Below are 48975 nucleotides of genomic sequence, written 5' to 3'. Positions count from 1 at the left end.
ATATAATACCAGCCATTCCCAAATACGTCAATGATTTATTTTCATTTTTTTGTAAAAAAAGAGTATGGCTGCATTTCCAAGGAACAAAAAGGGTTATAAAGAAAAAAAGCGGCGATGCCTTTGTAAATTTTAAAAAATATAGGCTACAAAGAACTACTCGCTTCACCATTATTGGACAAACTGTGCATGTAAGAATATCCTTCTCCTACTCTATTATATGATTAAATACAATTTAGTTTCAAAACAAAAGTTCTGAATTAAGGATAATTCTTCAAAAAAGCTATAACTTGTGAGTTGTTGCACAAAAAAAGAATTTTAGGTATATTTTGTTGAGGTAAGAGGTAATGCTGACATAAGGGATGTTTACCCTTCAGTTTAATTGAAATTTTTATTCTATTAACATGGTGATTTGATTAGTGATTATTGTCGCATAGAATCGTATATAGCGTTAAAATAGAGATAATAGCTTTAAATATAGACTGTAGGTTTTTGGCCAGTCCTAAAGCCAGTTTTTCAAACGATGAGGAGGGAACGAAGTGCAAGATAAATTAAAAACATTTTATATCACGACACCCATATATTATCCGAGTGGTAATTTACATATAGGGCACGCGTATACCACAGTGGCAGGAGATGCCATGGCTCGTTATAAAAGGATGCGTGGCTTTGATGTCATGTATTTAACGGGCACTGATGAACATGGTCAAAAAATCCAGCGCAAAGCCGCTGAAGAAGGAATCACACCGCAGCAATATGTAGATAATATCGTATCGGGGATTAAAGAGCTCTGGGAAAAGCTTGATATATCTTATGATGATTTCATTAGAACTACAGAAGATCGTCATAAAGAGGTTGTAGCGAAAATCTTCAAAAGGCTATTGGATCAGGGTGATATATACTTGGACCAATATGAAGGGTGGTATTGCACACCTTGTGAATCTTTCTTTACTGAACGTCAGGTGGAAGAAAGCAATGGAAACTGTCCAGATTGCGGCAGACCAGTTGAAAAGGTAAAAGAAGAGTCTTATTTCTTTAAGATGAGTAAATATTCGGATCGATTACTGAAGTTTTATGAGGAAAACCCGGGTTTCATTCAACCGGAATCCCGCAAAAACGAAATGATCAATAACTTCATTAAACCTGGATTGGAAGATCTGGCCGTTTCCCGTACGACGTTCGATTGGGGCATCAAGGTGCCAGGTGATCCGAAACATGTCATTTATGTATGGATTGATGCATTGACCAATTATATAACGGCATTAGGATATGGCACGGATAACGATTCTAAATACTTGAATTATTGGCCTGCTGATGTGCATCTGGTCGGAAAGGAAATAGTTCGCTTCCATACTATTTATTGGCCGATCATGTTAATGGCTCTGGATGTACCGCTTCCTAAGAAAGTCTTTGCCCACGGCTGGCTTCTCATGAAAGATGGTAAAATGTCCAAATCAAAAGGAAATGTAGTCGATCCTGTTACATTGATAGATCGATATGGCTTGGATTCTTTACGCTACTACTTGTTGCGTGAAGTTCCCTTTGGTTCTGATGGAGTATTTACGCCGGAGGGCTTTGTAGAACGAATCAATTTTGACTTGGCAAATGATTTAGGGAATTTATTAAACCGGACAGTGGCAATGGTCAATAAGTACTTTGATGGTGTGATTCCAAGTTACCAAGGATCCAATGGCGAATTCGAAAAGGCTTTGCTTGAAATGAATCAAGTTGCGGTAGGCAAGTATGAGGAAGCCATGGAAAACATGGAATTTTCAGTTGCGCTAACATCCATTTGGCAACTTGTGAGCAGAACTAACAAATTCATTGATGAAACTCAGCCATGGACTCTTGCTAAAGATGAATCAAGTAAAGAAGAGCTTGCTAGTGTCATGGTGCATTTGGCGGAATCATTACGCAGGACCGCAATTCTTTTGAAGCCTTTCTTGACGCAAACACCTGAAAAAATCTTTGCACAGCTTAACATCAAGGACGATGTTTTAAAATCTTGGGATAGCTTAGCGGAGTTCGGACAAATTCCTGCTGAAACAAAGGTTTTGAAAGGGGAGCCTATCTTCCCTCGTTTGGACATGGAAGAGGAAGTTTTATATATTAAAGAACAAATGCAGGGTGGAACCCCTAAGGCCGAGGAAAAAGTGGAAGAGACTATTTCAGAGGTTGATGAAATCACTATTGATGACTTTACAAAAGTGGAGCTTCGTGTTGCCCAGGTCATGGAAGTGGAGCCAGTAAAGAAAGCGGATAAGCTTCTTAAACTGCAGCTTGATTTAGGCTATGAGAAACGCCAAGTCGTATCAGGGATTGCACAGCACTATAAACCTGAGGATTTAGTAGGCAAAAAGGTGATTTGTGTAACGAATTTAAAACCTGTTAAGTTGCGTGGCGAGCTCTCTCAAGGAATGATTTTGGCAGGTAGCCAGGATGGAGTGCTCTCAGTGGCTACAATTGATTCAGCGATTCCAAATGGTTCAAAGGTGAAATAAACCCATAAAAACATAAAGGTGTTTCATATGAAACATCTTTATGTTTTTTTCTTTATGCTTTTGGATAAAGTACATGATTATAGGTTTGTTTTTTAGGTTTACAGTCACTTGTGGGGCATATAGGCCCTCTGTAATCTTTTTGTTACCTAAATGTGAAACATAAAACTTTCTTTTTTTAATAAAATAGTGCTAGAGAGGAAGAAGAATAATGTTATTCGACACACACGTTCATCTAAATGCGGAACAATTCAACGAGGATCTGGAAGAGGTCATCAAAAGAGCTAAGGAAGCAGGAGTGAATAATATGGTAGTCGTTGGTTTTGACCGGCCTACCATTACGAGGGCGATGGAATTAATAGAAACTTATGATTTCATGTACGCCGCAGTCGGATGGCATCCTGTGGATGCTATAGATATGACAGAAGAGGATTTACTATGGATCGAGGAATTATCCAATCATCCAAAGGTTGTGGCCATTGGTGAGATGGGTCTTGACTATCATTGGGATAAATCACCGAAAGATGTTCAAATGGAGGTTTTCAGGAAGCAAATCCGATTGGCGAAAAAGGTGGGGCTGCCCATCATCATCCATAATCGGGAAGCGACCGCGGATATCGTGAACATATTAAAGGAAGAAGAGGCATCTTTGGTGGGAGGCATCATGCATTGCTTTAGCGGAAGTGCAGAAACAGCCTTGGAATGTATTAATATGAATTTCTATATTTCATTGGGTGGCCCCGTTACCTTTAAAAATGCAAAAAAACCTAAAGAGGTGGCAGCAGCCGTACCTTTAGACCGGTTATTGATTGAAACAGATTGTCCATATTTAGCGCCCCATCCTTATAGAGGGAAACGTAATGAACCTTCCTATGTGAAGCTTGTTGCAGAACAAATTGCTGAAATCAAACAACTCCCGATAGAGGTAATTTCCCAGGCAACAACGGAAAATGCCAAGAAATTATTCGGCATTAACTGACAGTTTTTTTTACAATATTCCCCGGGGTTCGCTAGCTAAAATCGCATTTTTTAAGATTTCTACAAATCTCACACCATTTATAGGGTTATTATGTCGAGAAGTCACCCTTTCCTTTTCAATGCGGAATATGCATAATAGGTAGTAATTTCCTAAATGAGAAGTGAATGGGTTGACAGCTTGATAACTATGTCTATATAATCACCGGGAGGAAGGAGGAGTTTTTCATTCTATTAAAAACTATGAAAAACCTTATTCCCAAACCTTTTGGGAAGAAGAGAATGGCAATTGCCATATGCAGTGCGATTCTTGTTTCTACAGCATTGGGAATACTAATCTATCAAGGAACAAAGCATACAGTTACAATAATGCTAGACGGAAAAAAACAGGTAGTGCGGACACACGCATCTACTGTAAATGATATGTTGAAAGATTTAGAGATTACCGTTCAAGCCGCAGACTATGTCCACCCATCAAGAGACAGCAAGGTCGATGATAATTTAGAGGTGGTCTGGAAGCCTGCGCAAAAAATCGTCATGGTCGAAGATGGCAAGGCAAAGGAAGTTTGGTCAACTACCGATACGGTAGGCGAACTTTTAAAAGAACAAGATCTTAATATAAAGGATCAGGATAAGATCACGCCTTCCAAAAATACGAAGCTGGAAGCGAATATGGAAGTTGCCATAGACAAAGCCTTTTCACTGAAATTAGTGGTGGGTGGAGACGAAAAACAGGTATGGTCAACTTCGACTACTGTCGCTGACTTTTTAAAGCAACAAGGAGTAAAACTCAATGATTTGGATCGAGTTGAGCCAGAATTAGCCGAAAAAGTTGAAGCTGAGAATACGGTAAACGTTATTCGAATTGAAAAAGTCACCGATGTAGTGGAAGAACCAGTTGACTTTGCTGTCATAACTAAAAAAGATGACTCCTTATCAAAAGGGAAAGAGAAAGTTGTCAAAGAAGGAAAAGACGGACTCATTTCTAAGAAGTATGAAGTTATTAAAGAAAATGGCAAAGAGGTCAAAAGAGAATTACTTTCAGAGAAAGTAGTTCATAAAAAGCAGGATAAGGTTGTAACGGTCGGAAATCAAACGACGGTTGCCCAAGCATCACGCGGAGTAACCAACGTTAGTTCTACAAATGGAAAAGAAATATATGTATCATCAACGGCTTATACTGCAAGTTGTAAGGGCTGTTCCGGTGTCACGTCTACAGGCGTAGATCTTAAGAGTAATCCAGGTGCGAAAATCATTGCTGTCGATCCAAGCGTAATTCCTTTGGGTTCGAAAGTCTATGTAGAGGGATATGGCTATGCAGTAGCTGCTGACAAAGGTGGAGCAATAAAGGGAAATAGGATAGATGTCTTCTTTTCCTCAAAAAATGATGCATATCGCTGGGGTGTAAAGAAAGTAAAGGTTCGCGTATTGAACTAATAAGGTTTCTCTCGCAGGAGATGAATTCGTCTCCTGTTTTTTGACGTTTTATTTTCCATTTGTTGAAAAACCCTATGTAAAACTGTTTTAATAAGATAGACGTATCAATATTCCATAAGAGTTCATTATAGGTGAATTTTCATAAATGATGTTGGCTGGAGTGAATTCCTATCCTACAAGTTTAATAAGAAAAGGGTAGGTATTTTTAAGAGGACCAGTTACATTTATTACGAGCTAATCAAAGCGCTTGCGCTTTTCTGTATGGAGGAAAATATGAAAAAGATTAAAGAAATTATTGTTGTAGAAGGTAAAGACGATACGGTAGCGATAAAAAGGGCTGTTAATGCTGATACAATAGAAACGAACGGTTCTGCTGTGAATGAATCCTGTATCGAGCAGGTGAGACTTGCACAGAGGACACGAGGAGCCATCATTTTCACAGATCCTGATTTTCCTGGTCAAAAAATCAGGAATATAATTTCAGAACAAGTAAAGGGCTGTAAACACGCCTTTTTAACGAAGAAGGAAGCCCTTCCTAAGTCAGGTAGAGGGATAGGTGTGGAGCATGCTTCCCCCGAGGCCATTCGTAATGCCTTGAAGGACGCACAGTTAATGGATGAAGAGGCTGCAGAAGAGATTTCACAGCAGGATTTAATAGATGCAGGTTTAATTGGAGGATCGGGTGCCAAGGAACGAAGGGAAAGACTTGGATCTATTTTGAAAATCGGATTTACGAATGGTAAACAGTTATATAAGAGACTAAAAATGTTCCAAATATCAACTGAGGCTTTTTATGAAGCAATGGTACAGATAAATCAGGAGGAAAAACATGAATAAAGATATTGCAACCCCTGTCAGAACGAAAGATATACTAAAGAAGTACGGATTCTCCTTTAAAAAGAGCTTAGGCCAAAACTTTTTAATTGATACGAATATCTTGAAGCGTATTGTCGAACATGCAAATTTGACAGAGGAAAGCGGCGCCATTGAAATCGGGCCTGGGATCGGCGCATTGACGGAACAACTAGCGAAAAGCAGCAAAAAGGTTACGGCCTTTGAGATCGATCAGCGTTTACTGCCCATCTTATCGGATACACTGTCCCCTTATGACAACGTGAACATCATTCACGGAGATGTTCTAAAAGCGGATGTTAAGAAGGTCATTGAGGAGGAATTCGCTGGCTTTTCGGACTTGATGGTTGTTGCAAATCTGCCTTACTATGTCACGACACCCATTATTTTAAAGCTATTATCTGAGGACCTTCCCATTAGAGGCATCGTGTGCATGCTGCAAAAGGAAGTCGCCGATCGAATTGCCGCTAAACCTGGGACAAAGGAATACGGTTCGTTATCCATTGCCATTCAATATTATACCGAAGCGGAAACAGTGATGATCGTACCCAAAACGGTATTCATGCCTCAACCTAATGTCGATTCAGCTGTAATACGCCTTACTAGACGAGTTAAGCCAATCGTTGAAGTCCTGGATGAGGATTTCTTGTTCACTGTGACCAGGGCGAGCTTCGCGCAGCGCCGGAAAACGATTTTAAACAACTTAACCAGTCAGCTGCCAGATGGTAAATCAAAAAAAGAACTCGTACTTGCTGCTCTCGAGGCTTCGGATGTAGATCCATCCAGACGCGGTGAAACACTGAGCATAGAAGAATTTGGCCGCTTAAGTGATGCGTTATTGCCAAATTTTAAATGAAGAATAAGTAGAAAAAGTCAAAGTCGGAACGGGATTACTCCCAACTTCCGGCTTTTTTTTTGTTCTGGATATGACTTTCATGAATGGAAATGTAGTCAATCCCCATCTTTCACCATTCAAGAATGGTTCGCATAACTTAAGAATGAAAATAAACTAGGGCAGGCTGAAAATAAGTCTTCTCATGGGGTGGGGCCATGAATATTCAAATAAACGATATTGTTGGTCGGGTTTCTTATAAATGCGACCTGGTGTTCCGGGTAATTGATATCCGGGATGTAGATGGAAGACGTGAAGCGATTCTTTATGGGGAAGATTTCCGATTGATTGCAGATGCACCTTTTCAGGATTTAATGATCATAAATGATAATGAAAGAAGTGACCGACAAAGGTCCAATGAGGTACTACAAGAACAATCTTACCGCTTATTAACACAAGATCTTGAGCTGCAACAACAAAAAAACGGATATCAATCCAGTAATGGTTACCGGTATAGCGGTGAATATTTTCAGATACCAGGCAGGGTCCTCCATGTTGATGGGGATGCGTCTTACTTAAGGAAATGCCTGGATCTATATCAGAAATTCAGTATTCCGGTCAATGGTGTCTATTGCAGTGAAAAGGAAATGCCCCAAAGAATCGGGGGGCTGTTGGATCATTATAGGCCGGATATCCTTGTTGTGACAGGTCATGATGCCTATTCAAAATCAAAAGGACCAATGTCCGATATCAATGCTTACCGTCACTCCAAGGACTTTGTACAGACAGTTAGAGAAGCGAGAAGGAAGGTTTCACATTTAGACCAATTGATAATATTTGCAGGAGCTTGTCAATCTCATTTTGAGTCGCTGATCCAAGCTGGGGCAAATTTTGCAAGCTCGCCTTCCCGTGTCAATATTCATGCTCTAGATCCAGTATATATTGTTGGAAAGGTAAGCTTTACGCCTTTTACTGAGCATATTCATGTATGGGATGTCCTTCGGAATACATTAACAGGAGAGAAGGGGTTAGGCGGAATTGAGACAAAAGGTGTGTTACGGACCGGTCTGCCTTTCAGGCCATTTCAGGAAGAATGAACGAGCTGCATTTTGAAATAATGCAGCTTGCTTTTAACGTGTTGGAGTTCGGATATACTCAAAAAAATCGAGCTTTTTTGAGGAGTAACGACACGAAATGATGTTTTAATTACGAAAATTCGGCTTGATTAAAATGAAATAGTTCGTTTACATAATTTTTCATTTCCCAGGATATAATAAAATTGTTCGCGATTTTGCCGGATTTCAGATAAAAATATATTGACTGCATTTTTAAGTACTGATATAATTTATTATTTTGTTTGCGTATATTTGTGAATTGTGATATACTTAACTTAGTGAGGTGGACCGAAAATGCCAAAAACTCTAGCTGATATTAAAACTGCACTTGATTCAAACCTAGGCAAAAGATTGCTTTTAAAAGCAAACGGTGGAAGAAGAAAGACTGTAGAACGTTTTGGAACTTTGGCGGAAACTTATCCGGCTGTTTTTGTAATTGAGCTCGACCAAGATGAAAATGCGTTTGAAAGAGTATCTTACAGCTATGCGGATGTTTTAACGGAAACCGTGGAACTAACATTTTTAAACAAACAACAAGAGATGTAACTTAGACGAGGCAGTGAACAATTATGTTTGCTGCTTTTTGTTTTGTATAAATTACCTGAGCGGCCCAATATAGGCGTAAAAAGGATGTAATGAAATAGCGTATGATGCAAACACTAGGCATGTGACAGCATGTGAAAGGGGTTGCTTCGCTTGAGCAGGAAAAAAGGGATTATGTCAGATGGTCTTAAAGAAGAATTGGCAAAAGAACTTGGATTTTACGATGTTGTCCAAAAAGAAGGCTGGGGAGGAATCCGAGCCAAAGACGCAGGTAACATGGTAAAACTTGCTATCGAAAAAGCACAACGTCAATTAGTGAACAAAGAGTAAGATAACACTTAATTGTATCATGCTGTCCTTGTGAACGAAGCCGGACTCTTTATATAATGTATAGCACTATTCATTTTTGCTTACATTGTAAATAAGGAGTCTGGTTTTTTTATGTATCGGGTAATGCTATATGGGTATGTAGCAAGTCTTTTGGGTTGCAGGAACGAGCTGCTCTCCCATGTACCTACATGTGTCTATTCTCCTCTAAAGGCCAATCTTAGCTTGAATACATTGAAATTACGATGAAAAAACCTTTAGAATATAAACAAATATGATAGAATAGGACAAGAACTTTTAAGAACGTTAAAGTAGGTGGACATATTGAAGCTTATGGAAAAAGCCCCGGCTAAAATTAATTTGGCTTTGGATGTGCTTTTCAAACGGCCTGATGGGTATCATGAAGTGGAAATGATCATGACGACAGTCGACCTTGCCGATAGAATTGAACTAAAGGAAATAAAGGGAAACCAAATTAAAATTCTATCCCATAATCGATTTGTTCCGGATGATCATCGTAATTTAGCTTATCAAGCCGCTTTTATTCTAAAGGAACGTTTTGGGATCAATAAAGGTGTTTCTATAACTATAGAGAAAAATATACCAGTAGCGGCGGGACTTGCTGGTGGAAGCAGTGATGCCGCAGCTACCTTGAGAGGCTTAAATAGACTGTGGAAGCTTGGTCTTTCCATGGATGAGCTTGCGGAAATAGGAGCCGAAATTGGCTCGGATGTGTCATTTTGTGTCTATGGAGGAACGGCATTGGCCAGAGGGCGCGGGGAAAAAATCACGCATCTTCCTGCACCGCCAAAATGCTGGGTCATCTTGGCAAAACCGACAATCGGTGTTTCTACGGCCGATATATACAAAAGGCTCCAAGTATCAAAAATGGAGCATCCGGATGTACCTGGAATGATTTCGGCTATTAACGAAAACAGTTACGAGGATGTATGTCAGGGTTTGGGCAATGTTCTAGAGCAAGTGACATTGCAGTTATACCCGGAAGTTGCGAATATTAAAGATCAAATGAAGACATTTGGAGCAGACTCGGTCTTAATGAGCGGAAGTGGTCCGACCGTTTTTGGTTTAGTGGAACATGATTCGCGCATGCAAAGAATTTATAACGGACTTCGGGGATTCTGTGATCAAGTCTATGCGGTTCGCTTATTAGGTGATCGAAACAACCTTGAATAGATACGTACATTAGTGGTATAGTTGCATTATAATATTCGGAATTCACAAAGGGGGTGTCTCAATGAAATTTCGTCGCAGCGAGAGGCTAGTCGATATGACCAATTATTTATTAGAACATCCAGGGGAACTTGTTTCGCTGACATATTTTGCTGAAAGGTATAGTTCGGCAAAGTCATCGATCAGTGAAGATTTGACAATCATCAAAGATACCTTTGAACAACGTGGGATAGGATCTTTAACGACCGTTCCAGGTGCAGCGGGCGGAGTGAAGTATATTGTTTCCATCAAGGAAGATGAAGCTAATGCCTTCATTGACGGATTATGCAAAACAATTGCCAGTCCCGAAAGGTTACTCCCTGGCGGCTATCTATATATGACAGACATATTAGGGCATCCGCAAACCGTGAATAAGGTTGGAAGGATAATCGCTTCTATGTATGCCAAGAAAAATGTCTCAGTCATAATGACAATGGCAACTAAAGGTATATCATTAGCATACGCCGTGGCAAATTATTTGAATGTTCCAGTTGTCATTGTAAGAAGGAATAATAAAGTAACGGAAGGTTCCACAGTGAGCATCAATTATGTTTCTGGATCTTCAAAGAGAATTCAGACCATGGTACTCTCTAAGAGAAGTTTGGTTGAGGGTTCGAATGTATTAATTGTAGATGATTTCATGAAAGCTGGGGGTACCATTAATGGTATGGTCAGTTTATTGGATGAATTTAAGGCAACAGTTGCCGGAATTGCGGTTCTGGTCGAATCAGAACATACGGAAGAATGTCTTGTCGAGGACTATGTTTCATTAATCAAGTTGACTCAGGTGGTCGAAAGAGACAAAAAAATCAATGTCAGCCGAGGAAATTACTTTTTGAAAAATGAATAGGGGGAATCATTTCATGAAAACGATACATACGAATGAAGCACCGGCAGCGATCGGCCCATACTCACAAGGTGTGATCGTCGATAAGTTATTTTTCAGTTCAGGACAAATCCCACTTACTGCTTCTGGTGAATTGGTAACGGGCAATGTTAAGGAACAGACACACCAGGTCTTTCAGAATCTCCAAGCTGTATTGAAAGAAGCGGGAGCCTCATTAGAATCGGTCATTAAAGCTACGGTATTCATTAAAAGCATGGATGATTTCGGTTCGATTAATGAAGTTTACGGTGAATATTTTTCTAGTCACAAACCTGCCCGCTCTTGTGTAGAGGTAGCACGACTTCCTAAAGATGTACTTGTGGAAATTGAAGTGATTGCGCTCGTTAAATAAACGGGCGTTTTTTTTGTTCTTTCAGGGGAATTCATAATGGGTAATTTTTCTGTAAGAAAAGGGTGTTTTCTATTATTTTTGAAAACTAGGCTGAATTTTCTAAAAAACTTACAGATAATAGAAGGAGTTCACGTTTTTTTGTTGAATATGTACTTTAAGTTTTAACAACAACAAAAAGGGATGGTGAGCTTAAATGGAAGTAACTGACGTAAGATTACGCCGTGTGAATACGGACGGTCGTATGAGAGCTATCGCATCAATTACACTGGATAATGAATTTGTGGTTCATGATATTCGTGTGATCGACGGAAACAATGGTTTATTTGTAGCAATGCCAAGTAAACGAACTCCAGATGGAGAATTCCGGGATATCGCTCATCCAATCAATTCATCTACACGCGGGAAAATTCAAGAAGCTGTCTTAACAGAATATCACCGATTGGGAGAACTTGAAACTGAACTAGAGGAAGCTGGAGCTGGAGCTTCTTAATTGACTATACTTTCAACCTTTAAATTTATAATTCGTGCACCTAGAGCCTACTTCATAAGTAGTGCTCTTTTTTATTTTATTCGGAAAGGATCGGTTTAGAACATATCACTTTTTCAGACAAGTTACGCCTTATTTGGAGTAAAATGTAATATCTGCGATGCATCTTCAAAAGTTTAAATACCCAATCTTTTTATTTTTCAAACCCTTTTAAACGTCTTGATTTTACAATCTTTGTAAGTGTGGGATTGCGTAATCCTTATTAGTGAAGGTCTCTTATCAGCTAGTCATCGAAATAAAATGGAAAAGCCAACGCGATTTCGGAATGAGGGATTACGATGGATGCGGTGCTTCTTAATGGTGTCCACACAGGTCATAAAGCAATACAAGCAGTGTTTTGGGATAATGGGGTGCGCGTTGTTGTAAGGGGGAGAAGGAGGGTTTCTGTCATTATGTTCATGCTCGAAAAACAATTCAACAGGCGTATAATTATTATTTGAGTGGTTCGTATATTCCTAAGAGTCCCATTAATAATGTTAGTAAGGCTGTTAAAAATGGAAATTTTTTTTGCCTTAGCTGTTGACAATAATATGTACTTTTAATTGTTACCTTGAAAAGAATCACTATTTGAGATAATATTTTTAGTGGATAAAAAGGTAAATATGGAGGCCTGTTATGAGTAATCGCTATGCAATAGTATTGGCCGCTGGGCAAGGTACTAGGATGAAATCTAAGCTTTATAAGGTTTTGCACCCTGTTTGCGGAAAACCAATGGTACAACATGTTATCGATCAAGTCAATCAACTTCAAATAGAAGATATTGTAACAGTCATCGGCCATGGGGCTGAAAAAGTTCAAGAACAACTTGGTGATTCATGCAAGTATGCCTTACAAGATCAGCAATTGGGTACGGCACATGCTGTCATGCAAGCGGAAAGCGTTTTATCCGAAAAAAGTGGAACGACCCTTGTCATTTGCGGAGATACGCCTTTGATTAAAGCTGAAACGATGGAAGAGCTTATAGCATTGCATGAGCAAAGTCAGGCGAAAGCAACAATCTTAACGGCATATGCAGATGACCCGACTGGCTATGGGAGAATTCTTCGCAGTGAAGGCGGCCTTGTAAAAAAAATCGTCGAGCATAAGGATGCCTCTGATGAAGAAAGATATGTTAAGGAAATAAATACCGGTACATATTGCTTCGATAACCAAGCTTTATTTAGCGCGCTGAAAAAAGTTTCAAATGAAAATGTCCAAGGAGAATATTACCTACCGGATGTTATTGAAATTTTAAAACAAGAAGGCGAAATAGTGACGGCCTTCCAATCGAGTGATTTCGAGGAAACGTTAGGCGTAAATGATCGAGTGGCTTTATCACAGGCTGAGCAGATTTTACGGAAACGCATCAATGAATCACATATGAGGAATGGTGTAACGATCATCGACCCGCTTACTACGTACATTGAAGCAGATGTGCAAATAGGACAGGATACGGTCATTAACCCTGGGGCATGCATAAAAGGGAAAAGTATTATCGGGCAGGATTGCTTGATTGGTCCGAATTCTGAAATCAGTAATTGTGAAATTGGTGATGGAACGGAAATCCTCCAATCGGTTGTTCATGAAAGCAGTATTGGAAGTTCCGTAAAAATCGGTCCTTTTGCTCATGTTAGACCTCATTCTGATATCCGGGATTCCGTAAAAATCGGTAATTTTGTAGAAATTAAAAAGACCGTTTTTGGCAAAGGAAGCAAAGCCTCTCATTTGAGTTATATTGGTGATGCAGAGGTTGGAGAGAATGTTAATATAGGCTGCGGATCTATTACCGTGAATTACGACGGGAAAAATAAACATTTGACGAAGATTGAAGACAATGTCTTCATAGGCTGCAATTCTAACCTTGTTGCACCTGTGACGATTGGAGAAGGGGCATATGTAGCTGCAGGGTCAACCATCACACAAGATGTACCTCAGGAAGCTCTATCCGTTGCTCGGGCTCGTCAAGTTAACAAAGAAGATTATGTGAATAAATTGAAATTTAATAAATAACCGACGGAGGTCATCATGTCAAATCAGTATTTAGATCCTAATTTAAAAGTATTCTCTTTAAATTCAAACTTTGGTTTAGCTCAAGAGATTGCGGCTGCAATCGGTGTTGAACTTGGTAAATGTAGCGTAACAAGTTTCAGTGATGGTGAAGTTCAGATTAACATTGAAGAAAGTATTCGTGGTTGTGACGTTTACGTGATCCAATCAACAAGCCAACCAGTCAATGAAAATTTAATGGAACTTTTAATTATGATCGATGCTCTTAAACGTGCTTCAGCTAAAACGATTAATATTGTTATGCCATATTACGGTTATGCCCGCCAAGACCGTAAAGCGCGTGCCCGTGAACCAATTACAGCTAAACTTGTTGCAAACCTTTTAGAAACTGCTGGTGCCCACCGTGTCATCACATTAGATCTTCACGCGCCACAAATTCAAGGTTTCTTCGATATTTTGATCGATCACCTTGTTGCTGTTCCAATTTTAGCGGATTACTTCAAAGAAAAAGATTTAAGTGATATTGTCATCGTTTCTCCTGATCATGGTGGTGTAACGCGTGCCCGTAAAATGGCAGATCGCTTAAAAGCACCGATTGCCATTATCGATAAACGCCGCCCAAGACCGAATGTGGCTGAAGTCATGAACATCATCGGTAATATTGAAGGCAAAACAGCGATCCTGATCGACGACATCATTGATACGGCAGGTACTATTACACTTGCGGCAAATGCACTTGTAGAGAATGGTGCTAAAGCAGTGTATGCTTGTTGTACACACCCAGTCCTTTCAGGTCCTGCCATCGAAAGGATTCAAAATTCAACGATAAAGGAATTGGTCGTGACTAACACGATCGCCCTATCGGAAGACAAGAAAATCGATAAAATCAGTGGACTTTCTGTAGCACCTTTGATTGCAGAGGCAATTATTCGTGTCCATGAGGAACAATCAGTCAGCACATTATTCGATTGATAAAAATTAATAGACGTAACCTTAACATGGCGGGCCTTTGGGCTCGTCATGTTTTTGGTTGAAAGACGCAATATTTAGAAAACACTTAATTCTTAGTTGACAGGTGTGAATACTAATAATAAAATGATGGTACAAATAAATTTCATCTTTATGGAATGAAGAAAACTCTTGGAATTCATACATGATGAACGCCGATCGGTCTACCGAAGGCTCCTTTCACTTACCACTGAACACTAGGCATCTTTTTGCCCTATTGTCCTTTTGGTGAAGAAAAGGAGCTTTTTATTTTTATATAAATTTAAGAAGGGTGTGCAAATATGAAAAAACGAAATGTAGTGCTGTTGTCTATTCTTAGCATCTTCATGCTGATATTAAGTGCATGTGGGCAGGAAAAAAACAGTTCCAAGAGTGTTGACGCAAAGGAATCCGATAAGGCGATCCGAATCGGTTATCAAAAATTTGGGACATTAAATATTTTAAAATCAAAGGGGGAGCTGGAAAGCCATTTAAAGGAAGTGGGGTATACGGTCGATTGGACTGAATTCCCTGCAGGCCCTCAACTACTTGAAGCCTTGAATGTCGGCAGCATTGATTTTGGGCACACAGGGGAGGCGCCACCGATATTTGCACAAGCAGCCAATGCACCACTTGTCTATATTGCTAATCAGCCGGCAAACCCTTCGGGAGAGGCTATAGTCGTGCAAAAGGATTCACCCATTAAAAATGTGAAAGATTTAAAAGGTAAGAAGGTTGGCTTGAATAAAGGTTCAAATGTTCATTACTTATTGGTCAAAGCGTTAGAGGAAGCAGGTCTTACTCTTGATGACATTCAGCCCGTCTACTTGCCACCTGCTGATGCGAGGGCTGCTTTTGAAGGAAACCAAATCGATGCCTGGGTAATATGGGATCCATTTTTATCGGCGGCGGAATTGGAACTTAATACGAAAACGATTCAGGATGGAGAAGGACTAGTGGCGAATCGTGAATTCTTTTTGGCAACTGATTCATTTGCCGAGAACGAAGAGGCTTTAAAGATCATTAAAGAAGAACTGATAAAAGTTGATAAATGGATTGAAGAGAACCCAACGGATGTCGCTGAGTTTTTATCTCCGGAAATTGGTATGAGTGTGGAGGCATTAGAAAAAACATTAAAAAGAAAAGAATATGGTCTTGAGGAGATTTCCAGTACGGTTTTGGATGATCAACAAAAGATTGCCGATACATTTTTTAATCTTAAATTAATTCCAAGCAAGATTAATGTTCTAGATGCATCTACAGATGTTAAAAAAAATTAAGGGGGAAAATAATATGAAAGTATTTTGGTTTTTGCCATCACATGGGGAAAGTCGCTATTTAGGATCGACAAAGGGAGGGAGGGCGATTACACTTCCTTATTTAAAACAAATAGCACAGGCAGTCGATCATTTAGGTTTTGAAGGGGCTTTGCTTCCAACAGGTCGTTCCTGTGAAGATGCTTGGGTAGTGGGTTCTTCATTGATTTCTGCAACGGAAAGAATGAAATTTTTGGTTGCAATTCGTCCAGGTTTAATGTCACCAACCTTAGCTGCGCGTATGGCTGCAAGCTTCGACCGGTTGTCGAATGGCCGCCTTTTGATCAATGTTGTAACTGGGGGGGATCCTGTCGAATTGGCAGGTGATGGCGTCTTTCTAAATCATAAGGAACGCTATGAGCAAACAAATGAATTTCTCGATATCTGGAGAAAGGAAATGTCTGGCGAGAGTGTGGACTTTGAAGGGGATCACTTAAAGGTTGAAGGTGGAAATATTCTGTTGCCACCTGTACAAAAACCGTACCCACCGCTCTATTTCGGAGGTTCATCTGATCCAGCCATCGATATATCGGGAAAACATATTGATGTCTACTTGACTTGGGGTGAGCCGCCAGTGCAAGTGGCTGAAAAAATTGAAAAGGTACGTAAAAAAGCAGCAGAGTATGGACGTGAAGTCAGATTTGGCATTCGCATGCATGTCATTGTAAGAGAAACGGAAGAAGAAGCTTGGCAGGCAACAGAGGAACTTATTAAATATGTGGATGATGAAATGATTGAAAATTCACAAAAGATTTTTGGTCGATTTGATTCAGTGGGACAAAAGAGGATGTCGCAACTTCATAATGGAAACAGGGATTCACTCGAAATCAGTCCAAACCTATGGGCAGGTGTAGGTCTTGTGCGCGGTGGTGCCGGTACAGCACTAGTCGGAAGTGCAGAAAATGTTGCCGCTAGAATGAAGGAATATGAAGAAATCGGAATAGAATCTTTTGTTTTATCCGGGTACCCTCACCTGGAAGAAGCGTACCGTGTGGCGGAATTATTATTCCCTTTGCTCCCTGTCGAACAACTGCAAGTTCCCGTTTCGAAAGCGACGAGTCCATTCGGGGAAATACTGGCAAATGACCACTACCCTACAAAAGGAAGTGAAAAAGAAGATGCAGGCAAAGTTAAACAAAAAGTTCAATAGGTTTTCCCTCATATCTTGGATCGTACCCATTCTGCTCTTGGTAATTTGGCAGCTGCTGTCTTTGTGGGGGATTCTGTCGGAACGGATATTACCCGCCCCGACTGAAGTCTTTCATGCTGGCGTCGCTTTATTGAAAACAGGCGAACTTATAGATTACATTGGCATCAGTGCCCAGCGGGCCTTCATCGGCTTTTTCATCGGCGGAATTATTGGTTTTGTACTAGGGTTGTTAAATGGGTTATCATCCATTGCCGAAACATTATTCGATACTTCACTTCAAATGTTGCGTAATATACCACATTTAGCTTTAATACCGCTTGTGATCCTATGGTTTGGCATAGAAGAAGAAGCGAAAATATTCCTTGTCGCCTTAGGAGTCCTATTCCCTATCTATTTAAATACATTCCATGGCGTGAAATCGGTGGATAAAGGTTTAATTGAAGCGGCGAGGGTTTATGGGTTAAATGGTTTTTCTTTATTCTGGAATGTGATTCTCCCTGCTGCCTTTCCATCCATTTTGGTGGGTGTCCGCTTTTCCCTTGGAATCATGTGGGTCACATTAATTGTTGCCGAAACAATATCCGCTAATTCTGGAATTGGATATATGGCTATGAATGCACGGGAATTCATGAGGATGGATATCGTTGTACTCAGCATTCTCTTATATGCCTTATTAGGAAAAGTATCGGATGTTTTTGCCAAAATAGTTGAAAAAAGATGCTTAAAATGGCATCCATCATACCAATGAGGAGGCCTTTATTATGAAAAGTGGAAATTCATTGGAGTTGCAGGGTGTAAAAAAAGATTTTGGGGAATTTGAGGTTTTAAAGGGGATGGACCTTGCTTTTAAAAAAGGGGAATTCATAGCGATCGTTGGTAAGAGTGGGTGTGGAAAGAGTACCTTACTACGTCTTGTGGCAGGTCTGGATAAGCCGACGGGCGGGAAGATCCTGGTGAATGGAAAGTCATTAAATGGACTGAATAAATCGTCACGTACGATGTTTCAGGATGGCAGGCTTTTTCCTTGGAAAAAAATTCTTCAAAATATTGGTGTCGGCTTAAAAGGGGATTGGAAGCCAAAAGCTATGGAGTTACTGGAGCAAGTGGGGCTTGCAGATCGAGCAAATGATTGGCCATCCGTTTTGTCGGGGGGACAGAAACAAAGGATAGCCTTAGCGAGGGCATTGGTGAACGAGCCTGATATTCTTCTCTTGGATGAGCCGTTGGGGGCATTGGATGCATTGACGAGGATTGGCATGCAAAGGCTTATAGAAGAACTATGGAGGAAAAGGAATTTTACTGCCTTACTCGTTACACATGATGTTGAAGAAGCCGTACTGCTTGCTGACCGTGTCATACTAATTGAAGAAGGCAAAGTCGTCATGAACAAGGAAATCAATCTGCCGAGACCACGGCAAAAGGATAATCTTCAATATTCATCATTAGCTGCCCAAATCCTTAACAGAGTCATGCAAGAGGGACAAATGGAAAAACAGGCGATTCACGCTTAGAAACAAAAAGAATGAAAAATTTTTTTGTGGCGAGATTCCTTTGTTTACCATATGTTTACGCTTAGTGAAGCCTCCTGATTTTACCTTTCATGTTTAATGCCCCACTATTTAGGGAAATGTTAAATATAGAGAAACTTGTAATTTAGAATTAGGAAGGCGGAGGATAGTATGAGTAATTTATTAGCTGCAAAAGAACGTACGGATTTAAAACACTCTAATTTAAGGAATTTGAGAGAAAGCGGCGAAATCCCGGCGATAGTATATGGCAATCAAAATGATAGTACCGCCATTTCGGTCAATAATATTGAACTTCAAAAGACTATCAAGGAAATAGGCCGTAATGGTATCATTTCTTTGGAATTGGAAGGTAAGAGTTATAAAGTCATGCTCTCTGACTATCAAAAGGATCCGATAAAGAACTTCATTTATCATGCTGACTTTTTAATTGTGGATATGTCCGCTCAGTTACAGGCTCAGGTTCGTATCAATCTTGTGGGTGTTAGTAAAGGAGTGAAAGACGGTGGGGTTCTTCAGCAGTCTCTTCATGAAGTGACGGTCACGGCTAAGCCTAATGATATTCCTGAGTCGATCGATGTTGACGTTACCGAACTTCAGGTAGGTGATACAATCTACATATCCGATATCAAATCGAATGAGCAAGTTACAATCGATAATGATGGCGAAGAAGTAGTTGCATCTGTTTTGGCTCCTCGTCAGGAAGAGGAAATAAGTACAGGTGAACAGCAAGATGGTGGTATCCCTGAAAATGAAGAGGGCAGGGAGACCAAGGCTTCACCAGAGTCATGATGCCGGGATTAAACAAGTGAATCATGATATAATAGGCGTAGCTCTTAATGAGTTACGTCTTTTCAATCTCTGGATGTTCTGATTAAACAGACCAGACCATTTTTAGGAGTGGAGTTCTTTAATTAGTATTTTTTTCTAATTAGTTCTCCGGTCGCTTGCAGGCCAGCTTGAAATTAGGGTACTATTTTTCTAAGGTCAATGATCTTGGAAAAACTTCGTCCCAACGTAACTCCCTAAATAACCGTAATGACGGAGTGTGAATCATGAAAATTATTGTAGGGTTAGGGAACCCAGGTAAACAATATGAAAAAACCCGGCATAACGTCGGATTTGAAGTAATAGATGAGTTATCCAGAAAATGGTCGATTCCACTTGATCAAGCTAAACATAAAGGAATATATGGTGTAGGAATGATAAAGGGAGAAAAAGTTTTATTGCTTAAGCCCTTAACCTACATGAATTTATCAGGAGAATCCATTTCTGCTGTCATGCATTTCTTTAAGGTGGATATAGCGGATGTAGTTGTTATATATGATGACCTCGATTTGCCTCCAGGGAAACTTCGTCTTCGTCAAAAAGGAAGCGCAGGCGGCCATAATGGGATAAAATCTACAATTGCACATTTGGGTACGCAAGAATTCAACCGCATCAGAATAGGCATTGGCCGACCGATTGGCCGTATCCCAGTACCTGATTACGTTTTAGGACGTTTTTCGCCTGAAGAATATGATCATGTAGGGGCGACAATCGAAAAAAGTGCAGCTTCTTGTGAAGCCTGGTTGGAAAAATCATTTATACAGGTCATGAACGAATATAACCAATAAGCTAAGAGTAGATATAAGTAAAGAATAATATCTTCCTGTTTCGCTGAATAATTCCCCCCTACTTTTGTACATACTAACACTATTATAAAATAGGGGGTTACGAAATGGCTCTCCATTATCGATGCCGACATTGCGGAACTAAACTGGGCTCAATCGAGGCACACTCACTGAGTACGGAGCAGTTAGGTTTTAATCAACTTACTGATGAAGAGCGACAAGAGATGATCGTTTATGATTCTGAGGGAGATATGCATATAAGGGCGATATGTGAAGATTGCCATGAATCGCTGCAAAAAAACCCTGAATTATATGAAAACGATTATATTATTCATTAGCGGAAGAGGGCTTTGGACAAAATCCAAAGCATTTTTCCGTTTGTCTTGTTTACAGAAACACATAAAATGAAAAATTGCCGTTAATAAAAAGAACGCTTGGTTGAATTGGCCAAGTTCAAATACAATGATTTTAGGATTGCGCACGTTAAAGAGAGGGGGGAAAGAAAATGAATGGATTACAAAACTTGTTCTCCAAACAAGAGGATGTTCATTCGTTAATAGCCGGCATTGATGAAGGACTTAAGGAACAAATGGTCTCTGGTTTGACAGGTTCCTCTAGATCACTATTGCTGGCTTCCGTATATGAAAAAACAAATAGGCCGATTTTATTAGTAACCCATAATTTATTGCAGGCTCAAAAATTCCATGAGGACTTATCCAGTTTTATTCCTGAGGAAGAATTATATATATATCCCGCCAATGAATTGATTGCGGCTGATTTAAGTGTAGCCAGTCCGGAATTAAGAGCCCAACGCGTAGAGGCATTGAACTTTTGGGCGGAGGGGAAGAAAGGGATTGTCATTGCGCCAATTCCAGGGGTGCGTCGTGTACTTCCTTCGAAGGATATTTGGAAGAGGCATCAGCTTACGTTTAATTTAGGGGAAGACATCGAGCTCGAATCAACGCTTAATAAATTTATTGCCATGGGCTATAACCGGTCTGAAATGGTTGCTTCCCCAGGGGAATTCAGCATCCGGGGCGGTATAATCGATATTTATCCCATTACGGAACCTAATCCAATAAGAATTGAATTATTCGATACGGAAATAGATTCAATAAGGACTTTTTCGAGTGAGGATCAGCGGTCCATCGAGAAACTCAAGAAAGTGATGATTGGTCCTGTTAGTGAGGCTTTGCTAGAAACAGAGCACATCGAAAGAATCATATCAAGGCTTGAAAGCGGTTTAAGTAAAAGCTTGAAGAAACTTAAAGATGAGAAAACAAAGGAACAACTTGTTCAAACGGTCAGCTATGAACTTGAACAGCTGAAAATGGGGAATAAACCCGACCAGATCTTTAAATACTTAAGCTTAGCTTATGAGAATCCAGCTAGTTTAATAGATTATTTACCTGTAAATGGCTTGGTGTTCTTGGATGAAATCAGTAGAATTCAGGAGATTAATGATTCTCTGGAAAAGGAAGAGGCTGGCTGGTACACGGACCTTTTAAGTCAGGGACAGATTATCCATGATATAAAATTGGCACATCCCATGCAGGAATTAATAATGAAATCTAACAGCCCGTTTGTCTACCTTTCATTGTTTTTACGGCACGTACCGCATACCAATCCTCAGAATATCCTGAATTTTGCCAGTAAACAGATGCAAAATTTCCATGGACAGATGAATGTGTTCAAAGCAGAATTGGAACGTTGGAAAAAAGGGAATTTTACTGTCGTCATTCTTGGACAGGATGAGGAACGGGTGAAAAAGCTGCATTCAGTTTTAGCCGATTATGATATAGAGGCGGCAGAACTTTTTGATGCAAATAGCATTCTTCCAGGTAAAGTACAGATTTTACGAGGCAGCCTTAATAGCGGCTTTGAATTACCTATGCAGAAATTCAGTATCATCACGGAAACGGAATTGTTCAATAAGAAGTCCAAGAAATCAATGCGAAGACAGAAACTATCGAATGCTGAGCGGATCAAGAGTTATTCAGAACTAAAAATCGGTGACTACGTCGTTCATGTTAACCATGGTATAGGGAAATATTTAGGAATTGAAACCCTTACGATAAATGGGGTCCATAAAGATTATCTACATATTCGTTATCAAGCGGATGACAAATTGTATGTTCCTGTTGATCAAATTGATCTTGTTCAAAAATATGTCGGTTCTGAAGGGAAAGAACCTAAGCTTTATAAGCTTGGCGGAACGGAATGGAAACGTGTAAAAAGTAAAGTACAATCCTCAGTTGAAAACATAGCTGATGATTTAATCAAGTTATACGCCGAAAGGGAAGCAGCAAAGGGCTATGCTTTTTCGCCTGATGGTGATATGCAGAGAGAATTTGAAACATCTTTCGCTTATAACGAAACAGAAGATCAAATACGTTCTATAGTTGAAATCAAAAAGGATATGGAACGGGAACGACCAATGGATCGTTTATTATGCGGTGATGTTGGCTATGGGAAGACAGAGGTAGCCATCCGTGCCGCTTTTAAAGCCATTATGGACGGCAAGCAAGTTGCATTTCTTGTTCCGACCACAATCCTCGCTCAGCAGCATTTTGAAACACTTAGAGAACGTTTTCAGGATTATCCCATTTCGATTGGCCTTATGAGCCGTTTCCGGTCAAAAAAACAGCAAACGGAAACGATTAAAGGACTGAAGGCTGGCACGGTGGATATTGTCGTTGGCACGCACAGGATTTTATCCAAAGATCTAGTGTACCGTGATTTAGGTTTGCTGATCATTGATGAAGAACAGCGCTTTGGCGTTACACATAAGGAGAAGATCAAACGGTTAAAAACCAATGTGGATGTACTGACTTTGACTGCTACGCCGATTCCGAGGACCCTTCATATGTCCATGCTGGGCGTGAGGGATCTGTCCGTCATCGAAACACCGCCTGAGAACCGTTTCCCGATTCAAACTTATGTCATGGAGTATAATGGCTCGTTGGTAACGGAAGCGATTGAACGGGAATTGGCCAGGGATGGTCAGGTTTATTTTCTATACAATCGGGTAGAGGATATAGCAAGAAAAGCAGAAGAAATTTCCATGTTAGTACCTGATGCCCGTGTTACGTATGCTCATGGGCAAATGTCTGAGCAAGAACTAGAAGCCGTTATGTTCGGCTTTTTAGAAGGCGAGTATGATGTTTTGGTAAGTACAACCATTATCGAGACAGGTGTTGATATCCCGAATGTCAATACGCTTATAGTGAATGAAGCGGATAGAATGGGTCTTTCGCAGCTCTATCAGCTACGTGGCCGTGTAGGGCGATCCAATCGGGTAGCATATGCTTTCTTCACTTATAGGAAAGATAAAGTGTTGACGGAAGTGGCAGAAAAACGTCTCCAATCTATTAAGGAATTCACAGAATTGGGCTCTGGGTTCAAAATTGCCATGCGTGATTTATCCATCAGGGGAGCTGGAAATATTCTGGGGGCCCAACAACATGGCTTCATTGATTCAGTTGGTTTCGATTTGTACTCACAAATGTTGCAAGAAGCAGTGGATGCAAAACGTAATGACCAACCAGTTGAAGAAAAAAACACCCTTGAAATTGATGTTGAAGTGGATGCTTATATCCCTGATGCCTACATAATGGACGGACATCAGAAAATAGAAATGTATAAAAGGTTCAGAGGCATCACTTCTCTTGAAGAAGTGGAAGAATTACAAGATGAAATGCTCGACCGGTTCGGGGAGTATCCAGAAGAAGTCTCCTATTTATTCCTGATTGCTGAAATGAAGGTATATGCTGAAAAAGCGGGAATTGAAAGCATTAAACAATTGAAGCAGGAAATCAGCATTCTCCTTAGGGAAAATGTAAGCAGCGATGTGGATGGTCAAAAGGTGTTTGGGCTGGGTTCGAAGTACGGCCGTATGGTAGGATTCGGCATGGACGGGAATCGAATGAAGCTAGTCCTGCACATAAAAGGGGTAGAGCAAAGCAAATGGCTCGATATTCTTTTTGAGATGGCTAAGGGTTTACAGCATGTAAAAAAGGAGACTCAAGCAACAAAAAATTGAAATGAATGATTGTCCTCTTGAAGATATTCTTTTTAAGATACCATGGTAATAAAATGCAACAAAAAGAAAAATTTTTTCAAAGTGCATAGAACTTACCATTAGAAAAATACTATGTACAATAGCTGGTGATGATTTTGCTACAAAAAGAGGATTTTCAAATCAATTAGATGAAAGTGAGGCAACATTAGATGAAAGCAACTGGTATCGTTCGCCGAATTGATGATTTAGGAAGAGTCGTCATCCCGAAAGAAATTCGCAGGACCCTTCGCATTCGTGAAGGGGATCCATTGGAAATCTTTGTCGACAGAGATGGTGAAGTCATTTTAAAGAAATACTCACCTATTAGTGAATTAGGCGATTTTGCAAGAGAATATGCAGAAGCACTTTATGATAGCCTTGGAAATCCAGTTATGATTTGTGATCGGGATACTTACATTGCAGTGGCAGGCGGCTCCAAAAAAGAATACTTAAATAAAAGCGTTAGTGAACTAGTGGAAAAGATCATGGAAGAAAGAAATCCTGTCTTGGAATCTCCAAACGGACAAATTTCCTTCGTTGATTCAAATGATGAAGAGGTCCAATCGTATACAGCAGCTCCGATCATCGCGAGTGGCGACCCGATTGGTGCCGTCCTGATTTTCTCTAAAGAAGGCACTGTTGGTGAAGTGGAGCAGAAATCGGTTGAAACAGCAGCAAGTTTCCTAGCTAGACAAATGGAACAGTAACCTTGGACATGCCATTATATTTTTAATGTAAAAAGGTCAGCAATCGCTGTCCTTTTTGCTTTTTCATTAAAGTTAAACCAAATAGAAGAGAGCACAAGTCGGGGAACCTATTCTGTGATGTTAATATGGAAGTTAATTAACAGTATGGTTACAAAAGAAAAAAGACCACTAGGATTATGCTATAATAACTACCACATAAGAGTGAAAAGGGGAAAAAGAATGGCTGTAAAGCCTTATAAAACTTCAAATGAACTTTTTCGAGGTGCGCTGATCCTAAGCGCTGCAGCGATCATCGTAAAAGTTTTGAGTGCGGCCTATCGCATACCTTATCAGAACATCGCAGGTGACATCGGGTTTTATATCTATCAGCAGGTATATCCCTTCTACGGTGTTGCTTTAACGTTATCAACACTGGGCTTCCCGGTTGTCATATCCAAACTGATTGCAGAACGGGATTCTGCTAAAAATAATTTTGCGGTCAAGGACATTTTAGTGACATCATTTGTCGTCTTAAGTACGATAGGAATCGTAATGTTTGCTGTACTGTTTATTGGTGCTGATTGGATTGCCGGCTTGATGAAAGATCCGAATCTAGCCAGTCTGCTCAGAATCATTGCCTTTTCCTATTTATTAATGCCGATTTCATCTGTATTAAGAGGCTATTTCCAAGGTATAAACGACATGTTTCCTACGGCAAGTTCGCAGGTCGCTGAACAATGTATCCGGGTATTGACGATATTGGTGCTTTCCACAATATTCGTGTATCAGGGCTATTCTCCTTACGTGGTCGGCAAGGGAGCGGTCTTCGGGTCGATTACAGGTGGTATAACTGGCCTGGTTCTGCTTCTTGCTTTCGTAATTTTAAAAGAAGAATGGAAGCTTTTTTTACGAATGGAAATGATGCCGGTAAATTTCATCAAGATTTCTAAAGCCTTGGTTATTCAAGGGTTGGCGTTTTGCATAACGGGCCTGATCATTATCTTGTTCCAGTTTGTGGATTCACTGCACCTATATTCTCTATTAAGGAAAACGGGGATGGGGGTAATGGAAGCCAAAGAATGGAAAGGGGTATATGACCGTGGACAGCCTTTGCTTCAGCTAGGGACAGTTGTGGCTAATTCTTTTGCATTGGCGCTTGTACCAGTCATATCTGGATTCGTGCAAAAGAAAAATGAACAAGAATTACTCAATAAGATTAAGTTGACGCTGCGTGTAAGTGCGACGATTGGACTCGCTGCTTCGATTGGACTGGTGGTCATGATGGAGCCGGTCAATCATATGTTGTTCACAGATGCGAAAGGGACAATTACTTTAGCCATCTTCTCCTTATCGATTTTATTCACATCCCTCATCATGGCAAAAGCAGCGGTTATTCAGAGTTTAGGTTATTCAATTGTACCGGTGATCATTACGATTGTTGGGGTTGTTTGCAAGTGGGCTTTGAACCTTGTTCTAGTGCCCCATTACAAAATTGCGGGAGCAGCCACGGCAACAGTACTTGCCTTTATGATCATGACTGTATTATTTTATATGGTATTGAAAGTACATATTAAAAAAACATTGATGGAAAAGAAATACGTGTTCATTATCTTGAAGAGTACGGTCTACATGTGTACGGTGGTTCTTCTGTTCAATGCCTTATTCCAAGTGATGTTTTCAGGTGAGAGCCGGTTGATGGCTACGATCCAAGCACTGATTGGTGTAACGATAGGTGCAGCTGTATTTGTGATGACCGCCATTCGGGCAGGTTTATTCGGTGAAGAAGAACTTTCACTTATTCCTGCAGGATCTAAGTTTAAACGATTTATAATAACGAATAGGAGTAAATGAAATCATGAATGAAATAACGATAATAGGCCTTGGTGCAGGGGATTTAGATCAGCTTCCTCTAGGGATTTATAAAAAGTTAACACAAACCCGGCAATGCTTCGTCAGAACGATGGATCATCCGGTAATCGAAGATTTGAAAAGAGAAGGAATCAATTTCACGGCTTTTGACGAGATATATGAAAAGCATGATCAATTCGAAGCGGTTTATGAAGAAATTGCTGAAACATTATTACAAGAGGCTTTAAGTCGTTCCGTTCTATATGCCGTTCCAGGGCATCCGATGGTTGCGGAAAAGACGGTTCAACTTTTGCTCGAAAAGGGTCCGGCTCTTGGAATGGCGATTAAGCTAGAAGGTGGGCAAAGTTTCCTTGACCCATTGTTTCAAGCTGTTCGAATCGATCCGATTGAAGGGTTTCAGCTTTTGGATGGAACAAATCTTTCACCAGATGACTTGCACATTACCCAGCATATGATAATTGGACAAGTGTATGATGCATTCAGCGCGTCCAATGTGAAATTGACGCTAATGGAAAAGCTTCCGGATGACTATGAGGTATATATCGTTACAGCAGCAGGCAGCAGTCAGGAAAAAGTGACAAAATGCGCACTGTTCGAGCTCGACCGTCAGATGGAGTTAAGTAACTTGACGAGTGTGTATGTCCCGCCTGTGAGAGAAGAAGCGTTACAGTATCGGGAGTTTTCTAAACTGCGGCAGATCATCGCAGACCTTAGAGGGCCTGACGGATGCCCTTGGGATAAAAAACAAACTCATGAAAGCTTGAAGAAATACCTAATAGAAGAAGCATACGAGCTTATTGATTCCATCGATGAGAAGGACGATGAGGGCATGGTTGGTGAACTCGGGGATGTCCTTCTTCAAGTGATGCTTCATTCACAAATCGGTGAAGATGAAGGAATGTTCACGATTGATGATGTGATAGAAGGCATCACTTCAAAAATGATTCGACGCCACCCTCATGTATTTGGAAATGTTGAAGTGAATGGTGAGGAAGAGGTATTAGTGAACTGGCAGAAAATCAAAGAGAAAGAGAAAGGGAGCGAAACAAAGGTTCTGAATTCCATCCTGGATGGTATTGAGAAATCGCTGCCAAACTTACTTCGTGCCGAAGAGTACCAGAAAAGGGCAGCGAAGGTTGGATTTGATTGGGATGAAGTTTCCGAAGCGTGGAAGAAGGTTATAGAAGAAGTGCAGGAGTTAGAAGATGAAATAATGAACCCGAAACGGAATATAGACCGGATTAAATCCGAGTTGGGCGACCTCTTTTTTGCGCTTGTTAACATTTCACGTTATTATGACATACAAGCAGAAGAAGCCGTCTACAAAGCAAACCAGAAATTTCACCAGCGTTTTACATATATAGAAGCTTGCATTCAAAAGGTAAACAAGAAGTTTGAGGATTTTACATTAGAGGAACTGGATTCATATTGGGATGAGGCAAAGGCTAAAGGACTTTAATTAAGGGAGAGAATTGAATGTCGATGAGATTAGATAAATTCCTAAAAGTTTCAAGATTGATTAAGCGCCGCACCCTTGCGAAGGAAGTTGCGGATAAAGGGAGAATAACGATTAACGGACAACAGGCAAAAGCAAGTTCAAATGTTAAAGATGGCGATGAATTAACTGTACGATTCGGCCAAAAGCTTGTTACTGTGCGAGTCGATAAAATTCAGGAAACGACTAAAAAAGAAGCGGCTGCAGATATGTATACAATCGTAAAGGAAGAAAAGCTGGCAGAGGAGTAAGGACAGGCTTGGTTCTAATTCCCTTCATATGGACATACACTTGTACAAAATCAGTGTTACTGTGAGGGATGAAAAAATGAGCCAATATATTGATCCGAATGCTGGTTACACAAAGGGAACGCCCCAAGAACATGATGTAACGATGAAAGGCCGCCGTTTATTGGATATTACCGGTGTCAAACAAGTGGAAAGCTTTGATAATGAAGAGTTTCTACTTGAAACGTCAATGGGATTCTTATCAATCCGGGGTCAAAACTTACAAATGAAGAACTTAGACGTTGATAAAGGGATCGTTTCGATTAAGGGGAAGATTTTCGACCTTGTTTATTTAGATGAGCAATCAGGGGAGAAAGCTAAAGGTTTCTTTGGCAAATTGTTCAAATGAACTTAACGATCCAATTTTATACGTTGCTTGCGATGATAGGCATGGGCAGTGCTTTTGGAGCTGCCCTAGATACGTATAGCCGGTTTCTGAAACGTTCAGAAAGGAAAAGGTGGATTGTATTCATCCACGATTTCCTCTTCTGGATCATTCAAGGTCTCCTTATTTTTTATGTTTTGTTTTTAGTGAATGAGGGAGAGTTCCGCCTCTATTTATTTTTGGCCTTATTATGCGGTTTTTCAGCTTATCAAGCACTTCTCAAAGGATTCTATCAACGTTTGTTGGAGTTTTTGATTATACTGGTGATAAAGTTGACTAGGTTTATAACTGCTTCAGTTCACATGCTGGTATTTCTGCCGATAAAATGGGTGATAGTATCCGCCATAGCCATCATCATCGGGATATGTAAGTTCGTTTTGACATTATTAAAATGGGCGGGGAAAATACTTCTCTTTATTTTAAATATTTTCTGGAAGCCATTAAAATGGATCTTGACCTATATATGGAATTTATTGCCGGTTTTTGTTACAAAAAACGTCGGGAAGTTTTATAATAAAGGAAAAGGGATTTTATTGAAAATAAAGAATTCTATAAGTAGAATGCTAAATAGATGGAGAACTAAAAAGAAATGAGGAGCGATAAAACATGAGTAGCCTTCGTAAAAGGAAAGTGGCCAAAATAGAAAATCCCTACGTCGCTCAAGAAGAGAAAAAAGTACAAACCGTAAAAAAAAAGAAGCGTGGTTTAATGCGCAGATTAACTCTTTATTCAGTTTTCGCCGCTCTCTTTTTGATTTTGGCTGTTACCACCCTCATAACGCAAAATGCTGCACTGGATGAGAAAGTTAAACAGAAGGAAGATCTGCATGTGAAGTTAGCAAAATTGGAAAAGGACGAGACCCTTCTTAAAGAAGAAATCGTAAAACTTAATGATGATGAATATATTGCAAAAATAGCCAGACGGGATTATTTTTTATCGGACAAAGGTGAAATTATTTTTAACCTTCCAAAAGGGAAGGAAGATAGTGACTAATATTGACACTGTTTTTTTACTTTCGTTATAATATAGTGTGAAGAGATTTTTTAACATTTCTAAGGAGGAACATTTTTTTTATGTCAATCGAAGTAGGCAGCAAGTTACAAGGTAAAGTAACAGGCATAACTAATTTTGGTGCATTTGTAGAGCTCCCTCAAGGTTCAACCGGTCTTGTCCACATCAGTGAAGTGGCTGATAATTATGTGAAAGATATCAATGATCATTTAAAAGTGGGCGATACAGTTGAGGTGAAAGTCATCAATGTAGAAAAAGATGGAAAGATTGGCTTGTCCATAAAAAAAGCGATAGACCGTCCAGAAAGTGAGCAAAAACCTGCATACACACCACGTCCGCGCCAAGGAAGAGGGAATGACAACCGTTCCAAAGACTTCCGCTCAAAAGGAAATAGTTTTCAACCAAAGGAAAACTTTGAGCAAAAAATGGCTAAATTCTTAAAAGATAGCGAAGACCGCTTAACGACCCTTAAACGTAGCACCGAAACGAAACGGGGAGGTCGAGGAGGAAGACGCGGATAAACCTGCTGCTGAAAATAATAGAATAGCAACTTTTCCTGTGAAATTTTCATAGTATAGATATAGGCAAGCTTGCTGGCTTGTCTACTTTTAATTCTATAAGATATACCCATAGTCATTAACCTTCAACGACAAGAAGAAGCGCCTCTGTACAAGTGTACAGAGGCGCTTCTTTGGTTTTGGATGACCCGTACGGGATTCGAACCCGTGTTACCGCCGTGAAAGGGCGGTGTCTTAACCGCTTGACCAACGGGCCATGATAAATAGTAAAAGATAGCGGCAGAGGGGATCGAACCCCCGACCTCACGGGTATGAACCGTACGCTCTAGCCAGCTGAGCTACGCCGCCATAATGATAAGTGCTACTGAAGCACAAGTTATATCTTACATTCGTGAGGAAAAAATGTCAACAAAAAAAATAAAGTTTGTCGTTTTCCATTTTTTGAATATGTATTCGTGTTATTTTCCGCAAAAATAACCTAAAAACTTTGCTTTTCCTCAAAAAAAAAAGAACACCCGTTTCTATATATACAAAAACGGTCCAAAAACCTGTATACAAATGATTGTTCAAGAAGAATTTCGTCGAACGTTTTTCTTTTCCGCTTTTAAAATTCTGACAAAAAAATAGACATGCCCTCTTTATAATAAAAATCACTAATATGAATGGGGTGTTGAAATGGAAAAAGTAGAAAGACCAATGATGGAACCTCTTGGGGATGTTCAATTAAAAGAAGCGAAGGCAGAAGCAATCAATTGGATCCAACAACTACAAATGAAAACGGAAGATATATTTATAAAGAAAGGTATCTCTTTAGCCATTATCGGTTTCTTATTAGGACGAGCGTTAATTCTTTCACAGTTGGCACCATTTGGACTTCCGTTTTTCGCAGCTGTTTTTCTCATGAGACGTGACAGGGCTCCACTAGCACTATTCGGATTGATTGCAGGCGGCCTAACCGTACATTATTCCAATAGCTTGGTCATCTTTTCATCGGCGTTCCTGCTTCTGTTGTTTCATAAGATCAAGAAGCCCGCCGTAGAAGGACAATTCAAGACGATGTCGATGTACGTCTTTGCCTCACTATTCCTGGTTAACTTGGCCGAGCAATATCTGGTATTCCGAACGATTCAGCTGTACGACCTTATGATGATTGGAGTAGAGGCAGGACTGGCCATGATATTAACCTTAATCTTCATACAGTCGATCCCGCTTCTCTCGATACGTACAAAGTCCCAATCATTAAAGACGGAGGAAATCGTAAGCATCATTATCTTACTGGCTTCCGTGATGACAGGAACAATTGGCTGGATGATATATGATCTATCACTCGACCATATATTCTCACGATACCTGGTTCTCCTCTTCGGGCTGGCGGGAGGGGCCGCCATAGGCTCCACTGTAGGAGTGGTTACTGGATTGATATTCAGCCTGGCGAGTATAGCAAGTCTTTATCAAATGAGCCTTCTCGCCTTTTCCGGATTGCTCGGGGGGTTGTTGAAGGAGGGAAAAAAGTTAGGGGTCGCTGCAGGCCTCTTAATTGCTACGTTACTGATAGGTTTATATGGTGAGGGTACCAATAATATAATGGTGACCCTTTATGAATCACTTGTAGCTGTGGCGTTATTTATATTAACACCGTCATCGATAATCAACAAAATAGCGAAACATATACCGGGAACTGTTGAGAATTCCGATGAACAGCAGCAGTATGCCCGGAAAGTGAGGGATGTTACCGCTCAAAGGGTGGAACAATTCTCACATGTATTTGAAGCGCTCTCAAACAGCTTTGCCCAAGTGGATGAAAGGGGGAAATTGGAGGAAGATGAGAAAGAGTTCGATTACTTTTTAAGTAAGGTAACTGAAAAGACATGCCAACTCTGTTTTAAAAAGGAACAATGCTGGGCCAAAAACTTTAATACAACCTATGATGGCATGCAGGAAATTATGCTTCAATTAAGTGAAAATGATGGACAACTCCCTCAAAAGACTTCCAAAGAGTGGGGGAAATATTGTAGTCGTGGACCGCAGGTCATTGGGGCAATATCACAGGAGCTCACTTATTTTGAGGCAAACCAAAAGTTAAAAAGGCAGGTGAAAGAAAGCCGGAAACTAGTGGCGGATCAATTGCGCGGCGTTTCTGCAGTGATGGATGATTTCGCCAAAGAAATTCAGAGGGAAAGGAAGAATCATCATTTACATGAGGAGTCCATTATGGAGGCCATACAGGATTTTGGCCTGCATATAGGCCATGTTGAAATATACAGTCTAGAACAAGGAAATGTTGATATAGAGATGAGTGTTCCATACTGCCAGGGAAGAGGGGAATGTGAAAAGCTGATAGCACCTATGCTTTCGGACATTTTAGGGGAAACGATAGTCGTCCATTCAGAAGAGTGTGCAACATATCCAAACGGGCAATGTGAGGTGATATTTAGGTCAGCAAAAAAATTCACGGTCGAAACGGGTGTGGCTCATGCTGCCAAGGGGGGAGGGCTTGTATCAGGAGATAGTTTTACGACCATGGAGATTGGTTGCGGTAAATTTGCAATTGCCATTAGCGATGGAATGGGAAATGGGGAAAGGGCCCATTTTGAAAGTACAGAGACATTGAAGCTGCTTCAAAAATTTTTACAATCGGGAATAGAAGAAAAAATAGCCATTAAATCCGTAAACTCCGTATTATCTCTACGCACTACCGATGAAATATTTTCAACTCTTGATTTGGCAATGATTGATCTTCAGGACGCAAGGGCTAAGTTTTTAAAAATCTGTTCGATACCGAGTTTCATTAAAAGGGGTGATAAGATCATAAAAATAGAATCGAGTAACCTGCCTATGGGGATCATCCAGGATTTCGATGTCGATGTTGTATCAGAAGAGCTGAAGGCAGGGGATATATTAATCATGATGAGTGATGGAGTGTTCGATGGTCCATCCCATGTGGAAAATATCGAGTTCTGGCTTAAACGAAAAATCAAGGAAATGGAGACAGACGATCCTCAGGAAATATCCGATTTAATATTGGAAGAAGTCATCCGAACAAAAGGGATCATAGATGATGATATGACAGTGGTAACATCCAAAATTAAACATAATACACCGAAATGGGCATCCATTCCCGTTTCTCCAAAAAGGAAAAAGGCCCAGTAGGAGGCCGTTTATATATATAAAATAAATAATTTCAAAAGTGAGGTGGGGGTATTGAAAGACGGGTAAAAGGTAAAAAAGATCAACTTGCGGAAAAATCCAATGACTCCACCGATGGTGACTTGATTGCGTATGTCTGTGGCGTATAAATTCCCTCTTTTTAGTCAATTATGGTAACAGATTGAAAGGAAGGGAGAGCAAAACATGAAAGCAGGAACATTAAGGCAGATTTTGCTTATTACCGACGGATGTTCAAATCATGGTGAGGAGCCGTCTGCCATGGCTGAAATAGCAAGGGAGCAAGGCATAACCATCAATGTCATAGGTGTCATGGAAAATGATGTGATAGATGAAAAGGGACTTAAGGAAATCGAAAAGATTGCTGATTCAGGAGGTGGCGTCAGTCAAATTGTCTATGCCCAGCAGCTGTCACAGACCGTCCAAATGGTGACCCAAAAGGCAATGACTCAAACTATACAGGGAGTTATCAATCGTGAACTTCAACAAATATTAGGGGATTCAAGAACGATGGAGGATCTCCCGCCCGAAAAGCGGGGAGAAGTGATGGAGGTGGTCGATGAGCTTGGGGAAACAAGCAAGCTAGAAGTGCTGATCCTTGTTGATACAAGTGCAAGCATGAAACATAAGCTCCCTACCGTAAAAGATTCCTTATTAGACCTTTCCCTTAGTATGAATGCAAGAATGGGTGACAGCCGTTTTTCCGTATTCGTATTTCCTGGGAAAAGAAATGATGTGGAAAAGTTGCTAGATTGGACCCCGAACCTTGAAGCATTGACAGCAACTTTTCCTAAGCTTAGTACAGGGGGACTTACTCCGACAGGTCCAGCCATTCGTGAGGCATTAACATATTTCAATAAAAAACGTTCATTGAGGGGATTGTTATCACATGATGATGAACAATACTTTGAGGAATCAATGTAAACTCCTGGCTGGCAGTCTGGTCACTGGAAAGTGGAATAAAAACCAGTACAAAATAATTAAGGAATTGGGGTGTGGAGCGAACGGGATCGTCTACTTGGTGGAAAGAGAAAATCGTCATTATGCTTTAAAGCTCAGTGATAATGGGACGTCCATTATTTCGGAGATGAATATCCTAAAATCCTTTTCAAAGGTCCAGGGGTCTACCCTTGGGCCTTCCTTTTTGGAAGCGGACGATTTCATCAAAACTGGAAAGCAGCTGCCTTTTTATGTCATGGAGTACATCCATGGACACGATTTTTTGCGTTTCATTGAAAAGAAAGGGTCATCGTGGATTGGTGTCTTAATGCTTCAACTATTAACCAGTTTGTCTGCCTTGCATACAAATGGCTGGGTATTCGGCGATTTAAAACCTGAGAATTTGATCGTGACTTCACCAGCCTACAAAGTGCGTTGCGTGGATGTAGGTGGAACGACTTTAATTGGCCGATCTGTTAAAGAGTTCACCGAGTTCTTTGACAGAGGTTACTGGGGACTAGGATCGAGAAAGGCAGATCCGCAATATGACTTGTTCGCGGTAGGGATGATTATCATCAATTCAGCCTATCCTGGACGTTTTCATAAGAACGGGGAGGGGTATAGACAGCTTAACGACTTGATTAAGCAAAAAAAGGAATTGCTCCCATATAGAAAGATGTTGGAGAAAGCGCTGCAAGGGCAGTACGATACAGCTATTCAAATGCGGGAGGATCTAGTCACTGTGCTAAGTAAGCAAAATCACTCGAAGAAAAAGGGTACGAGTCAGGCAGCAACAAGGCAGCCTACGACAAGACAGCCCACAACAAGACAAGCAAGAAGGTCCCAAAACCATTCTAAAAATAAGAGGGGAGGGTTTTTTGAAACTTTTTTGCTTGTTGCCATAATATCGATGCTCTACGTTCTTTACATATATGAACAGTTGTTATGATATAGTTAATACACGAATTCCATGGAATAATTGAAACCATTTCATGTTTGAATCGTATAACTAATAACTGTCCATAAAGAAGGAAGATTGTATGTTAAAGGAAAAAGTTCTGAACACCATTTATAGAAACGAATTAATTCAGGAAAACTCGAAGTTGCTCATAGGCGTTTCCGGTGGACCGGATTCGTTGGTGCTTCTCCATATCCTGAAGGAATTTCAATCTCGTTTTCATTACGAAATGATCGTTGCAAGTGTTGATCATATGTTTCGCGGCGAAGAATCATATGAGGATTATAAATATGTAGAACAAATTTGTGAACAGTGGGACATCAAGTTTGAAGGAAAAAGGATTGATGTCCCTGCCCGGATGGAACAGACAGGGGAAAGCTCACAAATAACATCAAGAAAGTTACGTTTTGCTTTCTATGAAGAAATGATGGATAAGCATCAAGCCGCCACTCTTGTGCTGGGACATCATGGAGATGACCAAATCGAAACGATGCTCATGAGATTAACAAGAGGGGCGACAGGCAAGGCGAGAGCAGGCATTCCCATAAAGAGACGTTTCCATACCGGCCATCTGATCAGGCCTTTCCTTGACATCACGAAAGGCCAAATTATCGAATATGCGGACCTCCATAATATTGAACCAAGGTTTGATCCGAGCAATGAAAAAGATGACTATGTAAGAAATCGGTTTAGACATGCCGTTCTTCCATTTTTAAAGAAAGAAAATGGAAAGGTTCATGAGCATTTTCAACGATTCAGTGAAGAGCTTTATGAAGATGAGGAGTTTTTTCAGACCCTGGTTTCAAGCAAAATGTCCGAGGTTTGGATCCAACAAGATAAAGATCAAGCGGTTATTCAGATTGATGAGGTTCTTGCGATGCCTAAACCTTTACAAAGAAGAGCGATTCAACTAATATTAAACTATCTTTATTTGGAGAAACCGTCATCGCTTTCGGCATTACATATTGATCAACTTTTAGTTTTGTTTTTAAATCCTCAGCCATCTGCAGAATTGCATCTTCCGGAGGGCCTTATTGCGGAAAAATCATATCATATTTGCACCTTTAGATTTTTTCGGCAAAAAAGCCATGAATATTCCTTGAAATTACAAATTCCCGGTGAGACTATTCTTCCGAATGGATATAAGATTAAAGCGCACTATATAAAAGAAGAAATTCCGGAACTTAGAGGAAATCATTCTTTTATACTTCCTGAATCAGCTGTTCAGTTTCCGCTTACAGTCCGAACCAGGCATGAAGGCGAACGGATGGCAGTAAAGGGATTAGGTGGAACGAAGAAGTTGAAGGAGATTTTTATAAATGAAAAAATCCCGATGCTAGAAAGAAATGCGTGGCCGGTAATCGTCGATCAAGCTGGGACTGCCGTTTGGCTTCCTGGTTTAAAGAAATCGAATGTTGAGCCGGAAATGATTTCTGATGAAACATGTTTAATTTACTTAGAATATAATAAAGCTTAATTCTTCATGGGGGGCAATTAATTACAATGACCATGCAAAACGATATTGAAAAAGTGTTAATAACCGAGGAAGACCTTCAAAAAAAAATCAGGGAATTGGGTGCGCAGATTGAATCTGACTATCAAGGTAAGTTTCCGCTCGCTATCGGAGTGTTAAAAGGTGCCATGCCATTCATGTCTGATTTACTGAAACGTGTGGATACACATCTTGAAATGGACTTTATGGATGTTTCAAGCTATGGTAACTCCACTGTTTCTTCCGGTGAAGTAAAAATCATCAAAGATCTTGATGCATCAGTTGAAGGCCGAGATATTTTAATCATCGAAGATATTATCGACAGCGGATTAACGCTTAGCTATCTTGCGGAACTTTTCCGTTATAGAAAAGCAAAATCAATTAAAATCGTTACCTTATTGGATAAACCAACAGGCAGGAAAGCGGATATAACTCCGGACTATGCTGGATTTATCGTTCCGGATGCATTTGTTGTCGGATATGGTCTGGATTTTGCAGAAAAATATCGTAATCTCCCGTATATTGGCATATTGAAGCCGGAAATTTACTCGAATTAATCGTACCTGTTTGAAAGAAAAGACCAGATAAAAACAGCGGTGTTAAATTATTGTAATTCATTAATTTTGTATGATAGTATTTACTATAGTTTGTTTACCCGTGGGAGGAGGTAAGGGATGAATCGGATCTTCCGTAATACGATATTTTATTTACTGATCTTTTTGGTCATCATTGGGATTGTAAGCATCTTTAATAATAACAATGAACCAACAGAGAAAATGACCCAAGATGAATTCTATAAGCATTTGGAGAGTGGGGACGTTACATCACTTACGATGCAGCCCGAAAGCAGTGTATTTGAAATTACAGGGAAGCTCAAAGGTTATGAGGAAAACAAATACTTTGTGACGTACGTACCATTCAGTGAATATTCGCAAAGTCGAATCAATGATGCCGTAACTAAGTTGGGTAAAGACATCATCACTGTTGAACCTCCAGAAAAGACAAGTGGCTGGGTGACATTTTTCACTTCCATCATTCCATTTGTAATCATTTTTATTCTCTTCTTCTTTTTACTTAACCAAGCTCAAGGTGGCGGTGGTGGCCGCGTCATGAACTTCGGGAAAAGTAAGGCGAAATTGTATAATGATGATAAGAAAAAAGTGCGCTTCAATGATGTAGCCGGAGCGGACGAAGAAAAGCAGGAACTTGTCGAGGTCGTTGAATTCTTAAAAGATCCTCGCAAATATGCCGAGCTCGGAGCCCGTATTCCTAAAGGGGTACTTTTAGTTGGGCCCCCTGGTACAGGTAAAACTTTACTTGCAAGGGCAGTAGCTGGTGAAGCCGGTACTCCTTTCTTCTCAATCAGTGGTTCTGATTTTGTTGAAATGTTTGTAGGTGTCGGTGCATCTCGTGTTCGTGATTTGTTTGAAAATGCTAAGAAAAATGCACCATGTATCATCTTTATCGATGAAATTGATGCAGTCGGACGCCAACGTGGCGCAGGTCTTGGTGGCGGTCACGATGAACGTGAACAAACATTGAACCAACTGCTTGTAGAAATGGATGGTTTCGGTGGGAATGAAGGAATCATTATCATTGCCGCAACTAACCGTGCCGATGTATTGGATCCGGCATTATTGCGTCCAGGACGATTTGACCGTCAGATTACGGTAGGCCGCCCTGATGTAAAAGGCCGTGAAGAAGTACTGAAAGTGCATGCACGTAATAAACCTTTAGCAGAAACTGTCGATTTGAAAGCGATCGCTCAGCGTACACCTGGTTTTTCTGGTGCAGATCTTGAAAACTTACTGAATGAAGCAGCACTTGTAGCTGCTCGTCAAGATAAGAAGAAGATCGATATGTCCGATTTGGATGAAGCTTCAGATCGCGTTATCGCGGGACCTGCTAAGAAAAACCGTGTCATTTCCAAAAAGGAACGGAATATTGTAGCATGGCATGAAGCGGGCCATACCATTATTGGGTTGGTTTTGGATGATGCCGAAGTCGTTCATAAAGTTACGATTGTCCCTCGTGGTCAAGCTGGCGGTTATGCAGTGATGCTGCCTAAAGAAGATCGTTTCTTCATGACGGAGCCTGAACTGAAAGATAAAATCGTAGGACTTTTGGGTGGCCGTGTATCCGAAGAAGTTACATTCGGAGAAGTGAGTACTGGTGCACATAATGACTTCCAACGTGCAACGGGCATAGCTCGCAGCATGGTTATGGAATATGGTATGAGTAAGCTTGGACCTCTTCAATTCGGTAATTCTCAAGGTCAGGTTTTCCTAGGCCGCGATTTCAACAATGATCAAAATTATTCAGATGCAATAGCATATGAAATAGATCTTGAAATTCAACGTATCATCAGGGAAGCTTACGAAAGATGTAAGACGATACTTACTGAAAATCGTGAAAAACTTGATTTGGTTGCTAAAACCTTGCTTGAAGTGGAAACACTTGATGCAGATCAAATCCAAAGTTTATTCCATAACGGTAAATTGCCAGAACGTGATTATGCCGCTCTGAATGGGAATTTAACCACCGATGAGAATGTTAAGGTGAACATCAATACGAAGAAGGAAGAAAAAGAGGCCCTTTTAGATCCATTGGATAAGAGAGGACCTGAGGACCTTGAAATAACGGAGGAAGGATTGAATACTCCTCCAATCAAAGAAGGTACACCTCAAGATCAGCCGCTTTCCTTCCCGAACGAAGATGACAATAAAAAGTCTTAAGCTGACTAATCAAAAGGGTATTTCCGCCTCGGAAATACCCTTTTCTTAACCCATAAATGAATTTGGGTACACAAGAAAAGGAGGCTGGGATTTTTTTACCTTTCGAAAAGTGTGACTAATAGCGTGGGAAATACACAGTGTGGTATGATGTTGGAGAATAAATTACCGGAGTGATGAAGCGATGATTTTTGTATTGGATGTTGGGAATACAAATACTGTATTAGGCGTATACGATGAAGATATTTTAAAATATCATTGGCGAATTGAGACCAGCCGTCATAAGACAGAAGATGAGTATGGAATGGTCATAAAGTCTTTGCTGCAACATGAAGGTCTTTCGTTTGATCAATTTGATGGAATCATAATTTCTTCGGTAGTTCCGCCAATCATGTTTGCGCTTGAACGCATGTGCAAAAAGTACTTTGGCATAAAACCACTTATAGTGGGACCTGGAATAAAAACTGGATTGAATATTAAATATGAAAATCCCCGTGAAGTGGGGGCTGACCGAATCGTTAATGCTGTTGCGGGCATTCAGGAATATGGAAGCCCTCTCATTATCGTGGATTTTGGCACGGCCACGACATATTGCTATATAAATGAGGATAAACAATACATGGGCGGAGCCATTGCCCCTGGTATTAACATTTCTACAGAAGCCCTTTATTCAAAAGCGGCAAAACTTCCAAGAATAGAAATCAGCAGACCCGAAGGAATCATTGGGAAAAATACGGTATCCGCCATGCAGGCTGGTATTTTGTATGGGTACGTTGGACAAGTGGAAGGAATCGTTAATCGTATTAAGGAGCAAAGTAATCTAGAACCAACGGTAATAGCGACAGGCGGATTAGCAACCTTAATTGCTAATGAGTCTACAGTGATTGACGTTGTTGAACCATTTTTGACATTAAAGGGATTGCAGTTGATTTATAAACGCAATCGTGAGCAAGTGAAGAAGTAAAAAGAAGGAATACACAGCATGGAAGGAGCACAATAAATGAAGGATTATTTGATAAAGGCATTAGGCTATGAAGGACAGGTTCGGGCATATGCTGTTTCAACAACGGATACCGTAGGGGAAGCCCAGCGTCGCCATTATACATGGCCTACTGCTTCCGCTGCCCTTGGGCGCGCAATGACGGCTGGCGTAATGATGGGCGGCATGTTGAAAGGTGAAGAAAAGCTGACGATCAAAATCGAGGGCGGAGGTCCGATTGGGTCCATCCTGGTCGATAGCAATGCAAAGGGTGAAGTTCGCGGGTATGTCACTCACCCGCAAACCCATTTTGATTTGAATGAACAAGGAAAGTTGGATGTAAGGAAAGCAGTAGGTACTGATGGATTGATGACTGTTGTGAAAGATATTGGTCTGCGTGACCACTTTTCAGGACAAGTACCGCTTGTTTCTGGAGAATTAGGGGAAGATTTCACGTATTACTTTGCAACTTCCGAACAGGTGCCTTCTTCAGTGGGAGTTGGGGTCCTCGTGAACCCTGATAACTCGATCCTTGCAGCAGGCGGATTCATCATTCAATTGATGCCTGGTACATCAGATGAAACGATTTCGAAAATCGAAAATAGGCTAAGCACGATAGCTCCTGTCTCTAAAATGATTCAAAATGGCCTGACTCCTGAGGAAATCTTAACGGAGATTTTAGGTGAGGGAAATGTGAATATTTTAGAAAAAATGGATGTCGAGTTTTCTTGTCAATGCTCAAGGGAGAGAATTGCCAATGCATTGATCAGCCTTGGACAAGAGGAGATTCGGGATATTATAGAGACAGAGGGACAAGCAGAGGCGCAATGCCATTTTTGTAATGAGACCTACCAATTCTCGAAAGAAGACCTAGAGGAACTAGAAGCGGAAACCAAAAAATAATTGACGGGGGAAAAGGGTTTTGCCTAAACAAAAGCTTCGGGCGATTATTGCCGGCCTTGCCTTCTTGAACCTATTGACTATCATGATCTTTGTCATAAAACCATTAATCATCTCGAAATCCGTTATGGGAGAAGAAACGGCTGCAAAGGTTGGATCTAAGGATATTTCCCGGGAAGCGTGGATTAATGAGCTCGAAAAGAGATATGGGGAAGATGTACTTGAGGATATGGTTGATAAAGAGGTAGTGAAACAGGCAGCAGAAAAATACAAAGTGAAAATTTCAGAAAAAGAGGTTGATCGAGAACTTAAAATGATGAAAACGATGTATGGTACTGCCGGCCAGACTCTTAATAAAAGCGCTGGTCAATTGAGGCAGGAAATTGAGTCGAGCCTCCTGCTTGAGAAGCTCCTCACCAAGGACGTTTCGGTCTCGGATACGGCCATGCAGAAATATTATGATAATAATAAGGATATCTATCGAATCCCTACTACATATCATATCTCCCATATTACTTTGGCTACAAAAAAGCAAGCGGACCAAATCATACGTGAATTGGAGAAGGGTGTCTCCTTTAATGTCTTAGCGATGGAAAAGTCCCTTGATGAATTCACTGCCAACCAGGGAGGCGACATGGGTTATATTTCTCAGGATAACGAGCAAGTATCCAAGGAATATATTACAGCTGCTGAAAAATTACAGGTGAACAAGTGGAGTGATCCAGTGCAAACGGATGATGGCTGGGCGGTTCTCTATCTGCATGAGAAGATAGAGGGCGAGCAGTATAAGTATGAAGAAGTTAAAGATAAGATTCACCGCCAAATAGCTCTTGAACAGATTCAGGCACCGGTATCCGGGAAGATTTTCTGGGACGAATTCGATGTAGAATGGTTTTACGGAATGAAAGAACAAAAATAGGTCATTGGATGTGTGAGAATATTTAGAATATAATAGATAATCATTGACAATGAACTATTAAAACTGGTAACTTTAATTTATAAAACCAATAAACATACTCGGCATTGAAATGATAAGGAGTGGAGAAAATGGCACGTATAGCTAATTCTGTAATTGATTTAATTGGACAAACACCTATCGTGAAGTTAAACAAGCTTCAAAATGAAAACAGCGCAGATATTTATTTGAAACTTGAGTACTTTAACCCGGGGAGCAGTGTAAAAGACCGTATCGCCCTTGCGATGATCGAAGCAGCAGAGAAAAACGGCAACCTTAAGCCGGGAGATACGATCATCGAACCTACAAGCGGAAACACTGGAATAGGACTTGCCATGGTAGCTGCAGCAAAAGGCTACAAATCAATCCTTGTTATGCCTGAGACAATGAGCTTGGAACGCCGTAACTTGCTTCGTGCTTATGGGGCAGATTTAGTTCTTACACCTGGACCTGAAGGAATGAAAGGTGCAATCGCCAAGGCTACAGAGTTGTCTAAAGAAAAAGGCTACTTTATTCCTCAACAATTCGAGAATGAAGCCAACCCTGAAGTTCATCGTAACACGACAGGTCCTGAAATCGTTGAAGCCTTTGGTGAAGAAGGTCTGGATGCATTCGTTGCCGGAATCGGTACTGGAGGAACGATTACAGGTGCTGGTGAAGTTTTACGTGAAAAATATCCTGACATTAAAATTTACGCTGTTGAGCCTGCGGATTCTCCTGTATTATCCGGTGGAACCCCTGGGCCGCATAAAATTCAAGGAATCGGTGCAGGCTTCATCCCAAGTATTTTAAATACAGATCTCTATGACGAAATCATTCAGGTCAATACAGAGGAATCGTTCGATTACGCTCGCCGAGCAGCTAAAGAGGAAGGAATCCTCGGTGGTATTTCTTCTGGAGGCGCAATTGCTGCGGCTATTAAAGTAGCTGAAAAACTGGGAAAAGGCAAAAAAGTCCTTGCTATCATACCAAGTAATGGTGAGCGATACTTAAGTACGCCATTATATAACTTTGAGTAAGACCATGCTTTAAACGAGAAGCAAAGTCCCTAGGGGCTTTGTTTTTCTTTATGTAGAAAAGTTTTAAAGAGTGTTCCCATTCTTGATGTAGCTTGCACTTAACCTATGTAAATGGGTAAACTCGTATATATAGATTTCATTAGGAGAAGGAGAACGATGGATGTCATTAGCTGAAGCGTCAAAAATAACATGCGGTTCATTTGAATTGGATTACAGCAAGAAAACATTGATTATGGGGATTTTGAATGTTACGCCGGACTCTTTTTCAGATGGAGGGAAATATAATAGGGTAGATGCTGCTTTGAAGCACGCTGAACGGATGGTCAACGACGGAGCGGATATTTTGGATATAGGCGGAGAGTCCACCCGTCCAAATTATGAGAGGATATCGGATGAGGAGGAAATCGAAAGAGTTGCCCCGATAATCGAAGCGATTTCCCGTAATATTGAGGTGCCTATATCTATCGATACGTATAAATCAAGAGTAGCAGAAGAGGCGGTAAAAGCAGGAGCCCATATATTAAATGATATTTGGGGCGGGAAAGCAGATTCCTTGATGGCTAAGGTTGCAGCGGAATATGGGGTGCCGATTATTCTGATGCATAACAGGGATAATATGGAGTACGGACATTTCGTTCGGGATGTCTTTCAAGATTTATACGAAAGCATTTTGTTGGTAAAGGATGCAGGAGTCAAGGAGGAAAACATCATCCTCGATCCAGGCATTGGGTTTGCGAAGGACCTAAAGTTAAATTTGGAAATGATGAGGAATCTTGATAAGCTGGTATCATTAGGCTATCCCGTGTTACTTGCTACATCAAGAAAGTCCATGATTGGACATGTCCTTGATTTGCCGCCTAATGAGCGGATGGAAGGCACTGCCGCTACAATCTGCCATGGAATTCAGCAAGGCTGTCAAATGGTTCGTGTGCATGATGTAAAGGAAATGTCACGGACTGCAAAGATGATGGATGCTCTTTTAGGAAAAGGTGAATGAAATGGATAAGATATTTGTGAATAAAATGGAGTTTTACGGTTATCATGGGGTTTTTCCGGAAGAAACGAAGCTTGGGCAACGGTTTAAAGTGGACCTGATCGTTGAGACTGACTTAGCCAAGGCAGGGAAGAGTGACAAGCTCGAGGACTCCATTAATTATGGCGAGTTATATGAAGTGTGTAAAAGCGTTGTTGAGGGTGAACCTTATAAGTTAGTGGAGGCGGTCGCTGAAAAGATTGCCTCGGAATTACTTAATAAGTATTCTTCAATCGAGAAATGCACCGTGAAGGTTTATAAACCAGATCCACCTATAGCAGGGCACTATGACTCGGTTGCTATAGAGATTGTAAGGGGACGCTGATTGTGGTGAATATTGCTTACCTTTCAATTGGATCGAACTTGGGGAATCGCCTTGATACATTTCAGGAAGCTTTCCAATTATTAGCTGAAAACCCGTCCATCAAGTTGGTTGCCTGCTCGTCTTTATATGAAACAGAACCGATTGGATACACAGACCAGGACTGCTTTTTGAATGCTGTTCTTAAAGTGGAAACGGATTTAGAACCAGAAGAGTTACTTCACGCTTGTATGCAAATTGAACAAGAATTTGGGAGAAAAAGGGAAATTAGGTGGGGTCCCCGTACTTTAGACCTTGACATTTTGTTATATAATCATGAAAATATTGAGACAGAGATTCTTTCAGTCCCGCACCCTCGTATGCACGAGAGGGCTTTTGTTATCGTGCCTTTAATGGAAGTGGACCCTGATATTATACTTCCGCAAATGCATACACCTTTGAGCGACCTGTTTGAACAGATTTCGGATAAAGAAGGAGTTCGATTATGGAAGGCGAAAAATGGGGAAGGCGTATTCGCGCTTTTCGAAAGTTAAAGGGTTATACCCAGGAAGGTTTTGCGAAAGAAATAGGTGTATCCGTTTCTTTGCTGGGAGAAGTTGAACGAGGTAATCGCAACCCCTCGGAAGCATTTTTACTGGAGGTGGCGGAAATACTCCATGTTTCCATTGAGGAGCTTCAACCACCTGAGGATAAATGAAAGAATGTTATAGGAGGTCCAACGTGTTAAAAATAGGCGATATAGAAATGAAGAATCCGGTTGTGCTAGCACCGATGGCAGGAGTCTGTAACTCGGCATTTCGCTTGACCGTCAAGGAATTTGGTGCTGGTCTAGTTTGTGCGGAGATGGTCAGTGATAAGGGAATCGTTCTTCAAAATGCTAGAACGATGAATATGCTTTATATAGATGAAAGAGAAAAGCCGTTAAGCTTACAAATCTTTGGCGGTGAAAAAAAAACTTTGGTGGAAGCTGCACAATTCGTAGATAAAAATACAACTGCTGATATCATTGATATCAACATGGGTTGCCCTGTCCCTAAGATCACTAAATGTGACGCAGGGGCGAAGTGGCTTCTCGATCCGAATAAGATTTATGAAATGGTTTCAGCAGTGGTCGATGCCGTTGAAAAGCCGGTGACTGTGAAAATGCGCATTGGCTGGGATGAAGAGCATGTCTTTGCCATTCAAAATGCCCAGGCTGTTGAACGCGCAGGTGGAAAAGCTGTTTCCATGCATGGCAGAACTCGAGTGCAAATGTATGAAGGAAAGGCTAACTGGGACATCATTCGTGAAGTGAAGAAATCGATCAATATTCCTCTTATCGGGAACGGTGATGTGGAAACTCCACAGGATGCCGAAAGAATGTTGAAAGAAACAGGTGTTGACGGAGTCATGATCGGCCGTGCTGCTCTAGGTAACCCATGGATGATGTACCGGACTGTTAAATATTTAGAAACCGGACAACTGATGGATGAACCTTCTGTTCGTGAAAAGATGGATGTTTGTGTTCTTCACATGGATCGTCTAATTGCATTGAAGAATGAAAATGTCGCCGTTCGTGAAATGCGTAAGCATGCTTCTTGGTATTTAAAAGGTGTTAAAGGGAATGCTAAGGGTCGTAAGGGGATTAATGATTGTGAAACAAGGGAAGATGTTGTAAGTCTTCTTTATGGACTTGTTGATGATATTGAAGCGAAGCAACAGAATATCCAAATGGTCTGATGTTTGACATTACCTTCCTGTTTTCCTATAATACGCTTATCTTGAACTGCCAGTAATCCTGGCAGTTTTTATATGTACATAAACAAGATTTTAAGATAAAAAGCTGTTGAATTCCTGTACTTTATGTAAGAATAAATAAGTATGTAAAAGAAATATTGATTAATTATATAAGGCTTTTATTAATAAAGATGGAGATGATTTTCGTGAGTCATGAAGAATTGAATGACCAACTGCAGGTAAGACGCGATAAAATGCAGACCATGATTGATAATGGACAAGACCCTTTTGGGAGCAGATTCGAGCGCACCCATACAACTCTGGAGATAGTCAGTGCCTATGGGGAATTAGAAAAGGAAGACCTTGAGGAAAAAGAAATTGAGGTTACGATTGCTGGCCGTGTCATGACCAAGCGCGGTAAAGGGAAAGCGGGATTTGCCCATATTCAGGATATAAGCGGTCAAATCCAAATCTACGTTCGTTTAGATAAAATAGGTGAAGATTCATACCGAATTTTCAACCAAACGGATCTTGGGGATATCGTAGGGATCACTGGTGTTATTTTCAAAACAAAAGTTGGGGAACTATCCATTAAAGCGAAGGACTATGTGTTCCTTGCAAAAGCCCTTCGTCCGCTGCCTGATAAATTTCATGGTTTAAAGGATGTTGAAGAGCGATATCGGAAACGTTATGTGGATTTAATTACAAATGAGGAAAGTAAAAACACGTTGATCATGCGCAGTCGTATTGTTCAAGCTATGAGACGATATTTGGATGATCAAGGATACCTGGAAGTGGAGACGCCACTATTGCACTCTGTTGCTGGTGGAGCTGCTGCACGCCCTTTCCTTACTCACCATAATGCCCTGGATATGCCTTTGAATTTAAGGATTGCGATCGAGCTTCATCTAAAACGCTTAATCGTTGGCGGATTAGAGAAAGTTTATGAGATTGGCCGGGTTTTCAGGAATGAAGGAGTATCTACAAGACACAATCCGGAATTCACATTGATTGAATTATACGAGGCTTATGCAGATTATAAGGATATCATGAGTTTAACGGAAAACCTGATTGCTCATATAGCTCAAGAGGTCCTGGGGACGACTACGATCCAGTATGGGGAATACGAGATAGAGCTAAAACCGGAATGGAAAAGACTTCACATGGTTGACGCCGTTAAAGAATACACAGGTGTGGACTTCTGGGCTCAAATGAGTAAAGAAGAAGCTCAGCAGCTTGCTAAAGAAAACGGGATTGAAATTAAGGAATCCATGGAGTTTGGTCATATAGTGAATGAATTCTTTGAACAGAAGGTAGAAGACAAATTAATTCAGCCTACATTCATCTATGGACATCCAGTGGAAATTTCTCCGTTAGCTAAGAAGAATCCTGAAGATTCCCGTTTCACAGATCGTTTTGAGTTATTCATAGTGGGTAGGGAGCATGCGAATGCCTTCACGGAACTTAATGACCCTATTGATCAACGTCAACGGTTTGAAGCTCAATTAAAAGAACGGGAGCAAGGTAACGATGAAGCTCATGAAATGGATGAGGATTTCTTGGAAGCTTTAGAATATGGAATGCCGCCAACAGGCGGATTGGGAATTGGTGTTGACCGTCTGGTTATGCTATTGACCAATTCTCCTTCTATACGTGATGTTCTGTTATTCCCGTTAATGAGACATCGTTAATAATGCAAGATGAGTAATGATTGCAGGACCGAATTTGAACGACTGGGATTCTTTGGGCGTAGCTCATGATCTCGGGAAGTTCAATTCGGTTTTTGTTTTTTAATTATAATTTCATGCCTTTTAATCGATTGGATTCTAAGGTTTGAAAGAAAATTAATATTATCTCAAAAAACTTAATAAAAGGTATTGCGCAGTTAACGTAATGGTGTTATATTTATATCTGTCCTTACGAACGAGTTGCAAACAAATTACAAACTTAAAAAAAGTTTTAAAAAGTTGTTGACTTCGAGTAATGAAAAATGTTATTATAAATAAGCTGTTTCGAAAGACATTGCTCTTTGAAAACTGAACAAAACAAAGCGCCAACGTTAAATTTTAAGTGAGCACACACTATCAAAAAAGCAAAATGAGCAAGTCAAACATTTCTTCGGAGAGTTTGATCCTGGCTCAGGACGAACGCTGGCGGCGTGCCTAATACATGCAAGTCGAGCGAATCGATGGGAGCTTGCTCCCTGAGATTAGCGGCGGACGGGTGAGTAACACGTGGGCAACCTGCCTATAAGACTGGGATAACTTCGGGAAACCGGAGCTAAT

At 40.6% G+C, this 48975-nt stretch carries 48 protein-coding genes, 2 tRNA genes and 1 rRNA gene; 49 read left to right on the top strand and 2 right to left on the bottom strand.

The genetic code is table 11. The features are described 5' to 3' along the window. The 32 genes from ACFWE9_RS09850 to ACFWE9_RS09695 form a co-directional block, all read left to right on the top strand. Positions 1 to 221 (top strand): hypothetical protein (locus ACFWE9_RS09850; RefSeq protein ID WP_377356605.1); only part of this gene is annotated, 221 nt, incomplete at its 5' end. 315 nt (positions 222 to 536) lie between these two features. Then, on the top strand, positions 537 to 2498 hold the full coding sequence (gene metG / locus ACFWE9_RS09845; RefSeq protein ID WP_377356603.1) for a methionine--tRNA ligase: 1962 nt from the start codon (positions 537 to 539) through the stop codon (positions 2496 to 2498). Positions 2499 to 2706: 208 nt separating this feature from the next. Continuing rightward, positions 2707 to 3474: a TatD family hydrolase gene (locus ACFWE9_RS09840; RefSeq protein ID WP_230162000.1), complete on the top strand. Its 768-nt coding sequence runs from the start codon at positions 2707 to 2709 to the stop codon at positions 3472 to 3474. 278 nt (positions 3475 to 3752) lie between these two features. Next, positions 3753 to 4907: a resuscitation-promoting factor gene (locus ACFWE9_RS09835; RefSeq protein WP_230162002.1), complete on the top strand. Its 1155-nt coding sequence runs from the start codon at positions 3753 to 3755 to the stop codon at positions 4905 to 4907. Between the two features lie 273 nt (positions 4908 to 5180). Beyond that, positions 5181 to 5744: a ribonuclease M5 gene (gene rnmV, locus ACFWE9_RS09830; RefSeq protein ID WP_230162004.1), complete on the top strand. Its 564-nt coding sequence runs from the start codon at positions 5181 to 5183 to the stop codon at positions 5742 to 5744. Beyond that, a complete protein-coding gene (gene rsmA, locus ACFWE9_RS09825; RefSeq protein WP_230162006.1) occupies positions 5737 to 6615 on the top strand; it encodes a 16S rRNA (adenine(1518)-N(6)/adenine(1519)-N(6))-dimethyltransferase RsmA in 879 nt (292 codons plus the stop codon). Before rnmV ends, rsmA begins: the two co-directional genes overlap by 8 nt. Before the next feature lie 194 nt (positions 6616 to 6809). Next, positions 6810 to 7688: a sporulation peptidase YabG gene (yabG, locus tag ACFWE9_RS09820; protein ID WP_230162008.1), complete on the top strand. Its 879-nt coding sequence runs from the start codon at positions 6810 to 6812 to the stop codon at positions 7686 to 7688. 312 nt (positions 7689 to 8000) lie between these two features. Next, positions 8001 to 8252, top strand: a complete 252-nt coding sequence (gene veg / locus ACFWE9_RS09815; RefSeq protein WP_034316343.1) for a biofilm formation stimulator Veg — start codon at positions 8001 to 8003, stop codon at positions 8250 to 8252. A gap of 150 nt (positions 8253 to 8402) precedes the next feature. Beyond that, complete coding sequence (locus ACFWE9_RS09810; RefSeq protein WP_230162010.1) at positions 8403 to 8579, top strand: small, acid-soluble spore protein, alpha/beta type; 177 nt, start codon at positions 8403 to 8405, stop codon at positions 8577 to 8579. Between the two features lie 321 nt (positions 8580 to 8900). Further along, the gene (gene ispE, locus ACFWE9_RS09805; RefSeq protein WP_230162012.1) at positions 8901 to 9770 is read left to right on the top strand and encodes a 4-(cytidine 5'-diphospho)-2-C-methyl-D-erythritol kinase; all 870 of its coding nucleotides are present in this window, start codon (positions 8901 to 8903) and stop codon (positions 9768 to 9770) included. 61 nt (positions 9771 to 9831) lie between these two features. Then, positions 9832 to 10656 carry a pur operon repressor gene (gene purR / locus ACFWE9_RS09800; protein ID WP_230162014.1) on the top strand — a complete coding sequence of 275 codons (825 nt, stop codon included), beginning with the start codon at positions 9832 to 9834 and terminating at the stop codon, positions 10654 to 10656. A 13-nt stretch (positions 10657 to 10669) separates the two neighbouring features. Further along, a complete protein-coding gene (locus tag ACFWE9_RS09795; RefSeq protein WP_230162016.1) occupies positions 10670 to 11044 on the top strand; it encodes a RidA family protein in 375 nt (124 codons plus the stop codon). A gap of 193 nt (positions 11045 to 11237) precedes the next feature. Further along, positions 11238 to 11534: a septation regulator SpoVG gene (gene spoVG / locus ACFWE9_RS09790; protein WP_034316332.1), complete on the top strand. Its 297-nt coding sequence runs from the start codon at positions 11238 to 11240 to the stop codon at positions 11532 to 11534. A gap of 335 nt (positions 11535 to 11869) precedes the next feature. After that, positions 11870 to 12031 (top strand): hypothetical protein, encoded by a 162-nt coding sequence (locus ACFWE9_RS09785; protein ID WP_377356599.1) that lies wholly within the window; start codon positions 11870 to 11872, stop codon positions 12029 to 12031. Positions 12032 to 12206: 175 nt separating this feature from the next. Then, entirely contained in the window at positions 12207 to 13580 is a 1374-nt protein-coding gene (glmU, locus tag ACFWE9_RS09780) for a bifunctional UDP-N-acetylglucosamine diphosphorylase/glucosamine-1-phosphate N-acetyltransferase GlmU (protein WP_377356598.1), read from the top strand. 15 nt (positions 13581 to 13595) lie between these two features. After that, positions 13596 to 14549: a ribose-phosphate diphosphokinase gene (locus ACFWE9_RS09775; protein ID WP_230162020.1), complete on the top strand. Its 954-nt coding sequence runs from the start codon at positions 13596 to 13598 to the stop codon at positions 14547 to 14549. Positions 14550 to 14866: 317 nt separating this feature from the next. Continuing rightward, positions 14867 to 15844 carry a sulfonate ABC transporter substrate-binding protein gene (locus ACFWE9_RS09770; protein WP_377356596.1) on the top strand — a complete coding sequence of 326 codons (978 nt, stop codon included), beginning with the start codon at positions 14867 to 14869 and terminating at the stop codon, positions 15842 to 15844. Positions 15845 to 15857: 13 nt separating this feature from the next. Next, entirely contained in the window at positions 15858 to 17030 is a 1173-nt protein-coding gene (gene ssuD, locus ACFWE9_RS09765; protein ID WP_377356594.1) for an FMNH2-dependent alkanesulfonate monooxygenase, read from the top strand. Further along, complete coding sequence (gene ssuC / locus ACFWE9_RS09760; RefSeq protein WP_230162026.1) at positions 16999 to 17778, top strand: aliphatic sulfonate ABC transporter permease SsuC; 780 nt, start codon at positions 16999 to 17001, stop codon at positions 17776 to 17778. The genes ssuD and ssuC overlap by 32 nt, the downstream gene beginning before the upstream one ends. A 13-nt stretch (positions 17779 to 17791) precedes the next feature. Beyond that, positions 17792 to 18541 carry an ATP-binding cassette domain-containing protein gene (locus tag ACFWE9_RS09755; protein ID WP_230162028.1) on the top strand — a complete coding sequence of 250 codons (750 nt, stop codon included), beginning with the start codon at positions 17792 to 17794 and terminating at the stop codon, positions 18539 to 18541. A 168-nt stretch (positions 18542 to 18709) separates the two neighbouring features. Then, positions 18710 to 19348 (top strand): 50S ribosomal protein L25/general stress protein Ctc, encoded by a 639-nt coding sequence (locus tag ACFWE9_RS09750; RefSeq protein WP_230162030.1) that lies wholly within the window; start codon positions 18710 to 18712, stop codon positions 19346 to 19348. Between the two features lie 263 nt (positions 19349 to 19611). Continuing rightward, entirely contained in the window at positions 19612 to 20172 is a 561-nt protein-coding gene (gene pth, locus ACFWE9_RS09745; RefSeq protein WP_230162032.1) for an aminoacyl-tRNA hydrolase, read from the top strand. Between the two features lie 104 nt (positions 20173 to 20276). After that, positions 20277 to 20507, top strand: a complete 231-nt coding sequence (gene fin, locus ACFWE9_RS09740) for an anti-sigma-F factor Fin (protein ID WP_230162034.1) — start codon at positions 20277 to 20279, stop codon at positions 20505 to 20507. A gap of 167 nt (positions 20508 to 20674) precedes the next feature. Next, positions 20675 to 24211 carry a transcription-repair coupling factor gene (gene mfd / locus ACFWE9_RS09735; RefSeq protein ID WP_230162035.1) on the top strand — a complete coding sequence of 1179 codons (3537 nt, stop codon included), beginning with the start codon at positions 20675 to 20677 and terminating at the stop codon, positions 24209 to 24211. A gap of 188 nt (positions 24212 to 24399) precedes the next feature. Then, a complete protein-coding gene (gene spoVT / locus ACFWE9_RS09730) occupies positions 24400 to 24936 on the top strand; it encodes a stage V sporulation protein T (protein ID WP_230162037.1) in 537 nt (178 codons plus the stop codon). Positions 24937 to 25155: 219 nt separating this feature from the next. Further along, positions 25156 to 26766 carry a putative polysaccharide biosynthesis protein gene (locus ACFWE9_RS09725; protein ID WP_230162039.1) on the top strand — a complete coding sequence of 537 codons (1611 nt, stop codon included), beginning with the start codon at positions 25156 to 25158 and terminating at the stop codon, positions 26764 to 26766. A gap of 4 nt (positions 26767 to 26770) precedes the next feature. Further along, positions 26771 to 28243, top strand: coding sequence for a bifunctional methyltransferase/pyrophosphohydrolase YabN (yabN, locus tag ACFWE9_RS09720; RefSeq protein WP_230162041.1), 1473 nt, complete (start codon positions 26771 to 26773; stop codon positions 28241 to 28243). A gap of 23 nt (positions 28244 to 28266) precedes the next feature. Beyond that, positions 28267 to 28530, top strand: a complete 264-nt coding sequence (locus ACFWE9_RS09715) for an RNA-binding S4 domain-containing protein (protein ID WP_034316386.1) — start codon at positions 28267 to 28269, stop codon at positions 28528 to 28530. A gap of 76 nt (positions 28531 to 28606) precedes the next feature. Beyond that, positions 28607 to 28915, top strand: a complete 309-nt coding sequence (gene yabP, locus ACFWE9_RS09710; RefSeq protein ID WP_230162043.1) for a sporulation protein YabP — start codon at positions 28607 to 28609, stop codon at positions 28913 to 28915. Then, positions 28912 to 29544: a spore cortex biosynthesis protein YabQ gene (yabQ, locus tag ACFWE9_RS09705; RefSeq protein ID WP_230162045.1), complete on the top strand. Its 633-nt coding sequence runs from the start codon at positions 28912 to 28914 to the stop codon at positions 29542 to 29544. The genes yabP and yabQ overlap by 4 nt, the downstream gene beginning before the upstream one ends. A gap of 13 nt (positions 29545 to 29557) precedes the next feature. After that, complete coding sequence (locus ACFWE9_RS09700; protein WP_230162047.1) at positions 29558 to 29944, top strand: FtsB family cell division protein; 387 nt, start codon at positions 29558 to 29560, stop codon at positions 29942 to 29944. A gap of 80 nt (positions 29945 to 30024) precedes the next feature. Beyond that, positions 30025 to 30483 (top strand): S1 domain-containing RNA-binding protein, encoded by a 459-nt coding sequence (locus ACFWE9_RS09695; RefSeq protein ID WP_230162049.1) that lies wholly within the window; start codon positions 30025 to 30027, stop codon positions 30481 to 30483. 181 nt (positions 30484 to 30664) lie between these two features. On the opposite strand, the gene ACFWE9_RS09690 is transcribed toward ACFWE9_RS09695, so the two are convergent. Then, positions 30665 to 30736 (bottom strand) — tRNA-Glu (locus tag ACFWE9_RS09690). A gap of 18 nt (positions 30737 to 30754) precedes the next feature. Continuing rightward, a tRNA-Met gene (locus ACFWE9_RS09685) sits at positions 30755 to 30828 on the bottom strand. Between the two features lie 327 nt (positions 30829 to 31155). Here ACFWE9_RS09685 and spoIIE point away from each other — a divergent pair. From spoIIE to ACFWE9_RS09600, 17 genes are all read left to right on the top strand, one after another. Beyond that, on the top strand, positions 31156 to 33630 hold the full coding sequence (spoIIE, locus tag ACFWE9_RS09680) for a stage II sporulation protein E (RefSeq protein ID WP_377356587.1): 2475 nt from the start codon (positions 31156 to 31158) through the stop codon (positions 33628 to 33630). A gap of 201 nt (positions 33631 to 33831) precedes the next feature. Further along, positions 33832 to 34569: a VWA domain-containing protein gene (locus tag ACFWE9_RS09675; protein WP_230162054.1), complete on the top strand. Its 738-nt coding sequence runs from the start codon at positions 33832 to 33834 to the stop codon at positions 34567 to 34569. Beyond that, positions 34535 to 35533 (top strand): protein kinase domain-containing protein, encoded by a 999-nt coding sequence (locus tag ACFWE9_RS09670; RefSeq protein WP_356715329.1) that lies wholly within the window; start codon positions 34535 to 34537, stop codon positions 35531 to 35533. Before ACFWE9_RS09675 ends, ACFWE9_RS09670 begins: the two co-directional genes overlap by 35 nt. Positions 35534 to 35624: 91 nt before the next feature. Continuing rightward, positions 35625 to 37019: a tRNA lysidine(34) synthetase TilS gene (gene tilS / locus ACFWE9_RS09665; protein ID WP_377356585.1), complete on the top strand. Its 1395-nt coding sequence runs from the start codon at positions 35625 to 35627 to the stop codon at positions 37017 to 37019. A gap of 32 nt (positions 37020 to 37051) precedes the next feature. Next, positions 37052 to 37591, top strand: coding sequence for a hypoxanthine phosphoribosyltransferase (hpt, locus tag ACFWE9_RS09660; RefSeq protein WP_230162080.1), 540 nt, complete (start codon positions 37052 to 37054; stop codon positions 37589 to 37591). 117 nt (positions 37592 to 37708) lie between these two features. Then, positions 37709 to 39769 carry an ATP-dependent zinc metalloprotease FtsH gene (gene ftsH / locus ACFWE9_RS09655; RefSeq protein ID WP_230162059.1) on the top strand — a complete coding sequence of 687 codons (2061 nt, stop codon included), beginning with the start codon at positions 37709 to 37711 and terminating at the stop codon, positions 39767 to 39769. Between the two features lie 181 nt (positions 39770 to 39950). Further along, complete coding sequence (locus ACFWE9_RS09650) at positions 39951 to 40730, top strand: type III pantothenate kinase (protein WP_230162061.1); 780 nt, start codon at positions 39951 to 39953, stop codon at positions 40728 to 40730. Between the two features lie 36 nt (positions 40731 to 40766). After that, positions 40767 to 41648 (top strand): Hsp33 family molecular chaperone HslO, encoded by an 882-nt coding sequence (hslO, locus tag ACFWE9_RS09645; RefSeq protein WP_230162063.1) that lies wholly within the window; start codon positions 40767 to 40769, stop codon positions 41646 to 41648. Positions 41649 to 41667: 19 nt separating this feature from the next. Continuing rightward, positions 41668 to 42564 (top strand): peptidylprolyl isomerase, encoded by an 897-nt coding sequence (locus ACFWE9_RS09640; RefSeq protein ID WP_230162066.1) that lies wholly within the window; start codon positions 41668 to 41670, stop codon positions 42562 to 42564. A gap of 128 nt (positions 42565 to 42692) precedes the next feature. Then, entirely contained in the window at positions 42693 to 43619 is a 927-nt protein-coding gene (cysK, locus tag ACFWE9_RS09635; RefSeq protein WP_377356582.1) for a cysteine synthase A, read from the top strand. 160 nt (positions 43620 to 43779) lie between these two features. Further along, complete coding sequence (gene folP / locus ACFWE9_RS09630) at positions 43780 to 44616, top strand: dihydropteroate synthase (RefSeq protein ID WP_230162069.1); 837 nt, start codon at positions 43780 to 43782, stop codon at positions 44614 to 44616. Between the two features lies 1 nt (position 44617). Beyond that, positions 44618 to 44977: a dihydroneopterin aldolase gene (gene folB, locus ACFWE9_RS09625; RefSeq protein ID WP_230162072.1), complete on the top strand. Its 360-nt coding sequence runs from the start codon at positions 44618 to 44620 to the stop codon at positions 44975 to 44977. Positions 44978 to 44979: 2 nt separating this feature from the next. Continuing rightward, entirely contained in the window at positions 44980 to 45507 is a 528-nt protein-coding gene (gene folK, locus ACFWE9_RS09620; RefSeq protein ID WP_230162073.1) for a 2-amino-4-hydroxy-6-hydroxymethyldihydropteridine diphosphokinase, read from the top strand. Then, complete coding sequence (locus ACFWE9_RS09615) at positions 45459 to 45671, top strand: helix-turn-helix domain-containing protein (RefSeq protein WP_063235935.1); 213 nt, start codon at positions 45459 to 45461, stop codon at positions 45669 to 45671. Before folK ends, ACFWE9_RS09615 begins: the two co-directional genes overlap by 49 nt. A 23-nt stretch (positions 45672 to 45694) precedes the next feature. Next, a complete protein-coding gene (gene dusB / locus ACFWE9_RS09610) occupies positions 45695 to 46693 on the top strand; it encodes a tRNA dihydrouridine synthase DusB (RefSeq protein WP_230162076.1) in 999 nt (332 codons plus the stop codon). Positions 46694 to 46881: 188 nt separating this feature from the next. After that, entirely contained in the window at positions 46882 to 48381 is a 1500-nt protein-coding gene (gene lysS / locus ACFWE9_RS09605; RefSeq protein ID WP_377356579.1) for a lysine--tRNA ligase, read from the top strand. 424 nt (positions 48382 to 48805) lie between these two features. Beyond that, positions 48806 to 48975, top strand: a 16S ribosomal RNA gene (locus tag ACFWE9_RS09600); the annotation flags it as partial.

Source organism: Peribacillus sp. NPDC060253 (assembly GCF_042727425.1).
Lineage (GTDB): Bacteria > Bacillota > Bacilli > Bacillales > DSM-1321 > Peribacillus.
The sequence above is the reverse complement of the archived record's forward strand: the minus strand, read 5'-3'. Positions and strand labels throughout refer to the sequence as shown.

Excerpts from the sequence above, each read along its gene's own strand:
- ACFWE9_RS09840 (WP_230162000.1), top strand. The coding sequence starts at position 2,707 with ATGTTATTCGACACACACGTTCATCTAAATGCGGAACAATTCAACGAG.
- ACFWE9_RS09835 (WP_230162002.1), top strand. The coding sequence starts at position 3,753 with ATGGCAATTGCCATATGCAGTGCGATTCTTGTTTCTACAGCATTGGGA.
- rnmV (WP_230162004.1), top strand. The coding sequence starts at position 5,181 with ATGAAAAAGATTAAAGAAATTATTGTTGTAGAAGGTAAAGACGATACG.
- rsmA (WP_230162006.1), top strand. The coding sequence starts at position 5,737 with ATGAATAAAGATATTGCAACCCCTGTCAGAACGAAAGATATACTAAAG.
- yabG (WP_230162008.1), top strand. The coding sequence starts at position 6,810 with ATGAATATTCAAATAAACGATATTGTTGGTCGGGTTTCTTATAAATGC.
- veg (WP_034316343.1), top strand. The coding sequence starts at position 8,001 with ATGCCAAAAACTCTAGCTGATATTAAAACTGCACTTGATTCAAACCTA.
- purR (WP_230162014.1), top strand. The coding sequence starts at position 9,832 with ATGAAATTTCGTCGCAGCGAGAGGCTAGTCGATATGACCAATTATTTA.
- ACFWE9_RS09795 (WP_230162016.1), top strand. The coding sequence starts at position 10,670 with ATGAAAACGATACATACGAATGAAGCACCGGCAGCGATCGGCCCATAC.
- spoVG (WP_034316332.1), top strand. The coding sequence starts at position 11,238 with ATGGAAGTAACTGACGTAAGATTACGCCGTGTGAATACGGACGGTCGT.
- ACFWE9_RS09785 (WP_377356599.1), top strand. The coding sequence starts at position 11,870 with ATGGATGCGGTGCTTCTTAATGGTGTCCACACAGGTCATAAAGCAATA.
- glmU (WP_377356598.1), top strand. The coding sequence starts at position 12,207 with ATGAGTAATCGCTATGCAATAGTATTGGCCGCTGGGCAAGGTACTAGG.
- ACFWE9_RS09775 (WP_230162020.1), top strand. The coding sequence starts at position 13,596 with ATGTCAAATCAGTATTTAGATCCTAATTTAAAAGTATTCTCTTTAAAT.
- ACFWE9_RS09770 (WP_377356596.1), top strand. The coding sequence starts at position 14,867 with ATGAAAAAACGAAATGTAGTGCTGTTGTCTATTCTTAGCATCTTCATG.
- ssuD (WP_377356594.1), top strand. The coding sequence starts at position 15,858 with ATGAAAGTATTTTGGTTTTTGCCATCACATGGGGAAAGTCGCTATTTA.
- ssuC (WP_230162026.1), top strand. The coding sequence starts at position 16,999 with ATGCAGGCAAAGTTAAACAAAAAGTTCAATAGGTTTTCCCTCATATCT.
- ACFWE9_RS09755 (WP_230162028.1), top strand. The coding sequence starts at position 17,792 with ATGAAAAGTGGAAATTCATTGGAGTTGCAGGGTGTAAAAAAAGATTTT.
- ACFWE9_RS09750 (WP_230162030.1), top strand. The coding sequence starts at position 18,710 with ATGAGTAATTTATTAGCTGCAAAAGAACGTACGGATTTAAAACACTCT.
- pth (WP_230162032.1), top strand. The coding sequence starts at position 19,612 with ATGAAAATTATTGTAGGGTTAGGGAACCCAGGTAAACAATATGAAAAA.
- fin (WP_230162034.1), top strand. The coding sequence starts at position 20,277 with ATGGCTCTCCATTATCGATGCCGACATTGCGGAACTAAACTGGGCTCA.
- mfd (WP_230162035.1), top strand. The coding sequence starts at position 20,675 with ATGAATGGATTACAAAACTTGTTCTCCAAACAAGAGGATGTTCATTCG.
- spoVT (WP_230162037.1), top strand. The coding sequence starts at position 24,400 with ATGAAAGCAACTGGTATCGTTCGCCGAATTGATGATTTAGGAAGAGTC.
- ACFWE9_RS09725 (WP_230162039.1), top strand. The coding sequence starts at position 25,156 with ATGGCTGTAAAGCCTTATAAAACTTCAAATGAACTTTTTCGAGGTGCG.
- yabN (WP_230162041.1), top strand. The coding sequence starts at position 26,771 with ATGAATGAAATAACGATAATAGGCCTTGGTGCAGGGGATTTAGATCAG.
- ACFWE9_RS09715 (WP_034316386.1), top strand. The coding sequence starts at position 28,267 with ATGAGATTAGATAAATTCCTAAAAGTTTCAAGATTGATTAAGCGCCGC.
- yabP (WP_230162043.1), top strand. The coding sequence starts at position 28,607 with ATGAGCCAATATATTGATCCGAATGCTGGTTACACAAAGGGAACGCCC.
- yabQ (WP_230162045.1), top strand. The coding sequence starts at position 28,912 with ATGAACTTAACGATCCAATTTTATACGTTGCTTGCGATGATAGGCATG.
- ACFWE9_RS09700 (WP_230162047.1), top strand. The coding sequence starts at position 29,558 with ATGAGTAGCCTTCGTAAAAGGAAAGTGGCCAAAATAGAAAATCCCTAC.
- ACFWE9_RS09695 (WP_230162049.1), top strand. The coding sequence starts at position 30,025 with ATGTCAATCGAAGTAGGCAGCAAGTTACAAGGTAAAGTAACAGGCATA.
- spoIIE (WP_377356587.1), top strand. The coding sequence starts at position 31,156 with ATGGAAAAAGTAGAAAGACCAATGATGGAACCTCTTGGGGATGTTCAA.
- ACFWE9_RS09675 (WP_230162054.1), top strand. The coding sequence starts at position 33,832 with ATGAAAGCAGGAACATTAAGGCAGATTTTGCTTATTACCGACGGATGT.
- ACFWE9_RS09670 (WP_356715329.1), top strand. The coding sequence starts at position 34,535 with ATGATGATGAACAATACTTTGAGGAATCAATGTAAACTCCTGGCTGGC.
- tilS (WP_377356585.1), top strand. The coding sequence starts at position 35,625 with ATGTTAAAGGAAAAAGTTCTGAACACCATTTATAGAAACGAATTAATT.
- hpt (WP_230162080.1), top strand. The coding sequence starts at position 37,052 with ATGCAAAACGATATTGAAAAAGTGTTAATAACCGAGGAAGACCTTCAA.
- ftsH (WP_230162059.1), top strand. The coding sequence starts at position 37,709 with ATGAATCGGATCTTCCGTAATACGATATTTTATTTACTGATCTTTTTG.
- ACFWE9_RS09650 (WP_230162061.1), top strand. The coding sequence starts at position 39,951 with ATGATTTTTGTATTGGATGTTGGGAATACAAATACTGTATTAGGCGTA.
- hslO (WP_230162063.1), top strand. The coding sequence starts at position 40,767 with ATGAAGGATTATTTGATAAAGGCATTAGGCTATGAAGGACAGGTTCGG.
- cysK (WP_377356582.1), top strand. The coding sequence starts at position 42,693 with ATGGCACGTATAGCTAATTCTGTAATTGATTTAATTGGACAAACACCT.
- folP (WP_230162069.1), top strand. The coding sequence starts at position 43,780 with ATGTCATTAGCTGAAGCGTCAAAAATAACATGCGGTTCATTTGAATTG.
- folB (WP_230162072.1), top strand. The coding sequence starts at position 44,618 with ATGGATAAGATATTTGTGAATAAAATGGAGTTTTACGGTTATCATGGG.
- ACFWE9_RS09615 (WP_063235935.1), top strand. The coding sequence starts at position 45,459 with ATGGAAGGCGAAAAATGGGGAAGGCGTATTCGCGCTTTTCGAAAGTTA.
- lysS (WP_377356579.1), top strand. The coding sequence starts at position 46,882 with ATGGAGATGATTTTCGTGAGTCATGAAGAATTGAATGACCAACTGCAG.